General features: G+C 37.6%; 55 protein-coding genes, 2 pseudogenes and 1 riboswitch (1 of these 58 running past the window's edge). Of the genes and pseudogenes, 38 read left to right on the plus strand and 19 right to left on the minus strand.

Going from position 1 to position 57,671, the window contains the following annotated elements; translation table 11 throughout:
• From WAZ07_RS06670 to WAZ07_RS06695, 6 genes and pseudogenes are all read left to right on the plus strand, one after another.
• Positions 1–261: zinc ribbon domain-containing protein (locus WAZ07_RS06670; protein WP_336471828.1), on the plus strand; the 261-nt coding region annotated here is incomplete at its 5' end.
• Positions 262–619: 358 nt separating this feature from the next.
• Positions 620–1,819: an MFS transporter gene (locus WAZ07_RS06675; RefSeq protein WP_090916233.1), complete on the plus strand. Its 1,200-nt coding sequence runs from the start codon at positions 620–622 to the stop codon at positions 1,817–1,819.
• A gap of 155 nt (positions 1,820–1,974) precedes the next feature.
• The gene (locus tag WAZ07_RS06680; RefSeq protein WP_336471829.1) at positions 1,975–2,691 is read left to right on the plus strand and encodes a LytR/AlgR family response regulator transcription factor; all 717 of its coding nucleotides are present in this window, start codon (positions 1,975–1,977) and stop codon (positions 2,689–2,691) included.
• Between the two features lie 124 nt (positions 2,692–2,815).
• Entirely contained in the window at positions 2,816–4,891 is a 2,076-nt protein-coding gene (locus WAZ07_RS06685; RefSeq protein ID WP_336471830.1) for a carbon starvation CstA family protein, read from the plus strand.
• Entirely contained in the window at positions 4,884–5,087 is a 204-nt protein-coding gene (locus WAZ07_RS06690; protein WP_090916228.1) for a YbdD/YjiX family protein, read from the plus strand. The genes WAZ07_RS06685 and WAZ07_RS06690 overlap by 8 nt, the downstream gene beginning before the upstream one ends.
• Before the next feature lie 311 nt (positions 5,088–5,398).
• Positions 5,399–5,476: pseudogene (locus tag WAZ07_RS06695) on the plus strand (LytS/YhcK type 5TM receptor domain-containing protein); the annotation flags it as partial.
• 38 nt (positions 5,477–5,514) lie between these two features.
• Here WAZ07_RS06695 and pdxK read toward each other — a convergent pair.
• The 3 genes from pdxK to WAZ07_RS06710 all read right to left on the minus strand — a co-directional run bounded on the left by pdxK (position 5,515) and on the right by WAZ07_RS06710 (position 8,852).
• Positions 5,515–6,339, minus strand: coding sequence for a pyridoxine/pyridoxal/pyridoxamine kinase (gene pdxK / locus WAZ07_RS06700; protein ID WP_090916226.1), 825 nt, complete (start codon positions 6,337–6,339; stop codon positions 5,515–5,517).
• Positions 6,340–6,508: 169 nt separating this feature from the next.
• A complete protein-coding gene (locus tag WAZ07_RS06705) occupies positions 6,509–7,756 on the minus strand; it encodes a chloride channel protein (protein ID WP_336471831.1) in 1,248 nt (415 codons plus the stop codon).
• A gap of 724 nt (positions 7,757–8,480) precedes the next feature.
• A complete protein-coding gene (locus WAZ07_RS06710) occupies positions 8,481–8,852 on the minus strand; it encodes a hotdog family protein (RefSeq protein ID WP_090916221.1) in 372 nt (123 codons plus the stop codon).
• Between the two features lie 188 nt (positions 8,853–9,040).
• Positions 9,041–9,144: riboswitch (SAM riboswitch) on the plus strand.
• A gap of 92 nt (positions 9,145–9,236) precedes the next feature.
• Between WAZ07_RS06710 and WAZ07_RS06715 the strand changes: the two genes are divergently transcribed.
• The 5 genes from WAZ07_RS06715 (at position 9,237) to thrB (ending at position 14,835) form a co-directional block, all read left to right on the plus strand.
• Entirely contained in the window at positions 9,237–10,529 is a 1,293-nt protein-coding gene (locus WAZ07_RS06715; protein ID WP_336471832.1) for a bifunctional O-acetylhomoserine aminocarboxypropyltransferase/cysteine synthase, read from the plus strand.
• Complete coding sequence (gene metA, locus WAZ07_RS06720; RefSeq protein WP_336471833.1) at positions 10,513–11,418, plus strand: homoserine O-acetyltransferase MetA; 906 nt, start codon at positions 10,513–10,515, stop codon at positions 11,416–11,418. The genes WAZ07_RS06715 and metA overlap by 17 nt, the downstream gene beginning before the upstream one ends.
• A 143-nt stretch (positions 11,419–11,561) precedes the next feature.
• The gene (locus WAZ07_RS06725; RefSeq protein ID WP_090916215.1) at positions 11,562–12,857 is read left to right on the plus strand and encodes a homoserine dehydrogenase; all 1,296 of its coding nucleotides are present in this window, start codon (positions 11,562–11,564) and stop codon (positions 12,855–12,857) included.
• Positions 12,857–13,915 carry a threonine synthase gene (gene thrC / locus WAZ07_RS06730; RefSeq protein ID WP_336471834.1) on the plus strand — a complete coding sequence of 353 codons (1,059 nt, stop codon included), beginning with the start codon at positions 12,857–12,859 and terminating at the stop codon, positions 13,913–13,915. Before WAZ07_RS06725 ends, thrC begins: the two co-directional genes overlap by 1 nt.
• Positions 13,912–14,835 carry a homoserine kinase gene (gene thrB, locus WAZ07_RS06735; RefSeq protein WP_336471835.1) on the plus strand — a complete coding sequence of 308 codons (924 nt, stop codon included), beginning with the start codon at positions 13,912–13,914 and terminating at the stop codon, positions 14,833–14,835. Before thrC ends, thrB begins: the two co-directional genes overlap by 4 nt.
• 3 nt (positions 14,836–14,838) lie before the next feature.
• Here the strand turns inward: thrB and WAZ07_RS06740 are convergent, their stop codons facing one another.
• Positions 14,839–15,462: a YczE/YyaS/YitT family protein gene (locus WAZ07_RS06740; RefSeq protein ID WP_336472098.1), complete on the minus strand. Its 624-nt coding sequence runs from the start codon at positions 15,460–15,462 to the stop codon at positions 14,839–14,841.
• Between the two features lie 121 nt (positions 15,463–15,583).
• Between WAZ07_RS06740 and WAZ07_RS06745 the strand changes: the two genes are divergently transcribed.
• From WAZ07_RS06745 to WAZ07_RS06765, 5 genes are all read left to right on the plus strand, one after another.
• Positions 15,584–16,561 (plus strand): LacI family DNA-binding transcriptional regulator, encoded by a 978-nt coding sequence (locus WAZ07_RS06745; protein WP_336472099.1) that lies wholly within the window; start codon positions 15,584–15,586, stop codon positions 16,559–16,561.
• A 110-nt stretch (positions 16,562–16,671) separates the two neighbouring features.
• Positions 16,672–17,481 (plus strand): SGNH/GDSL hydrolase family protein, encoded by an 810-nt coding sequence (locus WAZ07_RS06750; RefSeq protein ID WP_336471836.1) that lies wholly within the window; start codon positions 16,672–16,674, stop codon positions 17,479–17,481.
• Positions 17,478–18,395 carry an ABC transporter ATP-binding protein gene (locus tag WAZ07_RS06755; protein WP_336471837.1) on the plus strand — a complete coding sequence of 306 codons (918 nt, stop codon included), beginning with the start codon at positions 17,478–17,480 and terminating at the stop codon, positions 18,393–18,395. Before WAZ07_RS06750 ends, WAZ07_RS06755 begins: the two co-directional genes overlap by 4 nt.
• Positions 18,388–19,380 (plus strand): ABC transporter permease, encoded by a 993-nt coding sequence (locus WAZ07_RS06760; protein ID WP_336471838.1) that lies wholly within the window; start codon positions 18,388–18,390, stop codon positions 19,378–19,380. Before WAZ07_RS06755 ends, WAZ07_RS06760 begins: the two co-directional genes overlap by 8 nt.
• Positions 19,381–19,399: 19 nt before the next feature.
• Entirely contained in the window at positions 19,400–20,077 is a 678-nt protein-coding gene (locus WAZ07_RS06765; protein ID WP_336471839.1) for a uracil-DNA glycosylase, read from the plus strand.
• Positions 20,078–20,359: 282 nt separating this feature from the next.
• Here the strand turns inward: WAZ07_RS06765 and WAZ07_RS06770 are convergent, their stop codons facing one another.
• The 3 genes from WAZ07_RS06770 to WAZ07_RS06780 form a co-directional block, all read right to left on the minus strand.
• Complete coding sequence (locus tag WAZ07_RS06770; RefSeq protein WP_336471840.1) at positions 20,360–20,656, minus strand: DUF3817 domain-containing protein; 297 nt, start codon at positions 20,654–20,656, stop codon at positions 20,360–20,362.
• A 231-nt stretch (positions 20,657–20,887) separates the two neighbouring features.
• Positions 20,888–21,709, minus strand: coding sequence for a Cof-type HAD-IIB family hydrolase (locus tag WAZ07_RS06775; RefSeq protein ID WP_336471841.1), 822 nt, complete (start codon positions 21,707–21,709; stop codon positions 20,888–20,890).
• A 513-nt stretch (positions 21,710–22,222) separates the two neighbouring features.
• A complete protein-coding gene (locus WAZ07_RS06780; RefSeq protein ID WP_336472100.1) occupies positions 22,223–23,506 on the minus strand; it encodes a purine/pyrimidine permease in 1,284 nt (427 codons plus the stop codon).
• 240 nt (positions 23,507–23,746) lie between these two features.
• Here WAZ07_RS06780 and WAZ07_RS06785 point away from each other — a divergent pair.
• The 3 genes and pseudogenes from WAZ07_RS06785 to WAZ07_RS06795 all read left to right on the plus strand — a co-directional run.
• Positions 23,747–23,836: pseudogene (locus WAZ07_RS06785) on the plus strand (TrkA family potassium uptake protein); the annotation flags it as partial.
• A 6-nt stretch (positions 23,837–23,842) separates the two neighbouring features.
• Positions 23,843–24,124, plus strand: a complete 282-nt coding sequence (locus WAZ07_RS06790; RefSeq protein WP_090916192.1) for a YwdI family protein — start codon at positions 23,843–23,845, stop codon at positions 24,122–24,124.
• 62 nt (positions 24,125–24,186) lie between these two features.
• Positions 24,187–24,555, plus strand: coding sequence for a DUF423 domain-containing protein (locus WAZ07_RS06795; protein ID WP_336471842.1), 369 nt, complete (start codon positions 24,187–24,189; stop codon positions 24,553–24,555).
• Between the two features lie 162 nt (positions 24,556–24,717).
• Here the strand turns inward: WAZ07_RS06795 and gerQ are convergent, their stop codons facing one another.
• The 4 genes from gerQ to hemQ form a co-directional block, all read right to left on the minus strand.
• Complete coding sequence (gerQ, locus tag WAZ07_RS06800) at positions 24,718–25,134, minus strand: spore coat protein GerQ (protein WP_336471843.1); 417 nt, start codon at positions 25,132–25,134, stop codon at positions 24,718–24,720.
• A gap of 26 nt (positions 25,135–25,160) precedes the next feature.
• Positions 25,161–25,583 carry a cell wall hydrolase gene (locus WAZ07_RS06805; protein WP_090916186.1) on the minus strand — a complete coding sequence of 141 codons (423 nt, stop codon included), beginning with the start codon at positions 25,581–25,583 and terminating at the stop codon, positions 25,161–25,163.
• Positions 25,584–25,972: 389 nt separating this feature from the next.
• Positions 25,973–27,247, minus strand: coding sequence for a serine hydrolase (locus WAZ07_RS06810; RefSeq protein ID WP_336471844.1), 1,275 nt, complete (start codon positions 27,245–27,247; stop codon positions 25,973–25,975).
• Between the two features lie 172 nt (positions 27,248–27,419).
• Positions 27,420–28,163, minus strand: a complete 744-nt coding sequence (gene hemQ / locus WAZ07_RS06815; protein ID WP_336471845.1) for a hydrogen peroxide-dependent heme synthase — start codon at positions 28,161–28,163, stop codon at positions 27,420–27,422.
• A 224-nt stretch (positions 28,164–28,387) separates the two neighbouring features.
• Here hemQ and pta point away from each other — a divergent pair, with 224 nt between their 5' ends.
• Entirely contained in the window at positions 28,388–29,359 is a 972-nt protein-coding gene (gene pta, locus WAZ07_RS06820) for a phosphate acetyltransferase (RefSeq protein ID WP_336471846.1), read from the plus strand.
• A gap of 32 nt (positions 29,360–29,391) precedes the next feature.
• On the opposite strand, the gene WAZ07_RS06825 is transcribed toward pta, so the two are convergent.
• Entirely contained in the window at positions 29,392–30,237 is an 846-nt protein-coding gene (locus tag WAZ07_RS06825; protein ID WP_336471847.1) for a lipoate--protein ligase family protein, read from the minus strand.
• Between the two features lie 260 nt (positions 30,238–30,497).
• Positions 30,498–31,187 (minus strand): RsfA family transcriptional regulator, encoded by a 690-nt coding sequence (locus WAZ07_RS06830; RefSeq protein WP_336471848.1) that lies wholly within the window; start codon positions 31,185–31,187, stop codon positions 30,498–30,500.
• Between the two features lie 236 nt (positions 31,188–31,423).
• On the opposite strand from WAZ07_RS06830, the gene WAZ07_RS06835 reads away from it, so the two are divergent.
• From WAZ07_RS06835 to WAZ07_RS06860, 6 genes are all read left to right on the plus strand, one after another.
• Positions 31,424–31,648 carry a YuzB family protein gene (locus WAZ07_RS06835; protein WP_336471849.1) on the plus strand — a complete coding sequence of 75 codons (225 nt, stop codon included), beginning with the start codon at positions 31,424–31,426 and terminating at the stop codon, positions 31,646–31,648.
• A gap of 237 nt (positions 31,649–31,885) precedes the next feature.
• Positions 31,886–32,932, plus strand: a complete 1,047-nt coding sequence (locus tag WAZ07_RS06840) for a FecCD family ABC transporter permease (protein WP_413788871.1) — start codon at positions 31,886–31,888, stop codon at positions 32,930–32,932.
• Positions 32,929–33,945, plus strand: a complete 1,017-nt coding sequence (locus WAZ07_RS06845) for a FecCD family ABC transporter permease (protein WP_336471851.1) — start codon at positions 32,929–32,931, stop codon at positions 33,943–33,945. Before WAZ07_RS06840 ends, WAZ07_RS06845 begins: the two co-directional genes overlap by 4 nt.
• Before the next feature lie 14 nt (positions 33,946–33,959).
• Positions 33,960–34,751 (plus strand): ABC transporter ATP-binding protein, encoded by a 792-nt coding sequence (locus tag WAZ07_RS06850; RefSeq protein ID WP_336471852.1) that lies wholly within the window; start codon positions 33,960–33,962, stop codon positions 34,749–34,751.
• A 556-nt stretch (positions 34,752–35,307) separates the two neighbouring features.
• Positions 35,308–36,249, plus strand: coding sequence for an ABC transporter substrate-binding protein (locus WAZ07_RS06855; RefSeq protein WP_336471853.1), 942 nt, complete (start codon positions 35,308–35,310; stop codon positions 36,247–36,249).
• A gap of 138 nt (positions 36,250–36,387) precedes the next feature.
• Complete coding sequence (locus tag WAZ07_RS06860; protein ID WP_336471854.1) at positions 36,388–37,692, plus strand: HD domain-containing protein; 1,305 nt, start codon at positions 36,388–36,390, stop codon at positions 37,690–37,692.
• A gap of 35 nt (positions 37,693–37,727) precedes the next feature.
• On the opposite strand, the gene WAZ07_RS06865 is transcribed toward WAZ07_RS06860, so the two are convergent.
• Positions 37,728–37,916, minus strand: a complete 189-nt coding sequence (locus WAZ07_RS06865) for a 2-hydroxymuconate tautomerase (protein WP_336471855.1) — start codon at positions 37,914–37,916, stop codon at positions 37,728–37,730.
• A gap of 109 nt (positions 37,917–38,025) precedes the next feature.
• Here WAZ07_RS06865 and WAZ07_RS06870 point away from each other — a divergent pair, with 109 nt between their 5' ends.
• The 3 genes from WAZ07_RS06870 to WAZ07_RS06880 all read left to right on the plus strand — a co-directional run bounded on the left by WAZ07_RS06870 (position 38,026) and on the right by WAZ07_RS06880 (position 39,906).
• A complete protein-coding gene (locus WAZ07_RS06870; RefSeq protein WP_090916162.1) occupies positions 38,026–38,700 on the plus strand; it encodes a site-2 protease family protein in 675 nt (224 codons plus the stop codon).
• 16 nt (positions 38,701–38,716) lie between these two features.
• Complete coding sequence (locus WAZ07_RS06875) at positions 38,717–39,226, plus strand: YwhD family protein (protein ID WP_090916160.1); 510 nt, start codon at positions 38,717–38,719, stop codon at positions 39,224–39,226.
• 140 nt (positions 39,227–39,366) lie between these two features.
• A complete protein-coding gene (locus WAZ07_RS06880) occupies positions 39,367–39,906 on the plus strand; it encodes a GNAT family N-acetyltransferase (protein WP_336471856.1) in 540 nt (179 codons plus the stop codon).
• A 79-nt stretch (positions 39,907–39,985) separates the two neighbouring features.
• On the opposite strand, the gene WAZ07_RS06885 is transcribed toward WAZ07_RS06880, so the two are convergent.
• On the minus strand, positions 39,986–42,043 hold the full coding sequence (locus tag WAZ07_RS06885; protein ID WP_336471857.1) for a transglycosylase domain-containing protein: 2,058 nt from the start codon (positions 42,041–42,043) through the stop codon (positions 39,986–39,988).
• A gap of 273 nt (positions 42,044–42,316) precedes the next feature.
• The gene (locus tag WAZ07_RS06890; protein WP_336471858.1) at positions 42,317–43,042 is read right to left on the minus strand and encodes a glycerophosphodiester phosphodiesterase; all 726 of its coding nucleotides are present in this window, start codon (positions 43,040–43,042) and stop codon (positions 42,317–42,319) included.
• Positions 43,043–43,196: 154 nt separating this feature from the next.
• Between WAZ07_RS06890 and WAZ07_RS06895 the strand changes: the two genes are divergently transcribed.
• The 7 genes from WAZ07_RS06895 to argS all read left to right on the plus strand — a co-directional run bounded on the left by WAZ07_RS06895 (position 43,197) and on the right by argS (position 50,325).
• Positions 43,197–43,604: a MerR family transcriptional regulator gene (locus tag WAZ07_RS06895; RefSeq protein WP_336471859.1), complete on the plus strand. Its 408-nt coding sequence runs from the start codon at positions 43,197–43,199 to the stop codon at positions 43,602–43,604.
• A gap of 5 nt (positions 43,605–43,609) precedes the next feature.
• The gene (locus WAZ07_RS06900; RefSeq protein WP_336471860.1) at positions 43,610–44,764 is read left to right on the plus strand and encodes an MFS transporter; all 1,155 of its coding nucleotides are present in this window, start codon (positions 43,610–43,612) and stop codon (positions 44,762–44,764) included.
• Between the two features lie 185 nt (positions 44,765–44,949).
• Positions 44,950–45,777: a polyamine aminopropyltransferase gene (gene speE / locus WAZ07_RS06905; protein ID WP_336471861.1), complete on the plus strand. Its 828-nt coding sequence runs from the start codon at positions 44,950–44,952 to the stop codon at positions 45,775–45,777.
• 465 nt (positions 45,778–46,242) lie between these two features.
• Positions 46,243–47,118 carry an agmatinase gene (speB, locus tag WAZ07_RS06910; RefSeq protein WP_090916150.1) on the plus strand — a complete coding sequence of 292 codons (876 nt, stop codon included), beginning with the start codon at positions 46,243–46,245 and terminating at the stop codon, positions 47,116–47,118.
• Between the two features lie 539 nt (positions 47,119–47,657).
• A complete protein-coding gene (locus tag WAZ07_RS06915; protein ID WP_336471862.1) occupies positions 47,658–48,017 on the plus strand; it encodes a YxeA family protein in 360 nt (119 codons plus the stop codon).
• A 200-nt stretch (positions 48,018–48,217) separates the two neighbouring features.
• Positions 48,218–48,655: a YwiB family protein gene (locus WAZ07_RS06920; RefSeq protein WP_336471863.1), complete on the plus strand. Its 438-nt coding sequence runs from the start codon at positions 48,218–48,220 to the stop codon at positions 48,653–48,655.
• Positions 48,655–50,325 (plus strand): arginine--tRNA ligase, encoded by a 1,671-nt coding sequence (gene argS, locus WAZ07_RS06925; protein WP_336471864.1) that lies wholly within the window; start codon positions 48,655–48,657, stop codon positions 50,323–50,325. The genes WAZ07_RS06920 and argS overlap by 1 nt, the downstream gene beginning before the upstream one ends.
• A 1,304-nt stretch (positions 50,326–51,629) precedes the next feature.
• Here argS and WAZ07_RS06930 read toward each other — a convergent pair.
• Entirely contained in the window at positions 51,630–51,866 is a 237-nt protein-coding gene (locus WAZ07_RS06930) for a hypothetical protein (RefSeq protein ID WP_336471865.1), read from the minus strand.
• 319 nt (positions 51,867–52,185) lie between these two features.
• On the opposite strand from WAZ07_RS06930, the gene WAZ07_RS06935 reads away from it, so the two are divergent.
• Positions 52,186–54,699, plus strand: coding sequence for a Cna B-type domain-containing protein (locus WAZ07_RS06935; protein ID WP_413788872.1), 2,514 nt, complete (start codon positions 52,186–52,188; stop codon positions 54,697–54,699).
• A gap of 182 nt (positions 54,700–54,881) precedes the next feature.
• Here the strand turns inward: WAZ07_RS06935 and WAZ07_RS06940 are convergent, their stop codons facing one another.
• Positions 54,882–56,282, minus strand: a complete 1,401-nt coding sequence (locus WAZ07_RS06940; protein ID WP_336471867.1) for a M28 family peptidase — start codon at positions 56,280–56,282, stop codon at positions 54,882–54,884.
• 289 nt (positions 56,283–56,571) lie between these two features.
• Positions 56,572–57,366, minus strand: a complete 795-nt coding sequence (map, locus tag WAZ07_RS06945) for a type I methionyl aminopeptidase (RefSeq protein WP_336471868.1) — start codon at positions 57,364–57,366, stop codon at positions 56,572–56,574.
• Positions 57,367–57,512: 146 nt separating this feature from the next.
• Between map and WAZ07_RS06950 the strand changes: the two genes are divergently transcribed.
• Positions 57,513–57,671: the 5' portion of an ABC transporter ATP-binding protein gene (locus tag WAZ07_RS06950; RefSeq protein WP_336471869.1), read on the plus strand. It continues 744 nt past the right edge of the window; the window shows 159 of its 903 coding nt (coding positions 1–159); the start codon lies at positions 57,513–57,515; its stop codon lies off the right edge, out of view.

Below are 57,671 nucleotides of genomic sequence, written 5' to 3' on the forward strand. Positions count from 1 at the left end.
GATAATGGATTTGGTATGTTTCGAACGATGTTACAGTACAAATCTAAGAAAAAAGGAAAATATTACATCGTTGCGGATAAGTATTTTGCATCGAGTAAATTATGCAGTGAGTGTAATCACAAAAAAGGGAAGTTAAAATTATCTGAAAGAATCTATACGTGCGATAATTGTGGCACGAAAATCGATAGAGATTACAATGCGGGTCGTAATCTAAAATATTATGGCATTCGTATTCTGTACGAACAAAGTATAATCGCGTAGTTTGTATCGATTTTATTAGCGGTAGGGACGCCGCGAATTCAAGGCTTTGGACATGAGCCGCTAGGCTTGTGGATGAATTAGCAATAAAAGAGAAAGTCTTTTGACTTTTGAAGCCCCCACTTCAAACAGACCGTAAGGTCGTTAAGTGGTGGGTAGTTCACACAGCTATTTGTAGAGTCACCTTTTTACAGGGAGAATTCGTCTATTCATTGAAGAACGCCTATGTATGAGGTGTTTTTTTGTGGAAATGATAAGAGTCATATGAGTAATGATTATTCTTACGTATAAATTGTTTTACTTATACGGTATACATATGTAAAATGTGATGTAAAGACATCTGTATTGAGGAGGGCCTATAGTGGGGAAATTTAAAGAAATCTCGAATCGAAAGCTTCTCGGAATTGCTGGGCTAGGTTGGCTATTTGATGCAATGGATGTTGGGATTCTTTCATTTATTATTGCTGCTTTGCAAAAAGAGTGGCAGCTTAGTGCACAGCAGATGGGATGGATTGGTAGTATTAACTCCATCGGAATGGCAGTCGGGGCGCTCGTATTTGGGATATTAGCAGATAAAATCGGACGCAAATCTGTTTTTATTATTACATTATTATTATTTTCCGTTGGAAGTGGGTTAACGGCTTTATCAACAACATTAACCGTATTTCTTATACTTCGTTTTTGTATTGGAATGGGGCTTGGAGGAGAGCTTCCTGTTGCATCCACACTTGTATCTGAAAGTGTTGCAGCGCATGAACGTGGGAAAATCGTTGTCTTGTTAGAAAGCTTTTGGGCTGGTGGTTGGTTAATTGCTGCTCTCATTTCATATTTTATTATTCCAACATATGGTTGGCAAACAGCGATGGTTTTAAGTGCACTTCCAGCTTTTTATGCACTATATTTACGATGGAGTTTACCTGATTCACCGCAATTTCAAAAAGTAAAACAAAAACAATCTGTATTTGCAAACATAAAGGCCGTTTGGTCAGGGGAGTACAGACGAGCGACCATTATGCTTTGGATTTTATGGTTTTGTGTTGTATTTTCATATTATGGAATGTTTCTTTGGCTTCCAAGTGTATTAGTGCTAAAAGGATTTAGTTTAATTAAAAGCTTTCAATATGTATTGATTATGACATTTGCACAGCTTCCAGGTTATTTTACGGCCGCTTGGTTTATTGAACGTCTTGGCCGTAAGTTTGTGTTAATCACATACTTACTTGGAACGGCATGTAGCGCATATTTCTTTGGAGCGGCAGATTCAGTGATCACCCTAATGATTGCAGGAATGTTGCTTTCATTCTTTAATTTAGGAGCTTGGGGAGCATTGTATGCATATACACCGGAGCAGTATCCAACTGTTATTCGTGGTACAGGAGCTGGGATGGCAGCAGCATTTGGGCGCATTGGTGGTATTTTAGGGCCATTATTAATTGGTTATCTTGTAGCTACACATGCTTCGCTCTCTTATATTTTTACAATCTTTTGTATGGCCATTGTAATAGGTGTTCTTGCTGTACTTGTGCTTGGGCAGGAAACAAAACAACGAGAATTAGTATAATGAAAAGGAAGCTGTGTATAGCTTCCTTTTCATTGTTTTCTGACAAAGATATGGTATATTTGATAGAAAAATGGCCTGTAAAAAGGGATTATTTCTAAAAAAGCGAATGTATACAACAAGGCGTATGGACAAAAGGATTAGGTGGTTGGGCAGACATGAAAATTTTAATTGTAAATGAAAGAGAAGAAAACAGAGGTCAATTAATAGATTTTTTCACAGAACATGTAAACAATTTGGAATGCTTTGAAGCGAAATCGGGAATGGAATCATTGCAACTAGCGAAAAGGCATACGCCAGATTTTATTTTTTTAGATACACATTTGCCAGACGGAACAGGATTTGAAGTTGCAGGATTGCTGCGCCAATTAACGTTAAGCACAAAATTTATATTCACAGGAAATAATATAAAAGATGCGATTGTATCATTTCGTTTCCATGCTTTCTATTATTTGTTGCAACCATTTGAACAGGAAGACTTGCAATTTTTACTGCATAGTATTGAGCAAGAAAGAATAAAACAAGTGAAGAATCGATTGCAAAAGCTTCCTATCGAGAGTCATGAAGGAATTTCATATATTCTTCCAGATGATATTGTATACATAAGCAAGAATAAAGAAAATAAAACAGTTTCTATTTATACAAATGGTAATCAATATATTTCCACATATACATTACAAGAATTAGAAGGTAAGTTAGCGGCATATGATTTTTTACGTGTGCATAAAAGTTATCTTATTAATGTTATTTATGTGAAAGAATTAAAGCCTTATTATAACGGGACGTATAATCTATATTTGGAAAGGTATGATAATCAACCAATTCCTGTCAGCCGAAATTATGTAAAACGGCTTCGAAATAAAATTGAATTGTAGCAGGTCGTGGAAGAATTTGGTCATGTTAAATTAGGAAATATTCATCATAAGGAATATTATTTTTAATTATTCTGAAAATTTAGTACAATTCCCTCTAGGACATAACAATAGGAGGGGATTATGTTTGAAAGCATGGAAGTCTATTTTACTTTGGGGTGTGATTACGGCTTTAGGGGCAGTGGGATTTGCTGTGTTAGCGTTATCTCGCGGTGAAACCATTAATGCGGTTTGGCTACTTGTTGCTGCTGTTTCTGTATATGCTATTGCGTATCGGTTTTATAGTAAATTTATTGCAAGGAAAGTCTTTGAATTGGATGACAATCGAAAAACACCAGCAGAACTTTTGAATGATGGGAAAGATTATGTTCCAACAAATAAATGGGTTTTATTTGGACACCATTTTGCTGCAATTGCTGGAGCTGGTCCATTAGTTGGTCCCATTTTGGCTGCACAGATGGGGTATTTACCAGGAACACTTTGGATTATTGTTGGAGTTGTTTTAGCTGGAGCTGTCCAAGATTTTGTGATTTTGTTCGCATCTATGCGCCGCAACGGAAAGTCACTTGGTGAAATGATTAAGGAAGAGATTGGTCCTGTAACAGGTTTTATTGCAATGATCGGGATTTTAGGCATTATGATTATTTTATTAGCGGTATTAGCTCTTGTTGTGGTAAAAGCGCTTGTAGGAAGTCCATGGGGAATGTTTACAATTGCAGCAACCATTCCAATTGCTATTTTAATGGGTGTATATATGCGTTACATTCGCCCAGGTCATGTTGGAGAAGGTTCAGTTATCGGTATTATTTTACTTCTTTTATCGATTGTAGCAGGTCAATATGTAGCGGAAAATCCAGCGCTTGCGACTATGTTTACATTTAAAGGTGAAACAATTGCTATTATGCTAGTCATTTATGGATTTATCGCTTCTGCATTGCCTGTTTGGTTATTACTTGCACCGCGTGATTATTTAAGTACGTTTTTAAAGATTGGAACAATTGTTGGATTAGCGATCGGCATCATAATTGTTGCGCCAAATTTACAAATGCCGGCAGTTTCAAAATTTATTGATGGAACGGGTCCGGTATTTGCAGGGAATTTATTCCCATTTTTATTTATTACAATCGCTTGCGGAGCTGTATCTGGTTTCCATGCGCTTGTTTCTTCTGGTACAACTCCAAAAATGATAGAGCGAGAAGGACATGCACAGCCGATTGGTTACGGTGCTATGCTTATGGAATCATTCGTCGCAGCAATGGCAATGATTGCAGCTTGTGTACTAACACCAGGTACATACTTTGCAATTAATAGTCCACCGGCAATCATTGGAACAGATGTAACACAGGCAGCACAAGTAATTAGTTCTTGGGGTTTTACTGTGACGCCAAATGAGTTGAAGGAACTGGCTGTAAACGTCGGAGAACAAACGATATTATCTCGTACAGGCGGGGCACCATCGTTCGCAATTGGGATGGCTCAAATTTTTTCTCAAGTAATTGGCGGAAAAGCATTAATGGCATTTTGGTATCACTTTGCAATTTTATTTGAAGCGCTCTTTATCTTAACAACGATTGATGCAGGAACGCGTGTTGGTCGGTTTATGATTCAAGATATTTTAGGGCACGTTTATAAACCATTTGCAAAAACAGATTCAATGTTTTCTAATATTGTTGCAACAACACTTTGTGTACTAGGATGGGGATATTTCTTATATCAAGGGGTAATTGACCCACTTGGCGGTATTAATACGTTATGGCCGCTCTTTGGAATCGCAAATCAAATGTTAGCTGGGATTGCATTATTACTGGGAACGACTGTTTTGTTTAAAATGGGGAAAAAGGCATACGTTTGGGTGACACTCGTGCCGACAACATGGTTACTGATTGTTACAATGACAGCGGGCTACCAAAAGTTATTTCATGAAAATCCGAAAATTGGATTCCTCTCTCATGCAAAAGTATTCCAAAGTACACTAGATAAAGGGAAACTGTTAGCACCAGCGAAAAACGTAGCACAGATGAAACAAATTATTCTTAATGATTATATTGATGCGGCACTTTGTGGAATTTTTATGCTTGTTGTGATCGCGGTACTAATATCGTCTATTAGAATATGGATACAAGTATTGAATAATAAAGCAACGCCTTTAAAAGAAGCAGCGTATGTTCCGCGTGATGAAAGCGAGGCGCAGCATTATGCTTAAAACAATCAGTAACATGTGGAGATATCGAAAACAATTTATTAGTTTGCTTGTTGGTGTACCAAGTTATGAAAAGTATGTTGCGCATATGAAACAATACCATCCAAATGAGAAAGTATTATCTCGAAAACAATTTTTTTCTGAAGCACAAGAGGCAAGATTTAATGCAAAGGGTGGTAAAGTTTCAAGATGTTGCTAGCGAGGTTATAGTGAAAAAGGGCGAGATTTCGCTCTTTTTTTATTTGAAAGTTTCACGTGAAACATAAGTTGTAGAAAGGCCAGGTATATGTTTATACTATATAAATCCATTTTAATTTTTCGACATATAAGTCGTTATTATGCAGAATACAATATAACCTGTACCCTGCTTCCTCCTTTTGTTTTAAGCCTCGCATGTGGCAGGAAAAGGCCCTGACCGCTTCTATGCACGACCAGATGCTCTCGTCCTCCCCTAAAAAGAAAGGGGTTTTTAGGTCGTTTTTTTAACTTATATAGAGAGACGAACTATTTATTCATACAACTATTATTCTTTCCTTTATTTTTGTTGGGGGTCAACTCTTAAACGATATTTTATTAAAAGAGTCATTCATAAAAAATAAAGTCACCACGTATGGCGACTTTATTTTTTATACAAGTTCTTTTCCAGCGCCAAATTTACGATATGCACCGTGATGTGTTGGCCCTACATATTCATTTAATTTGAAAGAATGAAGAATAGCAGCTGTAATAAATTCTTTTGCTACTTGAACTGCTTCTTTTACAGATTTTCCTTTAGCTAGCTCTGCTGTAATTGCAGCAGCATATGTACAACCTGCGCCATGCGTATATGTTGTTTCAATTTTTTCAGATTCTAAAATATCAAATGTTTCTCCATCGTATAATAAATCAATTGCTTTTTCTGTTCCTAGCTTGCTACCGCCTTTAATAAGTACATATTTTGTCCCTAAAGCATGGATTTTTTCAGCAGCTTGCTTCATATCTTCAAGTGAGCTAATTTTGACGCCACTCAGTTGATACGCTTCAAATAAGTTTGGTGTTACAATTAAAGCTTTTGGAACGAGTTTGTCACGTAAGCAGTCATTTGTTTCTGGATGAAGTGCTTCATCTGCGCCCTTGCATACCATAACTGGGTCTACTACTACGTTTTGTAGATTATGTTTCTCAATTGTTTCAGCAACAAGTTCAATAATTTCAACAGAGCCAAGCATACCTGTTTTTAATGCATCAACGCCAACGCCTTCAATTGTTGTTTCTAATTGTGGTTTTAATGTAGACGCAGGAATTGGGAACACGTTATGTGCCCAACCGTTATGCGGGTCCATTGTTACGATTGTTGTAAGAGCTGTCATACCGTATACACCAAGCTCTTGGAATGTTTTTAAGTCTGCTTGCATACCAGCGCCGCCGCTCGTATCCGATCCAGCAATTGTAAGTGCTTTATTTAATGACATTGTGAAAGCCCCCTCGGGTGATAGAATGAAAACTACATTTTTAATTATTATATCAATGTTATGAGGAAGTACAAAGCGAAAAAAGAAAGTAGTTAAATATGTTTTAATTAACAAAACAAGCAGTACCAACGCTTTTATAGCGGTAGTACTGCTTGTTTATTTTCTTACTTTATTTTTGTTCCATCTCCTCTTGTTTATTCCCATTATGATTAGGAAGTGGAAAAAGATTACCAATCATTGCAGCTCCAATCATTGGTAACAATAAATTAATTGGGAAGAACATAAGTAATAATAATGTAATAGCGATTGGTTTTCGTACTGCATAGCTTGAAATGGCTGTTGTCACAATAGCTACAGAAGCAACTGGGTCTAACGGTATGACAGTAGCCACAGCATATCCAATACTTGCACCAGCGAATATAATCGGAAAAATATGTCCACCACGCCAACCTGTACTTAAACAGACTGCCGTTACACATAATTTTAAAACTCCTGAAAGAAGCAGCATCCAAAATGATAATGCTGTCCATTCATGGACTAAGTCTTTTAATTGATGTTCTCCTGAAAACATTGTGTAGGGTAGTAAAGTTCCGGCAATCCCTAAAAGAATGCCACCTATAATTCCCAATGTGACTTTATATTCTTGAAAAGGATGAACGATTTTTTCAAATATATATTCTATCTTGAAATAAAAATAGCCTACACCAGCTCCTATACAAATCAGAGGTAAAAAGGCAATCCATTCCTGAAGTGAAAAAGACCCTTTCCCAAAATCAACAATAAAAGATCCTCGATTATCAAACTTACTAAGTAATAAATAAACAGAAAAACCAGCAAAAGTAGTAGCGAGATATACAATAGTTTTTTTTCCTTTGGAAATTTCGTCAATTGGTTTATTCTCATTTTCACTCGGAGCTAAATAACCGAATAATGGCGCATTAAAAATAACACTTAAAGTAGCACCAATTCCAATTTCAGTTAATCCCTTCATTCCTTTTAAAGCGAAATGAAAACGATCTCCAACCCACGTACAAAGTCCACCGATAATTCCAACAAGTGCTGCTTCCGGTCCTAAGCTTGCACCAAATATTAAAACAATAATAGCTGTTAACGTAGATTTATGTACAAAACTATACTCAATTCTACCTGTTTTTTTATATTCGCCCATTACTTCTGGCATTAAACGCGGGTATGTACCGAAGTATTTTTGTGACAGTCCGACAAGAACACCGCCAATCATTGTTACACAAATTGTATAATAAGGTGGTAATGAAAATTCTTTGGGTAAATATCCCCAAATAAAGTGAATTCCAGCATTTGTGGTAACTAAAAATAACCAGACTGTAGCACCAACTATAGAACCTAGAAACATACCGTACATGATAAGTAAAGAATGCATGCCTCTTCTAATAGTCATTTTTATGCCTCCTTTATGTTACATTCTTGTTATGAAAAATTTAGAGATTCTGATACGAGAATAATTATGCTTATATATGTTATGACAGCTCTTTTTTACATTTTTGTAAAAAGACTTACTGAAGAGTAATTTATATAAAAGATAGAGAATTACCTATAGTGTTTAATATTAAAGGATTTATATGAATTTTATTTGAAATTCATATGAAAAATGTGCAGCAACATAGTTATTAAGTTAAGTTTTTAATCCCCATAAAGAAAAAATATCACTTTATAATAAGTGATGTGGCAACATTTGTATAAGTAGCGTTGTGAAAAATAGCATTTTCAAGGTTACCTTAATGAATTAAATATAACTCTTTCATTTTACATAGTAAGTAAGGTTTTTTAAATGTATTTTTGGTCTTTAAATAGAACATTTCCTGTATTTTTTCAAATTTATCCCGCTATTTGTGGGCAGTAAGACCCCCACCTCAAGATTCAGAGAGAAGGCATTGTCTAGTTCCAGTGGCTAGAATGTTCGGTGGCTTCGCTTCTTCCTACGAGGTAAAATACACATCTACGTCAGAAGCTCCATCCCCCTCACATTCTGGACGAGCCGATTCTACTTTTCTAAAGAAGATAGGTGGGGAAGTCAAAAGCCTGATTGGGCGTTTTTTTATCAGTAAGGAATGAAAAATCCCCCACTTCAAGAGGCATTGGCCGATAAGTGGGGGTAGTTCAAATTATTGACGAATAATTCCTTGGAAGGATCCTTCCAATACTTTTTTACCATTTTGATTAAAGCATTCTGCCTTTGAAACAGCAATTATTCGATCTGCTTGTTTTTCATGATGAATAAGTGTGACTTCACATCGAACAGTATCTCCGGTAAAGACTGGGCGTAAGAAAGTAAGCTCCACATCTCTTGCAATAAAATTTAAATCGCCGCCAATTTTTGTAGGTAATGTTGCAACGAGTAATCCTTGTACCATTACGCGTCCATGTTCATCTGGAACAACATGATGTTCACCAGCATCACCAGAAATTTTACTAAATAGCTCTACATCCTCTCTCGTAAATGATTTTTCAAAAGTTAAAATTTCTCCGACTTTCATGTATCTATCGCCTCCTATTGGTTTATGAATGAGTTATCATTCATACTTTTAATTTTACAGAATATTCTTTATTTGGTAAAGTTCAGCGGTAGAGGGAATAAAACAGTTAATGAAATACTTTGGAAATATTCAGAAAAATATATTGACATGAGGAAATAGTTTCTATAAAATCATCGGTAATTGCATAAGTCTTATCAAGAATAGGTGGAGGGAACGGGCCCTATGAAACCTTGGCAACAGCCGTAAATCGGAATTGTGCCAAATCCTGCAGGTATTTCCTGAAAGATAAGAAAGGCTACATGGCGAGCGTTTATCTAAGCTGCTTCTTTCTTATTTAGGAAAGAAGCAGTTTTTTATTTTATATAAAAGAAAGGAGTTTGGGAAATGGGAGAATCATGGGGAAAAGGAACGATTTGCGTGCAAGGTGGCTATACGCCGAAAAATGGTGAACCGCGTGTTTTGCCGCTTTATCAAAGTACAACGTATAAATATGACACTTCTGATGATTTAGCAGCTCTCTTTAATTTGGAGGCAGAAGGATATATTTATACGCGTATTGGCAACCCGACACTTGCGGCATTTGAGCAGAAGTTGACAGAGTTAGAGGGCGGTGTTGGTGCGGTTGCAACCGCATCAGGGCAAGCTGCGATTATGCTAGCGGTATTAAATATTTGTAACAGCGGCGATCATTTGCTCTGCTCATCAACAGTATATGGCGGTACATTTAATTTATTTGCAGTTAGTCTTAAGAAGCTTGGGATTGAGGTTACGTTCTTTAATCCAAACCTATCTGCTGATAAAATTGTTGCCCTCGCAAATGAGAAAACAAAGCTTGTGTATGCGGAATCGCTTGGAAATCCTGCGATGAATGTACTGAATTTTAAAGAGTTTTCTGATGCGGCAAAAGAGCTTGGAATACCGTTTATTGTGGATAATACGTTAGCGACACCGTATTTATGTCATGCATTTGAACATGGTGCAAACATTGTTGTTCATTCTACAACGAAATATATTGATGGTCATGCAAGCTCACTTGGCGGCATTGTCATTGATGGGGGAAATTTCGATTGGAGTAAATTTCCTGAATTTGTTGAACCAGATCCGAGCTATCATGGTGTGAACTATGTGAAAAAGTTCGGGCAAGCAGCATACATTGTGAAAGCTCGTGTACAGTTATTAAGAGACTATGGAAATTGTATGAGCCCATTCAATGCGTACATGAGCAATATTGGCTTAGAAACGTTGCATCTTCGTATGGAGCGACATAGTCAAAATGCATTAGCTGTTGCACAGTGGTTATCGCAGCATGAGCGCGTTGATTGGGTCAATTATCCTGGACTTCAAAATAATGAAAATTATGCATTGGCGCAAAAATATTTACCGAAAGGTGCGAGTGGTGTTTTGACATTTGGAGTAAAAGGAGGTCTTGAATCTGCTAAACAGTTTATTAAAGATGTGAAGCTTGCCACATTGGTGACGCATGTTGCAGATGTAAGAACTTGTGTCATTCACCCTGCAAGCACAACGCATCGTCAGCTTACAGAAGAGCAGCAGCGTTTAGCAGGTGTAACGCCTGATTTAATTCGATTATCGGTTGGTATTGAAGATGCGGCGGATATTATTGCTGATTTAAAAGCAGCACTTTCTGGAGGAAAACAGTATGCCGATCATCATTGATAAAGATTTACCAGCTCGTAAAGTATTACAAAATGAAAATATTTTTGTGATGACGAAAGAGCGAGCAGAAACGCAAGATATTCGTGCCTTGAAGATTGCTATTTTAAATTTAATGCCAACAAAACAAGAAACAGAAACGCATTTGCTTCGTTTAATTGGAAATACACCGCTTCAACTCGATGTCCATTTACTTCATATGGGGTCCCATACATCAAGAAATGTAACTCAGGAGCATTTAACAAGCTTTTATAAGACATTTCATGATATTGAAGGAGAAAAATTTGACGGGCTCATCATTACGGGTGCTCCGGTTGAAACACTTACTTTCGAAGAGGTAGATTATTGGGAAGAACTGAAGAAAATTATGGCTTATTCGAAGACACATGTTACATCAACGCTTCATATTTGCTGGGGGGCACAAGCTGGATTGTATTATCACTACGGCGTTCCGAAATATTTGCTAGAGCAAAAGATGTTTGGGGTATTTGAGCATGAAGTGCAGCAGGAGCATGTGAAATTATTACGCGGTTTTGATGAAAGCTTTTTTGCACCGCATTCTCGTTATACAGAAGTCCGTGCATCTGATATTCAAAAAGTAGAGGAGCTTGATTTGTTAGCGACATCTGAAGAAGCCGGTGTGCATATCGTTATGAATAAAGATGGAAAGCATATTTTTGTTCTTGGTCATAGTGAATACAGCTGTGAGACATTAAAGCAAGAATACGAGCGTGATCAGCAAAGAGGACTGGATATTCCTATTCCCAAAAACTATTTTAAACATGACGATCCTCTAGAAAAACCAGTAGTAAAGTGGCGTAGCCATGGAAATTTACTATTCTCAAATTGGTTGAATTACTATGTGTATCAGGAAACCCCGTATATTTTGTAAAGGAAGGTGTGCATAACACTTGGTAACGTTTTCTTTGTAAAGAACGATCTTTATTATTCAGAATGTTCTAAATATATTGTTTTTTGTAATTTTAACTTATATAATGGCACCTAAATACAATTTTTAGAGGGGTGGACAGTACTATGAACGAAATTCAAGTCGGCCTATTAGGTCTTGGAACTGTAGGAAGCGGCGTGGTGCGCATTATTGAAGATCATCAAGATCGTTTAGCGCACCAAATCGGTTGTCCTGTCAAAGTGGCAAAAGTATTGGTACAAAATTTAGAAAAAGAACGAGAGGTCCAAGTAACCCCTACATTATTAACGAAAAATCCCAATGAAATTATAAATAATCCAGATGTTGATGTTGTGATTGAAGTGATGGGCGGTATAGAAGATGCAAAAGCATATATTTTACAATCGCTGCAAAACGGTAAGCACATTGTCACAGCAAATAAAGATTTAATGGCACTTCACGGTGCAGAACTTCTTACTGTAGCAAAAGAAAATCAAGCAGATTTGTTTTATGAAGCAAGTGTAGCCGGTGGTATTCCAATTCTACGAAGCATTGTGGAGGGCCTTTCTTCTGATCGGATTACAAAAATGATGGGCATTGTGAACGGAACAACAAATTTTATTTTGACAAAAATGTCTGACGAAGGGAGAGCGTATGACGACGTGTTAAATGAAGCGCAGCAGCTTGGATTTGCAGAAGCAGATCCAACATCGGATGTTGAAGGTTTAGATGCGGCACGAAAGATGACAATCTTAGCGACACTTGGATTTTCTACGAATGTAGAACTTCATGATGTGAATGTAAAAGGAATTACATCTATTACGGAGGAGGACATTACGTATAGTAAGAGTCTAGGCTATACAATTAAGTTAATTGGTGTAGCTAAGCGTGATGGTGAAAAATTAGAGGTAACGGTAGAACCAACATTGTTACCAAATACACACCCGCTTGCAGCTGTTCAAAACGAATATAATGCAGTATATGTATATGGTGAAGCGGTAGGAGAAACAATGTTTTACGGACCAGGTGCGGGAAGTTTGCCAACAGCAACAGCTGTTGTATCTGATTTAGTAGCGGTTATGAAAAATGTACGCCTTGGTGTAACAGGAAATAGTGCAGTAACTCCGCAATATGAGAAAGTATTAAAAGCAGAAGACGAAATTTACGTGAAGAAGTTTCTACGCCTGCATGTAAAGGATGAAGTAGGGGTGTTTGCGAAAATTACATCGCTATTCTCTGAACGCGGCGTAAGCTTTGAAAAGATTATTCAAATGCCATTACAAAAGAAAGGAGCAGCTGAGATTGTTATTGTTACACACCGTGCATCCCTTGCAGATTATACGTACATTCTAGAAACACTAGAGACGTATGAAGAAGTAGATTGTGTGAAAGCAAACTACCGTATTGAAGGAGATGCTCGCTAATGTGGAACGGATTACTTGCTGCTTATAAAGAGTACTTACCGATTACTGAGCAAACACCGTCGCTTTCACTATCAGAAGGAAATACACCACTGATTTTATTAGAGAACCTTTCAGAAAAATGGGGTGTTTCTGTTTACGCGAAAGTAGAAGGTGCAAACCCGACGGGTTCTTTTAAAGATCGCGGGATGGTTATGGCTGTAGCAAAAGCAAAAGAAGCTGGCAGCAAAACGGTTATTTGCGCTTCAACAGGAAATACATCTGCGTCGGCAGCTGCTTATGCAGCGCGCGCAGGTTTATCTTGCATTGTTCTGATTCCAAATGGAAAAATCGCTTACGGCAAGTTAGCGCAGGCAGTCATGTACGGGGCTGAAATTATTAGTATTGATGGGAACTTTGATCATGCTTTACAGATGGTACGAAAGCTTAGCGATGCAGCGCCGATTACCCTAGTGAATTCAGTAAATCCATATCGCATTGAAGGACAAAAAACAGCAGCATTTGAAGTTTGTGATGCACTTGGAAAGGCGCCTGATATTTTAGCCATTCCAGTTGGAAATGCGGGGAATATTACAGCGTACTGGAAAGGTTTTATAGAATATAACGATAAGCATGGAACAGGATTACCAGAAATGCGTGGTTTCGAAGCGGAAGGATCGGCGGCGATTGTGCGTGGATATAAAATTGAGGCGCCGGAGACAGTTGCTACTGCAATACGTATTGGGAATCCGGCAAGCTGGGATAAAGCCGTCGCTGCTGCACATGACTCAAATGGGAAAATTGATGAGGTAACAGATGCAGAAATTCTTCAGGCATATGAATGGCTTGCTAAGTATGAAGGAATTTTTGCGGAACCTGCTTCTTGTGCATCGCTTGCTGGAATTTACAAGCAAGTACAAACAGGAGAAATAACAACAGGAAGTAGTATTGTTGCTGTTTTAACAGGAAATGGTTTAAAGGACCCTAACATTGCAATTGATACGAAAAAAATTCAGCCACTTGTGTTGCCAAATGATGAAAAGATTGTGTTTGAGCATATTCAAGGAGCTGTCCTTCGATGAAGGCGGCTCCTATGTTTACAATTCGTGTGCCAGCTAGTACGGCAAATCTTGGGCCAGGCTTTGATTCAATTGGTCTTGCGGTAAGTAAATATTTAACGGTAGATGTATGTTCACATTCTAGCTGGGAGTGTACGGCAAAAACAACGATTCTTCAAGGGATTCCAAAAGATGAGAAGAATTTGCTCATTCACACAGCGCGCCAGGCAGCTGCTCGTTACGATAAGGAGCTTCCTTATTGTCATCTTCATCTAGACAGTGATATTCCATTAGCGCGCGGACTTGGAAGTAGTGCTTCGGCAATTATTGCGGGGATTGAACTTGCGAATCAGCTTTGCGGATTACATTTATCTAGAAGAGAAAAGCTATTGATTGCAACGGAAATGGAAGGGCATATCGATAATGTTGGAGCAGCGTTATATGGCGGACTTATGATAGGAACATATGATGGAAAAGATATTTCATTTTTGTCACAACCTATTTATGATATAGAACTTGTAGCGGTTATTCCTTCATATGAACTAAAAACAGTTCATTCGAGGGACGTGCTTCCGAGTACGTTACAGTATATGGACGGCATTCGCGGCAGCGGTGTTGCTAATGTACTTGTAGCGGCTTTATGTAAAGAGGACTGGGTGCTTGCGGGTGAAATGATGAAACAGGATATGTTTCATGAACCATACCGTAAAGAGCTCGTACCAGAACTGCAAAAGCTTCAAGAATTAGAACATCAAAATTTATATGGTGTTTCTTTAAGCGGCGCTGGGCCAACTGTGCTTTGTTATGTGAAAAAAGGAAGTGCTGAAGAAGTAAAGATATGGCTGCAATCGATTTTCAGCCATTGCGTAGTAGAAAAGCTTCAAGTTGTGAACGAAGGGATTCATATTATATATGAACAACAAAAGCCCATTGAAAGTATATAACTTTCAATGGGCTTCTTGCGTACGACAGCTTTGTAATGCTTTTGTACCAACTTGAATAAATGTTTGAATGAGCCAGCCAGTTGTAAAAGAGAGAATAATGGTGCCGAAATAAATAGGACCATTTAGCATGAAACTAGCAGTTAGAAATAAACAAGCTAGAGAAATTTCAGTTTTTTGAAAGGACCATTTTGTTTTTTCCGAGATTGTTAATACAAATGCTTCTTGCGGTGCAGTCCCAAGCTGTGATGAAACATAGATACCAATACCTGCGCCGACAGATACATTTCCGCATATGAGTGTTATATACTTTGGAAGAGCTCGAATGCCATCCATTATAACTGTAACTGAGCCAATCATATCAACAAAGACAGAGATTAGCACCATCGTCACGATTGTCCCAATTGTAATACGCTTTCGATTCATACAAAGTACGATAAGAGTAAAAATCAAATTAATAATAAACATCCAAGAGCCGATGCTTAAACCAAAGTTTTGATATAAAGCAATGAAAAGGGAATCATATGGGCTAAGGCCAAATGAAGTAATGGTTGTCATCATATTGATTCCGAGAGAAAGTAAGAGTAATCCACCTATGAAAAAGGTATGCTCTAATTTAAGATTCATAATGCAACGCCAATCCTTTCTTATTTCGTCTGCTAGCACAGGATATAATGTGGAAAGCTTACCAGGTCAAGGGGCATTTCTAAATTTTTTTGTATGCGGTAATATGGGAGAAGGAGGTGTTATGATGTCAAATATAAAAAAAATTGCAGAAATGGCAGGGGTTTCGATTTCTACTGTTTCTCGCGTTTTAAATAATCATCCTTATGTAAATGAACAGAAACGAAAAGAGATATTAGCCATTATTGAAAAGTTAAATTACACGCAAAATTCAAATGCGATTCATTTAGTACGTGGAAGAACCAATGCGATTGGTGTGCTTCTCCCGTTCGTCAATAATCAGTATTACAGCGCCATTATAGAAGGTATTTCAAGAGAGGCTGCAAAGCATAATTACAATATGATGCTCTGTCAAACGGGTTATAACGCTGATAAAGAGATAGAAGTTTTGAATATGTTAAAGATGAAAAAATTGGACGGGGTTATTATATGTTCGAAAATAAATGCTTGTGAGGAGATTGAAAAGTACGCAACATTTGGCCCGGTTGTGACGTGTGAAGATACGATATCCAATACAATTTCTAGTATTCATATTGATCACTACAAAACGTTTGCTTTAGGAATGGAGTATTTAATAGAAAAGGGACATACACAAATCGGTTACTGCATTGGACGAAGTGATAGTTTTAATAGCCAAAATCGAAAAAGAGCTTACGCAGATGCCTTATCATCTATTTACGTTACGCCGCAAGAAGAGTGGCAATTTGTAGACTGTTTTACAGTAGAAGATGGGGATCGGATTGTTCAATCATTACTTCGTATGAAAGAGCGTCCAACAGCTCTTCTTGTTTCTTGTAATCATATTGCAGCTGGGATTGTAACAGCTGCTCAAAAAAGCGGTCTTTCCATCCCAGAGGATCTCACAATTATTGGGTGCGATGATCAGCAGGTTGCAGAAATATTAGATATTACAACCATTGCTCATTCAAGTGTGGAAGTTGGTGCAGGTGCATTTACAATTTTGCACGACCAAATTATGAATAGAGAAGCAGAAGTAAAACGAATTGAGTTATTTGCGAAGTTAACGGAAAGACTGACAACATAAACGAAAAGCACAATCTTAATTAAAATGATTGTGCTTTTTTATAAGAGGAGGAAAATCGCTTTTCAAATTTCTGTTTGGTATAATATGGTCAATCTATAAGGGGGGATAGCGTGAGACCGAAATTTGTGAAAGTTATTTTATTCGTTGCACTAGCGTCTTTTTGTTTATTTGCATACGGATTTATTACTAGTGTGAGTGATGTTTTAAATCCGAAAACTTCTAAGCTAACTCCTGCCGTGCAAAAAGAAGCTAAAGGGAAACAACAAAAGGAAACATTGCAAGTTGTTAGCTTAGGTGATTCGTTAACACGTGGTGTTGGAGATAAAGAAGGTATTGGATATATTGGACGGATGAAGAATGAACTGCAAACAAAATACAAACAAAAGGTAGCGCTCACAAACTTGGCGGTGAGCGGTGCGAAAATGCCAGATTTATTAAAACAAATGGAAAGCAGCGGTGCCGGGTATGCGATTAAGCAAGCGGATGTGCTTGTTTTGACAATTGGCGGAAATGATTTATTTCCAGGATGGGAATCACTTGGAAACTTAGATTTAACGACATATCGTCCTGATACCGCAACATTTCAAGCTAATGCAAAGAAAATTTTGGAACAACTGAGGAGTTTAAATCCAAACAGTCCGATTTTTTGGATTGGCTTGTATAATCCATTTGAAGATGTAGAAGAGTTAAAAGGCTCGTCTCCAATTGTTGTCGATTGGAACGGATCATTAGAAAAGCTTGCGCTTAGTTATGCAAATGTATACGTTGTTCCAACGTTTGATATGTTCCAAAATCGCGGTAAGGATTTATTATATTCTGATCACTTCCACCCGAATGAAACTGGCTATACATTGATAGCAGATCGTTTATTACAAAACGTTGTTAGTCAGTTAGAACTAGCTGGAGGTGAGAAAAAATGACGATGGTCCTATCTGTCCGGAATTTAAAGAAGGTTATTAAGAAAAAAACGCTCGTTGAAGATGTATCATTTGATATACAGCAAGGAGAAGTATTTGGATTTTTAGGACCAAATGGAGCAGGGAAGACAACGACGATTCGGATGCTTGTTGGTCTCATTACAGCAACAGAGGGAAGTATTTCAATTGGTGGTTATGACATAAAAGAAAATTTTCGCGGTGCGATGCGGCAAATTGGAAGCATTGTTGAAAACCCTGAATTGTATACATACTTAACGGGATTTGAAAATTTAAAGCAATTTGCCCGTATGTTAGGGGGAATTTCCGATGAGCGGATTATGGAAATTGTCAAAATGGTACATCTTGATGAACGCATTCACGATAAAGTGAAAACATATTCACTTGGGATGAAGCAACGTCTTGGGATTGCACAAGCTCTTCTTGGCAGTCCGAAACTCCTTATATTAGATGAGCCGACAAATGGTCTTGATCCGGCTGGTATTCGAGAACTTCGTGAATTTGTGCATACACTTGTGAAGGAAGAAAACATGAGCGTATTTATTTCTAGCCATTTATTAAGTGAAGTACAAATGATTTGTGACCGCGTGGCGATTATTAATAAAGGAAAAGTAATTACGGTAGCAAGAGTTGAAGAGTTAGTGAAACAAGCAAGCGACCGCGTGGAGTGGATTGTGACGCCGCTTGATAAAGCGAAAGCGTTGCTTGAAGAGTCGGGTGAAGTGACAGAACTTGTCGTGGAAGAAGGACGACTATTATGCCGTATGAGTCAAGAATGTGTAAGTTTTTATAATAAGCAGTTAGTTGAGCACGCTGTAGACGTTCATAGTGTAAAACAAGTTGTATTTACATTGGAAGATCTGTTTATGGAACTGACAAAGGGGGAGCAACATGAGTGAATTTGCGAACCTCGTCTATAATGAGGCGGAGAAAATATATCGAAAGAAACGTATTGTAGTAGTCATGCTCATTTTGGCGATTTTAATTCCGATTTTTGTTTATGCACAGTACCGAGAAGTACAGACGACTGTAAAGCGTCTTGGTACGAGTGATTGGAAGGTATCCTTACAGCAGCAAATCGTTGATTCACAAAACCGTTTAAATAATTCGCGTCTTCCCGAAGAATGGAAAGCGTGGTTAAAGGTAAGAGTGCAGCAGCAACAATATTATTTAGATCACAATATTAATCCAAGTGCGCCAGGAGCCCCGACATTTGTACGTATGTTTATTGAACAAGGAATTACGTTATTTATCCCGCTCCTTATCATGATTGTAGCCATTGATATTGTATCGGGAGAGCGGAGCGATGGCACGATGAAAATGCTTCTTACTCGGCCGATTCGGCGCTGGAAAATTCTTTTAAGTAAATATGTGACGATGGTGCTGTTTATTTCATTTATTTTGTTGCTTGCCTCTGTTCTTTCCTATGTGTTATCAGGCATTGTATTTGGTTATGCTGGGTGGAATTTGCCGGTGCTGACAGGGTTTATTACGGAGAAAGATACGTTAAACACAAGTTTTGTTCATCTTATTCCGCAGTGGCAATACATTGTTATGGCTTACGGACTTGCTTGGTTTGTAGCAATTGTTGTTGGCACAATCTCATTTATGGTTTCAGTACTGATTCGCAATACACCAGCTGGTATGGGAATTATGCTGGCAGCGTTAATTGCTGGAGGTATCTTAAATAATTTTGCAACGTCCTGGGAAGGTGCAAAATATATTTTTAGTGTCAATTTATCGTTAACGGATTATTTATCAGGACAGTTACCAGCGCTGCAAGGATTGTCGATGAGTTTTTCGTTAATGAATCTCACGATATGGGCAGCTGTATCACTCATTATTGCTTTTGCAGTATTTACAAAACAAGACATGGTGAATTAATACGATAGGAAGTGAAAGAATGGAACAATTACTAAAGAATGATTGGGCACCACTATTAGCACCTGAATTTGAAAAACCATATTATCAACAATTACAATCATTTTTAAAAGAAGAGTATCATACACATGTTGTGTATCCAAAGCAGGAAGATGTCTTTAATGCTTTGCGTTATACAGGCTATCAAGATACAAAGGTACTTATTTTAGGACAGGATCCATATCATGGACCAAATCAAGCGCATGGTTTAAGTTTTTCGGTGCAACCTGGTGTACGCACGCCGCCGTCATTGCAAAATATGTACAAAGAGCTGCAGGATGATCTTGGCTATCCAATTCCGAATAACGGTTATTTAATAAAATGGGCAGAGCAAGGTGTTCTTTTATTAAATACTGTATTAACGGTGCGTCAAGGAGAGGCTAATTCTCACAAAGGAAAAGGGTGGGAAGTTTTCACGGATCGTATTATTGAGTTGTTAAATGAACGGGAAAAACCAGTTATCTTTGTATTATGGGGACGTCCTGCACAGGCGAAGAAGAAGCTTATTACAAATCCTAATCATCATATTATTGAATCTGTTCATCCAAGTCCATTATCAGCACGTCGAGGATTCTTTGGCAGCAAACCATTTTCAAAAATAAATCATTTCTTAGCGAATAATGGAAAACAGGAGATTGATTGGCAAATTCCGAATCTCTAAATGAGGATTCTTTTGTTTAGGGATTTATCCCGCTATTTTTGGGCAGTAATACTCCCACCTCAAAATTCAGCGAAAGCATTGTCCAGCTCCAGTGGCTAGAATGTTCGGTGGCTTCGCTTCTTCCTACGAGGTAAAAAACCCCTCTACGTCAGAAGCTCCATCCCCCTCACATTCTGAACGAGCCACTTCCGCTTTTCTAAAGAAGATAGGCGGGAGATAACTGATGGCAGTTTCACTTTATACGTGCAAAAACAGACCACTACGAATGTAGCGGTCTGTTTTTTATTTATTTTCTTCGTGTTTTAATTTTGCATCTAGTACGAACGTACCAAATGGAATAACAGATGCAACAAGCGCACCAAACGCCCATGACTTTGACTTATTATGAATCATAGTTACTTGAATAACAGCGAAGATGAATAGTATAAACAGGACACCGTGTGCCATACCTGCTACAGTAACGGCTTTCGAAAAGCCTGCAAAATACTTCAGCGGCATTGCAATGAATAGAAGGATTAGAAAAGAAATCCCTTCAAGTAATCCAATGACTCTTAAACGTCCAATCGGTGTTGATAACATAAAATGGCCTCCTTAATTATGTAAGCTTGTATATGATAAATTTGTATTCCTTTTGTAAATAAAATAGCCTAGTTTATTTCATTATAATCAAAAATGAACTTTACACTATGGTAATAGTGCAAAGTTCAAAATATCTTCACAAGCTGATACATATAAAAAATAAATCGCGCCTAAGTATTTGACTCGGGCGCGATTTTATGAATGATTGTTCTCTTCAATGTGAAAATTGTTCTATACCAGTACTTCGCTGTTCAAAACAAATTGTTCTACGACTTTTGCAACACCATCATTCATGTTTGTATCTGTTACATGATTCGCAATTGCTTTAATATCATCAGGTGCATTGCCCATTGCAACACCAAGGCCAGCGAATTCAATCATAGCCTGGTCATTATAACTATCGCCCATTGCAATTACTTCTTCACGTGTAATACCAAGTTTTTGGATGAGTTGGTGCAAGCTTGTTCCTTTTGTTACACCATATTCTGTGAATTCTAAGAAGAATGGCTTAGAACGCATAACACTTAGTTGTCCTTCAAATTCTTGTTGCAATTTCTTTTCAACTTCTGCAAGACGTTCAGGTGCCTTCATCATTAATACTTTCACAACAGGTTCTTTCACTGCACTTACAAAATTATGAACCTCTATAATTGGCATACCTGTAATATGACCTTCAATTTCTGTATATTCATTATTCTCCTCTGTCACAATATCATCGCCAATGTACGTATGAATCCAAACATCTTCGTTTTGACTTGTTTTATATAAATTATGAACAATTTCAGGTGATAATGTGCTGCTAAATAACTCTTCTTTTGTTTTACAGTTAATGATTTTTGCGCCGTTAAACGATAAAATGAAGCTGCCGTATTCTTCTAACTTCAGTTCTTTTGCAATTGGCCACATCGCAAATGTTGGACGGCCAGAAGCTAGAACAACTTTTACACCGTGCTCTTGGGCGTTCATTAGGGCTTCTTTTGTACGCGGTGAAATCGTATGATCATCGCGAAGTAATGTATCATCTAAATCTAGTACAATCATTTTATAAGACATTTGGTTAATCCTTCCTTACTATGAATTTATAATATGAAATAAATCGTAAGACATCGAACCTCTTTGAAGATGGAATCGATTCTACATATATGCAAGTTAAAAAACGACATAAAACTCTCTTCTTTTTAGGAAGATGAGAGCATTTAGCCACGCATAGAAACGGTCATGGTCTTTTCCTGCCACATGCTAGGTTTAAAAAAATCGAGTACAGGTCATGTTATATTCTGCGTAGCAGCGACTTATATGTCGAAAAATTAAAATGGATATATATGTTTCTATTATCGTAACAATTCTTAAAATAGACTGCAACGCTTGAAGTTTGCCAATTTTGTTTACGTTTTGTGTCGATTAGTTAAGATTCCATAAATAGGAAAAACACCTACTTATAAAAGCTTCACGCCCAAACAGTCGGTAAGAGGTTAAGCAAAGGAGCGAGAAGCAAACCGTCTGTAAGGACCCGATCGGTTCAATTAACCCTCAACGAGAAATCCGTTCGTTGAGGAAAGTTTCACTTTATCCTGCTTGTTTGTCTGGTGAACGAGCGAATAATATTTCTAGTATAATCGCCATTACAGAGCCAAGTACAAGACCGTTGCTTAAGAAGGATGCAAGGAATGGCGGCAGTGAAGAAAAGGCTCCTGATGGGATGAACATGACGCCAATTCCGGTAAAGAGAGCGAGGCCCGCAACTTTGAATAAGCGTTCTTTATCTTTCACGGTTTCATATTCTCGAAAAGCTAACCCAATCATACTTGCAAATACCGGATAAATAGCTGCATAGCCAACTGCTACTGGAATTGCTGCAATGAATGAAGTAACCTTTGGAAATAGGCTCATAAGAATAATAAAGGACGAACCAAGAATAAACGGTAATCGTTTGTAAATGCTCGTTGTCGCAATAAAGCCGGCTGATCCAGAAATAGCAACAGGCCCAATTGCTGAAAATAGACCGCCAAGGAGCTGATTAATACCAGTTATAATTCCAGCTTGTTTAAAACGATTTTGCGGTGCCACTTCTTCGTATTTCGAAACTACTTGTTGAACAACGCGAATACTTGCTAACATATTAGTTAGTAGTAATAACGTAACGAAGAAAATAGTAATAACCATATTCCATTCTAAGCGAGGTGTGCCAAATACAAAGATAGATGGTATACGGATAATATCTGTTACAGGTGTAATTGGGTTTGATAGACCGAAACATGCAAATAAAACCCACCCAACTACAATACTGCATAGTACAGAATATTGACCGATAATAGGTAATTTCATGATAAAGAAAGATAAAACAATAATGATAAGAGAAAGAATAAAGACTTTCCCTTGAACAGCTGTATGCTGTTCGTTAAGCCCAAACATGCCTTTTAAAAATGATCCACTTAGCTGTGCGACGAGTAAAAATAGGTAGGTTCCAATAACAGTGGGTGTAAAATAGCGGACAAGTTTATCGATAAGTCCAAATGTACTAAGAAGAATGCAAATAATACCACTTAATAAGAAGGAATATTGCAGTACACGAAGCGTTTCACTGTTTGAACCAAATAATACAACGCCTAAGCTTGCATACAAGGAAAAGATGCCCCACCAAAGTCCTGCAGGTCCTTCTTGAATTGGCAAGCGATGACCAAAGAAAGCTTGTAAAATACCTGCAAATCCAAGAACAAATAATGTCCGTTGGACGAATGCGATTGCTTCTGCGCCTTCCAGTCCGTAGTTAGCGGCGACACTAATTGGAACGATTAGGCTGCCGGCCAAAATAAATAATGCCCATTGTAGGGCAGAAAGAAATGTTTTCATCATATATCAACCTCTTTCTTGTATTCCATTTCTAGTATATATGTATTTGATTTGTTGTGGCAAAAATTGAACATAGAGAAAAGAAATGAAAGAATATCATGAGTGCATGTAAACAATTAGTTATTGCAATTATATGTATGTATTTTATGGTAATTATTGGATAAAGTGGGTTTGTGATTATAGAAGAGAGATGAAAACCCCCTCCACTGATGGAAGTTTCACTTTATTTCAGGCAATGCGGAAAAATTAGCAGAACGTGATATGATAATAGTATTTGGCCCAGTAGAGAAGTTGGAGCAATTTGAGAAAGAATTACAATACATGAGGTGAGAAAATATGCAAATATCTAGCGATAAGATTTTAAATAAAATGGCAAGTGAAATTGCAAAAGCGAAAGGGAGTGAATCACATAAAGCAAAAGAACATCTTTTAGTTGTTCGTGCATTATGTGATCTATTACTTGAAGAACAGACAGAAGCTTCTGTATATGTTGAACCAAAATTACAAGCACATGTTATAGCGCCGCAAATGCCTGTCCAACCAATTGCTTCATTTTCAGGAGAGCCTGTATATGTGAAGGAAGATGATGCAAACGGAAACTCTCTCTTGGATTTTTAGATGCTAAATAGTTGGATTGTGTGTGGAAATTTTTTATTATAAAAGTAAAAAGGGGAATTCTAATGAAAATTTTCTTCTTATTGGGTTGTATTATGGCAGCATTATCTGTTGCACTTGGTGCATTTGGAGCACATGGACTTGAAGGGAAAATCTCAGCGAAAATGTTAGATGTATGGAAAACAGGTGTTACATATCAAATGTTTCATGCAGGTGGATTATTTATTGTTGCTTTATTAATGGATAAGATTCAATCTTCTCTTGTAAGCGCAGCAGGCTGGTGTATGGTAGCAGGTATTATTATGTTTTCCGGAAGCTTATATGCATTAAGTACAACTGGTATGAAATTTTTTGGACCAATTACTCCGCTTGGCGGCGTAGCGTTTATTATAGGCTGGATTTTACTAGGAACTGCGATTGTAAAAGGTTTATAAAGTGAAACTTCTTCTTGGGAAACGTTTTTCTTCCCAAGAGGTTAGTTGAACCAATCGGGCCCTTACAGATGGTTTGTACCTTACTTCCTTGCTTAACCTCCTACCAGCTGTTTGGGCGGGGTAAAAATAAAACAAAAGCTGGCATTTGCCAGCTTTTTCTTATCATCTTGGGGGGTAAGTTGCTGGTTGTTGTGCTGGGAAATAGATGATCTCTCCTGGAAATTCTACATAATCAAGATAAATCATAAGCAGTAAATAACGCTTTCCAGACTTAGGATCACTTATAATGACGTGATCGCGTCCTGCAGCTTCAATGATGCCTGTATAGGATTGTGTACCAAGGGAGCTGCCGCGCTCATATGTCATAAATAGAGTTGCTGGTTTTCCCTTGTTTAAACGAAGGATATTTTCAATATATGATTGCTCAAGTGGAAGCATCCCTTGAGAAGCGGCAAGTTGTGCTTGCGTAGCTTGCGACGTCGGCATTTGCTGCCCTTGTTGTCCCGGCTGCGGTTGCATATATCCCCCAGATGGCTGGTAAAATCCTCCTCCATAGTATGGGTTTTGTTGCTGTGCCATACGAAATCCCTCCTCTTTTCAGTTCGCTAATACACACCTGGACAGTCTTCACCACTTGGCTGGAAAAAGCAATGGTTTTTAAAACGGCCAGAAATTTCTTGATTAAACCAAGTTGGTGGACAATCACCTACTGGTCGGAAAAACCATAAAGAAAAATTAGCGGGCCAGAAGCGTTCACCTTGAATCGTACGTCTTGCCATAGCGATATCACTTTCACGGGCACGCTGATAGAAGTAACCTTTTTGCGTAGCCTCAAATCCACCAGGACTTTGAAATACCATTTGACGAAGGTTTCGAATTTTTTTAAAGTCCAGGCAATTCCCTCTTACGCGATTGACGCCGACATTTCCAACTAAAAGCATTCCTTTAGGTCCTTCGCCTTCTGCTTCTGCTCGCATTAATCTGGCAAGTAGTTTTACATGTTCTTCTGTATATGCAATAACACCCATCTGTTTCACCTCTCTTATTACTCCGCTAGAGAAAAGAAAGTGTAGAATAATTACTAATTCATAGGTATGAAAAAAAAGGGGCAGATATGACAACCAAACCATGTTTTAATATGTATCTCTATAGATATTAGTTGAAAAATTGAAACAAAAACCCCTTTTTTTAGGGGGGCGAGAGCATCTGGCCATGCATAGAGGCGGCCAGGGCCTTTTCCTGCCACATGCAACGTTTAAAACAAAGGGCGAAAGCAAGTAGCGGACATTTTCTTGCTGCATAGCAGGGACTTAGATGTTGAAAAATTAAAATGGATTTATATCACTACTCACAAGAGGTAAGGATTATTCTGAGAGAGATTTGGATAATAAAAAGCTAGCAATTTGCTAGCTTTTTATCATCCAAATAATTTTGACCACATATTAGAGAAGAAGTCTCCAATAGATCGCATCGTCAATACGAACCAATTTGCTTTGTCTACTTCCTGTGTTGTTTTTACATCGAATTTAGTTTGTTTATTTCCATCAAGGAAACCATATTGATCAGTAGATTCTAAAACAAGTGAGCCTACTTTGGCATTCTTTTTCACAGGTGCAACTAAGTTTCCGTCTTCGGAGATTGATTTGTTTGCTTCATAGGAAATTTTGTAAGGTGGTTTACTTCCTTTTTTTGTGACTACCGTTATCTCTTTTTCAGGTGTCACAGCTACAGTATCTTCTTTTCCTTTTACGACAGGAATTGTATTATTTGTATCTATTTTCAATTTCTGTTTTTCAAAGTTTTTGAAACCGTAATCCATTAATGCACGGGATTCTATGAAACGCTCATCCATTGATTTTGTTTTAATAATAACGGAGATTAGGCGTAAATCACCGCGTTTGGCTGTAATGGTAAAGCAATATCCAGCTGTATCAGAACTTCCTGTTTTTAAGCCGTCTGTTCCTTCATATGCAAATGCAGCGCCTGGTAACATCCAGTTCCAGTTTTCCATACGAATTGGGCGCGGATGATTATCTGGGAAGTTTCTGAATCTTTGTTTTGTATCCTCCAATATTTCTGGATATTTTGTGATAATTGTTCTAGATAAGATTGCCATGTCTCTAGCTGATAAAGAGTTTTCACCGTTCGGATCTGTTCCTTCCGGATGCTTTCCTTTTAAATCAGCATTATTTAATCCTGTAGCATTTACAAATTTATATTTCTTTAACCCTAGTTTTTTTGCATGTTCATTTGCGAGATTTAAGAAATTCTTTTCACTTCCAGCGAGAAGTTCGGCAAGTGCAATGCTTGACCCGTTTGCTGAGGAGACAAGAATAGAATGATATAATTCTCTAACTGTATATTGTCGTCCTTTTTCAAATGGAACATTGGAAAATTCGTTGTTACGGGAAATCTCGTAAGCATAATCAGAGATATTTACTTTTGTATCCCAAGTGATTTTCCCTTCTTTAATGGCTTCTAAAACGGAGTACACAACCATGAGTTTTGACATACTAGCAATTGCAAGTAATTCATCGGGGTTTTGTTCGTGTAGTATTTTTCCTGTATCTGCATCAAACAGAATAGCAGCAGCGGCTTCGACATGTATATCTTCTTTTGCATAAGAGGGGGTTGCTCCTATGAAAGAAAACATGAGTGTAAGGCCTAATAAAATAGATAGCATTTTCCTCATAATAAATTATCACCTTCGCATCGTTATTAGCATATAGCCTGTACTATTCTAACATGAGTTTGAATATGGAAAGATTACAATTTTGTAAGCAATTTGGATAATTTTTCTATTTTATTAGAGTTTCCTATTATGTAAAACAGCAAAAAAAGGGCAATTTTTGCCCTTTTTACTATTATACGTGTAAAAATTTTGCGACTTTTTCTCTTGGTAAAATGTTTCCAACGAAGAATGTTCCAAATTCACCGTAGCGTGCGCTTACTTCATCAAAGCGCATTTCGTATACAAGTTTCTTAAATTGAAGAACATCATCGGCAAATAATGTTACGCCCCATTCGTAATCGTCAAAACCAACAGAACCAGTAATGATTTGACGTACTTTTCCTGCATATTGACGACCGATTTTTCCGTGGCTATACATTAATTTTTTGCGTTCTTCCATCGGTAACATGTACCAGTTGTCTTCACCTTGACGACGTTTGTCCATTGGATAGAAACAAACGTGGTTTGCTTTTGGCAACGTTGGGTATAGACGCGCAAGAATTTGTGGATTTTGATATGGATCTTCTTCAGCAGGAAGATAATTACTTAGTTCCACAACAGATACGTAAGAGTATGTAGGAAGCATGTACTCCGCTAATGTTGTTTTATTGAATTCGGCTTCAATTTCATTTAATTCTTCCATTGTTGGACGTAAAATCATGAACATAATATCAGCCTTTTGTCCAACGATTGTATATAGGGCATGGCTACCTTGTTTTGCAACTTCTGTTTTATTCCATTTTTCAACGATGTTTAAAAATTCGAACATTGCTTGCTGACGTTCATCACTAGATAATGTTTTCCATGCTGCCCAGTCCATAGAACGGAAATCATGTAAACAATACCAACCATCTAACGTTTTTGCTGCTTCACTCATTAGATTCACCTCGAATAGTCAAGTTTTACACGTTAACTATATCATATATAGATGAAAAAGCATGTATCTTAGTCTCAGGCGCACAAAATTGTCACATTTCATAGCAGAATTTTGGGAAAATATAATCATTTTTATTTTATCAATTTTTTAGAAGCAATAAGTTTAAAATAGAGGTAAAAAGCGGTATTCTTAAATATGGATTTCAATTCGTAGGAGGGTTATTGGTGAGCGATTTATTTACAACAGTAAAAGAAAAAGTTCAAGGTAAAGGCATTTCTATCGTACTTCCTGAAGGTACTGATGAAAGAATTTTAGGTGCTGCAGAGCGTTTAGCAAAAGAAGAGTTAGTAAAACCAATCTTAGTTGGTAATAAAGAAGAAATTAGCGCGAAAGCTGCTAGTATGAACTTAACATTAGCAGGTGTTGATATTTATGACCCAGCTACATACGAAGAAATGGATGCAATGGTAGCATCTTTCGTTGAACGCCGTAAAGGGAAAGCAACAGAAGAAGCTGCTCGTGAAATCTTAAAAGACGAAAACTATTTCGGTACTATGCTTGTATACATGGGTAAAGCACACGGTTTAGTAAGCGGTGCAGCGCATTCTACAGCTGATACAGTTCGTCCAGCACTTCAAATCATTAAAACAAAACCAGGCGTTACAAAGACTTCTGGCGTATTTATCATGGTACGCGGTGATGAGAAGTATGTATTTGCTGATTGCGCAATCAACATTGCACCAAACAGCCAAGATTTAGCTGAAATTGGTATTGAAAGTGCAAAAACTGCTGAGTTATTCGGCATCGATCCACGCGTTGCAATGTTAAGCTTCTCTACAAAAGGTTCTGCGAAATCTCCAGAAACAGAGAAAGTTGTAGAAGCAACTCGCATCGCGAAAGAAATGGCTCCTGAATTAACATTAGACGGTGAGTTCCAATTTGATGCTGCATTCGTACCATCTGTAGCAGAAAAGAAAGCACCAGGTTCTGTTATTAAAGGTGACGCTAACGTATTTGTATTCCCAAGCTTAGAAGCTGGTAATATTGGCTACAAAATTGCACAACGTTTAGGTAACTTCGAAGCAGTGGGACCAATCTTACAAGGCTTAAACATGCCAGTAAATGATTTATCTCGCGGTTGTAACGAAGAAGAAGTGTACAAGCTTGCTTTAATTACAGCAGCACAAGCGCTATAATTATGAAAAAATCCCCGCATTTGCGGGGATTTTTAACTTTCTAACCCAAGTGATTTGTTATTGCGATCAATCATGCGCTGTAAGTGATGTTCATATAGCGGTACTTCATCTACTGTAAGTTGGGATGGTGTTAATTTGGGTGCAAAGTGCTGTAACGTTTGTAAAAGGCGCATCATTAAATCTTGAACAGTAATTGTTTCACCAAGTAGTTCAGATAATGAAGCCATTGTACCTGGGACAATTTCAGGATACGTAAATCTAGTTTCTTCACCTTGAATTGCTAGGTTATAAAAATCACGAACAAGAGCTGCGCGTGCGGAGCCGCTTCCTGTAGCACATAAGTAAATTTGAACAGCTACGCCGCCGCGAATACGGCGTTGTGAAATACCAGCAAATTTTTTATCGTTAATACTTAAGTCATAGCTGCCAGGACAATAGGAGCCAACGATTTCTTTTGCTTCAATAGTAACATGGTAATCTTTTAGCATTTCCTTAATTAAATGCCACATTGTATCATAGCCAAGGTCGATATCGATACCTTTATCTGTTTCTTGGAATAGAAGTGAGACGTTTAGAACTCCTTCATCTAATACAACAGCAAGTCCACCTGAATTGCGGACGATAACATGGAAGTCTTTCTTTTTCAGAAATTCAATTCCCTGCTGTAAGTAAGGTAATCGTGTATCTTGAATGCCAAGAACAATTGTATTGTAATGAACCCAAGATCGCATTGTTGCAGCGGATGTACCATTTCCGACTGTGGTACATAACGTATCATCCATTGCGAAAGACTGTAGCGCATGAAATTGTGGACCTAAGCTTGATTGGTCAACAATGCGCCATTCTGATTGAGATAAAATCGAACGAGAATCGCTCATGTAACTAACCCCTTATCTATAAAATGACAATATTTATTATAGCAAAAAAGAGTGATTTTATAAAAACGGGTATAAAAGCCCCTTTCTTTTAGGAGGGCGAGAGGAACTGGCTATGCATAGAATCGGTCAGGGCCTTTTTCTGCCACATGCTAGGATTAAAACAAAGAGAGAAAGCGAGTGGAGGTCACTTTTTGTTGTAGTTAGCGGTGATTTATACGTTGAAAAGCCAAAATAAAAAGGATGCTATGATAGCATCCTTTTTATTCTGCAATCTTTTCTAAATTTCCGTTTCGATCCATGCGAAAGGATGTTTGTGTACGTTCTTCATCGTCCATTAATGCCAGTTTACGTGCACGGTTCATAATTTTCATGAGCGTCTCGTAATCTTCTTGAACGGTTGTTGATTGCTGTTCTAATTTTTCAACTTTCTTTTCTAGCTCAGCATTTTTTCTCATATATTCAGCGATGTCTTGTTTCAATCTCTCATTCTCTCTTTCGAGTGCGGATACTTTTACATTAGAAGTTCCGAGAGTTTGTAGAAAACGGATAACGTCATGCATTGCAATGGAAGAATTTGTTGGCATTGCTTGCGTAGTTTGCATAGGTTGCATAGGTTGAACAGGTTGCTGGGTATCAATACTAATCTTTTCATCCACTGTTACAGTAGATGGAATCGGCGGTGTATATAAAAGGCGTTTTTTCGCTGGTTCGCCCCCATTTGCACGCATTTTATCTTTGCGATGTTTTTTCGCAAGTTGTAATGCTTGATCGTAACTATAGCGTACGACAGCATTCCAGCGAAATCCGCAGGCTGCTGATGTGCGATTTAATTTATCACCAACTTCTTCAAAGGCATTTAATTGTGTACTTCCTTCGCGGACGTGACGTAAAACAGTTTCAGCAAGAAGTAAATCATCTTCTTCAGTCCAAGCATCTTGTCTTACTTTCATAGATTCATCTCCCTTTCTTTTTATCAATATCTTATTTTTAGAATGGACAAAATGAATTACTTTTATACAAAGCTGCCAAAATTATGGTAGATTTTGAGTGGAAATATGTTTGTATGCCACTTGTTTCTTGCAGGAAGAAAACTTGCATCACATCGAAAAGAAAGGTAAAATACCATTTAGTGTTTATTGTTATATGTACTTGAGAAAAGTTTCAAATAGAGGAAGTGTTATATACAATGGGAAACGAATTTCGTGTGTGTGATGATTGTCAGGCAACGAATATTAAAACGTTAGTACCGCGTTTAAAGAAAGTAGATGAATGTGCAGATATTAAGATCGGCTGTCAATCATATTGCGGTCCTGGTCGTAAAAAATCATTTGCATTTGTAAATAATCGTCCAGTTGCAGCGCCAAATGAAGATGAGCTAATTCAAAAAATTGAAGCAAAGTTAAACAAGTAAAAAGATACGATGCTGTATCTTTTTTTGTTTTGTGAAATGTAACAAAGTTTTATATAACAAAATTAGTGGTTGACAAATTTCAGTTTGCGTTTGTAGAATAAAAGAGAACGATATTGAGAATCATTATCAAAAATCAAGTTATATTCTTGATTTTCTTTTTTTTGCCTCTTAATGAGAATGAAATTCATTTTCTTGTTATACATATTGAAAGTTAGGATGTTGTAGATGGAAGTGAGTATGAGAAAGGTTTACGAAGAAGAATCGGTAGACAGAAAAGAGATAAAAAGCCGTCCGCTTATCGCCGTGATGATTTTAATCGTTGGAACTGCTTTATTAGCGTTAAGTATGGCAGTTTCTATTTCATTTGGTGCTGCTGATATTAGTTTGAAAACAGTATGGCAAGCTGTATTTCAGTTTGATGCATCTACTACATATCATAGTGTGATTCAAGAATTGCGTCTTCCAAGGGCAATTGGAGGAGTAGCTGTAGGGGCGTTTTTAGCAGTATCTGGCGCAATTATGCAGGGGATGACGCGAAACCCACTTGCATCTCCATCACTTATGGGGATTACAGATGGAGCGGTATTTGGCATCGCAATCATGTTTGCATTCTTTCCAAACGCGCCATATGTAATGTTTGTAATTGCTTCTTTTATCGGGGCAGCATTTGGTGCAAGTATTGTATACGGAATTGGAGCAGCGTCTCCGGGCGGATTAACACCAATTAAGTTAGCGTTATCTGGTGCAGCAATTAGTGCCTTACTAGGCGCAATTTCATCTGGGATTGCCTTATATTTTAATCTAGCGCAAGAAGTTAGTATGTGGCATGCAGGCGGCGTTGCTGGTGTGAAATGGATGAGTTTAAATATGTTAATTCCAGTTGGTCTTGTTTGTCTTATTATCGCGATTATGCTAGCGAGGTATATTACGATTTTAAGTTTTGGTGAAGAAATTGCTATTGGTCTTGGACAAAATACAAAGCTCATTAAGTTTATTGGAACCATTCTTGTACTTGTATTAACAGGTAGTGCCGTTTCTATAGCTGGATCTGTTGGATTTGTTGGTCTTGTTATTCCACATTTAACACGTTTTCTTGTGGGATCAGATTATCGCTGGATAATTCCATGTTCTGCCGTTCTAGGCGGGTTACTTATTGAGTGTGCTGATATGATCTCACGTATTATGAATCCGCCGTTTGAAACGCCAATTGGAGCTGTAACAGCGATGGTCGGTGTACCATTCTTCCTCTACTTAGCACGTAAAGAAGGGAGAGGGAAAATGTGAGGCAAGGAATGTTAACGAGAAAAAACGTATCAATTCTATCTAGTATTGGTATGTTAATTTGCATCGTATTTTTAATTAGCTTACATACAGGTACGTTCAAAATTTCACCAGTTGAAGTGTTGAAAACGCTCGTTGGACTTGGATCAGAAGAGCAAACAACGATTTTATTTGATTTTCGGATGCCGCGAATGATTGTTGCTCTTTTAGTAGGATCAGCTTTAGCAGTATCCGGTGCAATTATGCAAGGATTATCACGAAATCCACTTGCCGATCCAGGAATTATTGGTATTAACGCTGGATCGGGATTATCAGTTGTAATCTTTGTTTATTTCTTCTTTGGAAAAGTAACGATGACTTCGTTTTTATCTGTATTCATTCTGCCGTTTTTTGCTTTAGTTGGTGCAATATTAGCGGCGGTTATTATTTATGCACTTGCTTGGAAAGATGGTGTTTCGCCGGTTCGTTTAGTTCTGGTTGGGATTGCAGTGGCAGCTGGGTTCAGTGCTGTGAGCTTAGTATTCTCGATGAAAATGACAGCGAATGACTTCCGTTTTGCTACGATTTGGTTATCGGGAAGCTTATGGGGGACAGATTGGAAATTCGTATTAAGTGCGCTGCCATGGATGCTTATTTTCTTACCAATTGCTTTTATGAAGGCGCATGTTTTGAATGTAATGAATTTAGGAGATGCGGCGGCAACGGGTCTCGGTCTGAACGTGGAGAAAGAACGCCGTAAGCTATTATTTATCGCTGTTTGCTTAGCTGGTGCGTCTGTTGCAGTTGCAGGGGGAATCAGTTTTATTGGATTAATGGCACCGCATCTTGCCCGCCGCTTAGTAGGCGGAAAATATCAAATTATGATACCAACCGCTGCGTTACTCGGAACATTATTGCTATTGTTTTCTGATCTTCTTTCGCGCAGCTTACTTACAACATCAGAAATACCGGTCGGTCTTGTCATTTCAGTAATTGGCGCGCCATATTTCATTTATTTACTTATAAAAACAAGATAAGGGAGACGATTTGTATGCCATCTTTATCAGTTGAGTTGATATCTGTTGGATATAGTGAAAATTTAATTATTGATGGGTTGTCTGTTGAAATACCTGAAGGAAAAATTACAACCATCATTGGTCCAAACGGATGCGGGAAATCTACGCTTTTGAAAACAGCATCGCGTATTTTAAAAGCAAAACGAGGTACTGTTTATTTGGACGGAAAAGCAATTGAGAAACAGCCAACAAAGGAAATTGCGAGAAAGATGGCAATTTTGCCACAGACAGCAGAAGTGCCAACAGGTCTTACTGTATTTGAACTTGTTTCATATGGACGTTTCCCACATCAAAAAGGGTTTGGCACGTTATCAGAAGAAGACTATCGTTACATTCGCTGGGCGCTTGATATGACTGGTATGAAGGAATTTGCTAATCGTCCAGCTGAGGCACTTTCAGGCGGTCAACGTCAACGTGTTTGGATCGCAATGGCATTAGCACAAGGAACGGACTTGCTTGTACTAGATGAGCCAACAACATATCTTGATATGGCACATCAACTTGAAGTACTGAACTTATTAAAAAAGTTAAATGAAGAAGAAGGAAGAACAATTGTAATGGTTATTCATGATCTAAATCACGCTTCTCGTTTTTCTGATTATATGATTGCGTTAAAAGATGGGAATTTAATGAAACAAGGAGCCCCAGATGAAGTCATGACATCTGAAACGCTTCGCGAAGTGTTTGAAATTGAAGCACAAATCGTTCCGTGTCCTGTTGGTGGCAAACCAATTTGTCTTACTTACGATTTAATGACAAGTGTGTAGGCAAGCTTAAGGTTGTCTAGCGGCGTTAAAATATTGATGATAGGGCCTAAGTTTTACTGCCCGTTAGAACGGGTAAAGGCGGGATTTCCGTTAATTTGTATAAATTGTTATATATATTTAAATTTTTCGGCATCTTTATCTAGCTCTGTCTCCTAAGCCCTCATGTCTAAGAACCTTCCACACAAGAAGGTAAAAAGCACCTTATGTGTGAAAAAACCTTAGCCAACGGGCCTAAACAGTCGGTGGCTTCGCGTCTTCCACCGAGGCAAAAAGCGCCTCTATGTCAGAAGCTCCATCCCCCTCTTGTTCTGAGCGAGCCGCTTCCGCCTCTCTTTATAAGTCGCTGCCACGCAGAATACAACATGACTGGCACTTGCTTTCTCTTTTTGTTTTAAACATTGCATGTGGTAGGAAAAGGCCCTGACCGTTTCTACTCGCGACCAGATGCTCCTCCTAAAAAGAAAGAGGGTTTTATATCGTTTTTAATTTGTATATATAGTTTTATTCAAAGAGCTCTTGTAGCACTTTTATTACAACGAGATAAGGAGAGGAAAATATGAAGAAATTCAAAGTTACTCTATTAGTTTTAGTATTAGCGATTACGTCTGTATTATTTGCTGCATGTTCTTCTGATAAGAAAGAAGAAAAGAGAGCAGACGCAAAAAGTGAAGAGCGTGTTGTAAAACATGCAAAAGGGGAAATTAAAATTCCTGCAAATCCAAAGAAAATTGCTGACTTAAGTGGGTCAACAGAAGAGTTATTAGTTTTAGGTATGAAGCCGGTTATTACGGCAAATACGACTCAAGAAAAAATTGATGCACATATTGCAGATAAATTAAAAGGTGTAAAGCCAGTTGGTTCTGCCTGGGGAGATAAAATTAACATCGAAGCAGTAGCCGCTGCAAAACCAGATTTAATTTTAGTAAACAACCGTCAAGAAAAAATTTATGATCAGTTATCTAAAATTGCGCCAACAGTCATGTTAAGCACTCCATTAGATCAATGGCGTCCGAAGTTTGAAGAAGTAGGAGAAATCTTCGGTAAAGAAAAAGAGACGGCTGCATGGCTAAAGAAATACGATGAAAAAGCGAGTAATTTACATGATAAAATCGTTGCAAAGACTGGTGATGCAAAATTCATGGTAATGGCTGCATATCCGAATGCATTCCGTGTGTACGGTGACTACGGTTACGGTAGTATTCTATTTAAGGATTTAAAATTACCAGCAGTTAATGGTACACCAACAGACAAGCCGTTAGTACAATTACAAAAAGAAGCATTACTTAATTACAATCCAGACTTCTTATTTGTATTCACAACAGGTGACGGTGCCCAGCGTCTAAAAGAATTTCAAGAAGAAACCATTTGGAAAAATATGAACGCTGTAAAAAACAATCATGTGTATATGATTAAAAACGAAGATTTAAATAAAGGATATTTCCCACTTGGTAAAGAGATGTTATTAGACGAACTATCTACGTTTATTTTAGGAAAATAATAATGATAGAGAAAATCACCTTTGTTTTTTGAAGGTGATTTTCTTTTTATGCAGTAATATACAGTCTTTCATTTCTTTCTGTTTCACCTTTCGTTTATAATAGGAGTAAGAACTTATAATGGAGGGCGGTGAATTTTAATGGCATATGTAAGCGATAAATTAAATGAAACGAAAGTGTTTAAAGACCCGGTGCATAAATATGTGCATGTGCGCGATCGCGTGATTTGGGATTTAATCGGAACGAAAGAGTTTCAACGTCTGCGCCGTATTAAGCAGCTAGGGACGACATTTTTTACATTTCACGGTGCGGAGCATAGTCGCTTTACTCATTCACTAGGTGTCTATGAAATTATTCGCCGCATGATTGATGATGTGTTTGATGGAAGACCGGATTGGAATGCTGAAGATCGTTTGTTGTGTTTATGTGCAGCACTTCTGCACGATGTAGGGCATGGTCCTTTTTCTCATTCATTTGAAAAAGTCTTTAAATTAAACCATGAAAAATTTACACAAGCAATTATTGTCGGTGATACAGAAATTCATGAGGTGTTAAGCCGAGTTGATCGTGAGTTTCCACAAAAAGTAGCGGATGTCATTGCGAAAACTTCTACTAATAAATTAGCGATCAGTATGATTTCTAGTCAAATTGATGCAGATCGCATGGACTATTTATTACGAGATGCGTATTTTACAGGTGTGAAATATGGAAACTTTGATATGGAACGGATATTACGCGTAATGCGTCCATTTAATAATCAAGTTGTGATTAAATATAGCGGAATGCATGCTGTTGAGCATTATATTATGAGCCGTTATCAAATGTATTGGCAAGTATATTTTCACCCAGTCACGCGCAGTGCTGAAGTGATTTTAACAAAAATTTTGCACCGTGCGAAAGCGTTGCATGAACAATACTATACATTTAAATATCATCCCGTTCATTTCTATTCTTTATTTGAAGGAGAAGTAACAGTAGAGGATTATTTAAAGTTAGACGAGAATGTCATGTATTATTACTTCCAAGTATGGCAAGAAGAAGAGGATGCTATTTTAAGTGATTTATGCCGCCGTTTTATGAACCGTAACTTGTTCAAATGCGTCGATTTTACGGAAAAGCATGGGTTAAACAATTGGGTAGAATTAAATAGTTTATTTAAGAAGATTGGGCTTGATCCAGAATATTATTTAGTAGTAGATTCTACGTCAGACTTGCCGTATGACTTTTACCGTGCAGGTGAAGAGGAAGAGCGCCTGCCGATTTTACTGCTTATGCCAAATGGGGAACTGCGTGAATTATCTCGTGAGTCGGACATTGTGGAAGCAATTACAGGTAAAAAGAGAACAGATCAGAAGCTATTTTATCCGCATGATTTACTGTATGAAGATGGACGAAAAGGGAAAGTAAAAGAAAAAATTATTCGTTTATTAGAAGGAAAGGAGTAAGAGAAGCAGCTGTGCTGCTTCTCTTATATCAATGATTACTCTTGGTCGCTTAAGCGTTTTCCACCAATTGCGTAATGATTTTTAGACATTTCTTCAATGAATACAACGATTTTTTCTTCTGGAGCACCAGTAGTTTCACTTACTGCAGCTGTTACTTTTTTAGCAAGGGCTTTCTTTTGCTCTTCTGTGCGGCCTTCTAACATTTTCACTGTTACGTATGGCATATGTATCGCTCCTTTTATGTAGATTACAGTACTATTATAACGGATTCTTGAAAATAACAATCAGAAAATGAAAGATTTTTTGTTTAGATAATTAAGAGGGAGATGAAGTATGGATAATTTCTTTAGATACCCATTGCATGAGTTACCGTTGTTAGCTCTTGCAGTTGCAATAGCACTCTCTGTACATGAGTTTGCACATGCATATGTTGCTTATAAATTTGGAGATTTAACAGCGAAAAATCAAGGGCGTTTAACAATATCGCCCCTTTCTCATATCGATCCGATTGGCGCAATCGCATTCTTGTTTATCGGTTTTGGGTGGGCGCGCCCTGTACCGGTAAATCCATATAACTTTAAGCGTCCGCGCCTTGCGGGAATTTGCGTTTCGATTGCGGGGCCAATTAGTAACTTATTACTAGGTGCTTTCGGACTTACTGCCTGGTATAGCTTGCTGAAATTTGGAATTATTGAGGCGGTTCCAGTAGCAGTAGGAGAGACACTATTTCAGTTCTTTCAAATTTTTATTGGGATTAATATAGTTCTGTTTGTTTTTAACTTGTTACCAATCCCGCCGCTAGATGGTTACCGTGTTGTGGAAGATTTAGCACCGACCAGCATACGCGCGAAAATGACGCAATATGAAAAATACGGTTCGATCCTTTTATTAATTCTTGTCATTACACCGTTAGATCGATATACGATTCAACCAATATTTCAAGTTGTCATTCCGCACATTTTAGGTATATTGCATAATATAATTGGACCATTATTCGGATTGTATTAGAAGAGGAGGCTTTTCTATGGCAGAGAAAAAGAAACAAATCGGTTTTAATATTATTAAAAATGATTCTACAGATGGACACGGCGGCTTTGGAGTCGGCGCATTAAGTCTTGAAAATATTTCTCCTGTTATTATTGATGTAACAGAAGGAACAGCAGTTGTGGATATCGGAGCAATGCATGCACGCAGTGCTGTTGAAAAAGGAATTAAATTTTTAATCAATAAAGAAGAAGTACCAAATGCAAAACCGTACTGGCTCGTTTGGGTAACAATTGAGCGCACGGAAAAAGGCGCGTATTATGCAGGTGTAACTGCATGTGAGATGACAGTAGACCGTGAAATTCGCCGCGGTTATAAATCACTTCCTGAGCATGTAAATAAAATGGATAAATCATTAAAGCGTCACATTATGGTTGATCATATGGATGAACCTTCTAAAAAAGTGCTTGGAACATTCTTAAAAGAGCATAATGAGGAGCTATGGAATCTTTCTAGTGAGAAATTACGTAGTGAATTGTTAGGAGAATAATAGGCACCCCTTTCTTATTGAAAGGGGTTTTTTGTTTGTTTGAAAACATCCTTTTAATTGAATAGTGCAGGAAATGCTGATATTTGTCAGAAAATATATATTTAAATAGAAAATTAAGCGGTAGAGGTGGAAATATGAGAATGAGTGGAGATTCTATTTTTGTAAAAAGTTTAGAAGAATGTGATGCAGAAGCTATGATGCATTTGGAATCGAAAAACCGAGACTTTTTTCAACTGTATGCAGCATTACGAGAGGATGATTTTTATACGCTAGAGGGTCAAAGGGAGCATATCAGGAAAGGGAATGAAAAGCAGGAACTTGATGAGCAGTATTCATTTGGCATTTATCTAAATGAAACTGGAGAATTAATCGGATCTGTTACATTGTTTGAAGTACTACGCGGCCCTTTGCAAAGGTGTTTTATTGGATATACCTTAGATAAACATCATAATGGGAAAGGATATATGACAGAGGCTGTTAAGCTAGTCGTGTCTTACGCATTCGATGAGCTAAAGTTTCATCGGATTGAGGCGGGCGTTATGCCGCATAATATAGGGTCAATAAAAGTTTTAGAGAAATCAGGGTTTCATAAAGAGGGAATTGCAAGGAAAAATGTAAAGATAAATGGAAGATGGGAAGACCATCAAGTATTAGCGATTGTAAATGATAATGATGAATAGAAGCGTCATATAAGAAAGAAAAGGGAACGTGAGAAATAACGCTCCCTTTTCGATTAAGGTTTCACTTTATACATTTTCATCACCAAGGAAAATACTTCTTCCACCAGCTTGGTTTATTTTTTTCTTTCTCTTTTAGCACTGCCTCAAATTCATCTTTTTCATCAATATGATCCATGCAGTACTCCGTTGGCTCAGTCCCTTTTACAAAATACATTTTGACAGAAACAGGGCACCCTTTCGTGGCGATTTTCCCGTTTTCAGGGTTAATGTTTAATGCGACTACATTGGCTGGTTTTTTAAAGTCTTGTTTTGGAGTTTCTTCTAACCCTTGCTCCATAATCGCTGCCCACATATTTTTTGCATAGACTTGCTCAGCTGGGTTAGAGATTGTTTTTTGTTTATCATAGCCGACCCAAACGCCTGTTACGAGATCTGGTGTAAAGCCAATCATCCAGCTATCTGTCTCGGTTGAACCGGATTTTCCAGCGTATGTGCGGGATAACTTTGGAATAAGGGTTTGTCCAGTGACGGAGGCGTAGCTATTTAGCTTTTTATTAAACATGCCCGTCATCATTTCTTCCATTACAAAGGCATTGTTCTCATCAAGAATTTGTTTATTTTCTAAATGAGAATCATACAAAATGTTGCCGTCATGATCGACAACACGCCGAATAAATGTTGGTTTCACTTGTTTGCCGCCGTTAGCAAGCATGCTATAAGCGCTTACCATTTCAAGAGGCTTTACAGGAGATGTTCCGAGCGCAAGTGATGGGACATCTTTTAATGAACTTGTAATTCCAAATTGCTTCGCCGTTTTTACGAGTGATTCTTCTCCTAAGAAAAGATGTGTTTTTACAGCGTATACATTGTCGGAAACAGCAATTGCTTGCATCATTGTAATGAAATTATCGGCGTAGTAGTTTTTATAATTGGTCGGCTTATATTTTGAAACACCATCGCCTAATGTGAACACAGTATACTCACTTTTTAAGCGAGTTGCTGGTGTAAATCCTTGTTCAAGAGCGGCGTAATATAAAAAGGGTTTAAACGTGGAACCTGGTTGCCGATATGCTTGTGTTGCCCGGTTGAATTGGCTTTTTTTATAATCACGTCCGCCGACAAGAGACATTACTTCGCCGGTTTGAGGATTTATAGATACAATAGCTGTTTCTATCTCCGTTGTACTTGGAATTGTGTTGTTTACTGTACTTTCAGCAATTGTTTGAAGTTTCGGATCTAGCGTTGTGTATACACGCAGGCCGCCGCGTGCTACCGTTTGCTCATCAAGACCAGCATCATTGATGAGAGAAGCTTGTACGGCATCTTGAAAGTAAGGCGCTATTTCTGCTACTGCTTCTTTTTCAAGTGAAGCAAAGCTGAGTTGTTCTTGTTTTGCCGCTGCAGCTTCTTTTTTGGTTATATATCCTTGTTCGACCATTTCATTTAAAATAAGAGCTTGTCTTTCTTGAGCCCGGCTTTTATGCAAATAGGGAGAATACAAACTTGGTCCTTTTGGAATACCTGCAAGCATACTTGCTTCTGCTAAATTTAAATCTTTCGCATTTTTATTAAAATAGAGACGTGCCGCTGCCTCGATTCCGTAGGCACCGTGCCCGTAGTAAATTGTGTTTAAATATCCTTGTAAAATATCATTTTTATTGTAATTCACTTCTAGGCGAATGGTGTACATTGCTTCTAACAGCTTTCGTTTCCATGTTTTATCGTGATCCAAATATAAATTACGTGCGTATTGCTGCGTAATTGTACTTGCGCCCTGTACTTTTCCCATCGCTTTAATGTCGGCAATCACTGCCCCGCCTATGCGCTTTAAATCAAAGCCATGATGTTTATAAAAGCGCTGATCTTCAATAGAAAGTGTTGCCTCCCTTACGTAAGGTGAAATATGATCGAGTGATACGTTATAACGTTCCTGCGCCCCGTGACTTTGCCCCATAACTGAGTCGTTATTTGCATAAAAGATAGTTGTTTGTGGGACCGCAACAGGTGGTGGTCCTAAAATTTTCGCAACGAGTAACAAAATAAAAATAGTGAAAACAAAGAAAAGGACACCTGATAGTAGTGCAGTAAGGAAAAAGCGCATATATCTCGCATGTTTTTCATTTGCCGTAAGTTCCATTTCTTTTGTCACCCCTCATAGCATACTTTTACTAGTATTGAGGTTTTTGGTTGTTTTTAAACTATATAAATCCATTTTGGCTTTTTGACATATAGATTGCTTCTATGCAGAAAAAAGATTCTGCTACTGTCTTTCTCTTTTTGTTTGAACATCGCATGTGGCAGAAATAGGATCTGACCGCTTCTACGCATGGCTAGACGCTCTCGCCCATCTAAAAAGAAAAGGATTTTTATGTCGGTTTTTCGATTTGTATATATATAAAAGAGCTTCTTATTAAGAAAGAAGCTCAAAGGCACGTGTTGGCCAGTCCGTAATGATGACATCAACGCCGTAATCTATCATCTTTTGTAAGTCTTCGTATTCATTAATTGTATAAGGACGGAATACATATCCTTGTTGCTGGGCTGTTTTTACAAATTCTTTTGTGAGTAATTCAAAGTTTGGATGGAGGCCATTAGCCTGTCTTTTCTTTGCTTCAGCAATTGGATCAGCAAGCGGTTCATCGTATAAAATTGCACGGGGAATCTCTGGTGCTAAAGCTGCAAGGAGAGCAACCGATTCATGATTAAACGAAGAAAATACAATTTGATTAGAAAGATGAAATTCACGAACAAGATCTACGACTTTTTCTTCTATACCAGGATAACGAATGACATCTGTTTTTAATTCAATATTTAATTGCAGTGTTGTTGTAGAAAGCCAAATGAGCACTTCGCGAAGCGTTGGAATTTTTGCTTCATGAAAAGAAGAATCCTTGTAACTACCAGCATCAAGCGCTTGTAACTGCCGGACATTTTGTTCACAGACAAGACCCTTTCCATTTGTCGTTCGGTCCACAGTTTCATCGTGAATAACAACAATTTCTCCATCCTTTGATACATGTACATCAAGCTCAATGCCATGCGCACCAACGCGCTCAGCTTCTTGAAAAGCAATCATAGTATTTTCTGGGTGTGTACTTCTCACACCGCGATGCGCAAAAATAAGTGGTTGTTTCATACATAATGAATTCTCCTTCTCATTTTTTTAATTCAATTATGAAACTGAACGATTGAAAAGACAACCTTTGTAGGAAGAATTTACAAAGGTGTAATAGTTGCATAAAAGTTAACGTTAACGTAAAATGTAATAATGTTAGGGAGGAGGAATAGACGTGTATAAAATTGAGGAAGTTACAAAACAAACTGGTTTAACAAAGCGAACTCTTCGTTATTATGAGGAAATTGGTTTAATTCATCCACCAGAGCGCAGCGAAGGAAATATTCGCTTATATACGGACGAAGATGTGGAGAGGATAAAAAAAATTGTAGAAGCGAAAGAAGTATTAGGTATTACACTTCAAGAAATGCAGTATTTCTTATCGCTTAAAGAACGGATGGAGCAAAGAAGAAATAGCGATAATCCGCGCGACCGAGAAGTTATTCAAGAAATAGCAAATATGCTGACAAATCAAATTGAGACGCTAGACAAGAAAATGTTACAAATGAAGCGTGTGAAAGAAGAATTAGAACATAGCTTGAAAAGAGCAACGAAGTTTTTAGAAGAAACAAGAGGAGAATGATTCATATGGAGAGTAAACAACGAGTTGGAAGACTCATTACAGTAGTTGCTACGTTTCTTGCCTTTTCGGGCATTGGAGTAGTCGATCCAATTTTACCAATCATTGCAGAGAAAATTGGTGCAACGCATTGGCAAGTAGAAATGTTATTTACAGCTTATATTTTAACGATGGCCATTATGATGCTGCCAGCTGGGCTTCTTGCAGCAAGGTTTGGTGATAAGCGTATGATGACAATCGGTCTTGCGGTTGTAACCATATTTGCATGTATTTGCGGATTATCACAAACCATTGCACAGTTATCCATTTTTCGTGCTGGTTGGGGTTTAGGAAATGCGATGTTTTTTGCGACAGCGATGACATTATTAATTGCGCTCAGCAAAGAAGTGCATGAAGCAGTTGGATTGTATGAGGCTGCGATTGGTTTAGGTATGGCGGGAGGTCCGTTGTTAGGTGGTTTATTAGGTGGATACTCTTGGCGTTATCCATTTTTTGCGACAAGTGTTTTAATTGGTTTAGCATTTATTCTCGTTTTCTTTTTTGTAAAAGAACCAGAGCGCAAAGTGAAACGTCAGTCAGCTGGATTGAAAGAATTACTTAACTTGGTGAAGTATAAACCTTTCATACAAGGTGCCATCTCCGGGATGTTATATTACTATGCTTTCTTTGTTGTTTTGGCGTATTCACCGCTTATTTTACATTTATCTGCTATTCAGCTTGGGTTCGTCTTTTGCGGCTGGGGTCTTGCATTAGCGTATGGTTCTGCTAAACTTGCTCATCGATTAGAAGAGAAATACGAACCAAAAATGTTACTGCGTTATAGTTTACTGGTGTTTGCTGGCTTTTTAATCTTATTATTCTTCGTACAAGTAATGTGGTTACAAATTGCACTTATCGTTTTATCAGGACTAGCATCTGGTCTTAATAATGCATTATTTACAAGTTACGTAATGGATATCTCGCCTTATGAAAGATCTATCACATCTGGTGTATATAACTTTGTTCGTTGGTTAGGCGGAGCAATTGCACCGATTTTATCTGGAATTCTCGGTCACGTGATTTCACCGCAAAGTCCGTTTTTAGTAGGAGGAATTGTTGCGCTAGTTGGATGTGTGATGATTTGTCTGCCGATTCGAGAAAATGAGAGAAAACCCCTTTCCTAGGAAAGGGGTTTCTTACTGTTTTATACATAATTGACCAAATATACGAACAAAAACAACTTGTTTCAAATATATTTACGGTATTTTTATAATTTTTAACTATACATTTTATATGTTTTGTTTTATTTTTGTTAGGGGACATTAATGGTGTCCACATTATAAATTGCAATGAAAGGCGTGATCGCACAATGGAACTATGGTTCACGGAAAAACAAACAAAGCATTTTGGAATTACAGCGCGTATTAACCGCACTTTACATACGGAGCAAACAGAATTTCAAAAGCTTGATATGGTTGAAACTGAAGAATTCGGTAACATGCTTATTTTAGATGGCATGGTTATGACAACACAAAAGGATGAGTTCGTATATCACGAAATGGTAGCGCACGTACCATTATTTACACATCCAAACCCTGAAAACGTTCTAGTTGTTGGCGGCGGTGATGGCGGTGTTATTCGTGAAGTATTAAAACACCCAAGTGTGAAAAAAGCGACACTTGTTGAAATTGATGGAAAAGTAATCGAGTACTCTAAAAAGTACTTACCAGAAATTGCTGGTGAATTAGAAAACCCGCGCGTAGATGTAAAAGTAGGCGATGGCTTTCTGCACATTGCTGAAAGTGAAAATGAGTATGACGTAATTATGGTTGATTCTACAGAGCCAGTAGGCCCAGCTGTAAACTTATTTACAAAAGGATTCTATGCTGGAATCTCTAAAGCGTTAAAAGAAGATGGTATTTTCGTAGCGCAAACGGACAATCCTTGGTTCACACCAGAATTAATTTCAAACGTGTTTAAAGACGTAAAAGAAATTTTCCCAATTACACGTTTATACACAGCAAACATTCCAACATACCCAAGCGGACTTTGGACATTCACAATTGGATCTAAGAAGCATGATCCACTAGAAGTAAGTGAAGAGCGTTTCCACGAAATCGAAACGAAATATTACACAAAAGAACTTCACAAAGCAGCGTTTGTATTACCGAAATTTGTTGGAGATTTAATTAAGTAAGAAAAGCGGAGCCGACTGTTCAGGCCTGATGGCTAAGGTTCTTTCCCACAGAAGGGGCTTTTTGCCTTCTCGTGGGGAAGGTTCTTAGACGGGAGGGCCTAGGAGGCGGAGCTGGACAGTAAGAAAAGCGGAAGTGGCTCGCTCAGAATGAGAGGGGGATGGAGCTCCTGAGAGAGAGGCGTTTTTTGCCTCAGAGGAAGGCGCGAAGCCACCGAGCATTCTAGCCACTGAAGCTAGACAGTAAGAAAAGCGGAAGTGGCTCGCTCAGAATGGGAGGAGGATGGAGCTCCTGAGAGAGAGGCGTTTTTTGCCTCAGAGGAAGGCGCGAAGCCACCGAGCATTCTAGCCACTGAAGCTAGACAGTAAGAAGAACGTGGTAAATCGATAAAGAGGAGCAAATGGCTCCAAATTTGAGACAAAATGAAAGGTTGGGATACCTTAAGTTCCAGATAGGAGGAAAAGAATATGCGTTTTGATGAAGCTTATTCAGGTAAAGTATTTATTAAAAGTCATCCAAGTTTTGAAGATGCTGAGGCAGTTATTTACGGGATGCCAATGGATTGGACAGTAAGTTATCGTCCAGGTTCTCGTTTCGGCCCAGCACGTATTCGTGAAGTATCAATTGGACTAGAAGAATATAGTCCATATTTAGATCGTGAACTAGAGGAAGTTAAATATTTTGATGCTGGTGATATTCCGCTTCCTTTCGGTAATGCACAGCGTAGCTTAGACATGATCGAAGAATATGTAACAAAACTATTAGATGCTGGTAAGTTTCCGCTAGGTCTTGGCGGTGAGCACTTAGTGTCTTGGCCAATTTTTAAGGCGATGGCCAAAAAATATCCAGATTTAGCAATCATCCACATGGATGCTCATACAGATTTACGTGAGTCTTATGAAGGTGAGCCTTTATCTCACTCTACACCAATTCGTAAAGTGTGCGATTTAATTGGCCCAGAAAACGTATATTCTTTCGGTATTCGTTCTGGTATGAAAGAAGAATTCGAATGGGCAAAAGAAGTTGGTATGAATTTATACAAATTTGATGTATTAGAACCATTAAAGAAAGTATTGCCAACACTTGCAGGACGCCCAGTCTATGTCACAATTGACATTGACGTATTAGACCCAGCTCATGCTCCTGGTACAGGAACATTAGAAGCTGGCGGTATCACATCAAAAGAACTATTAGATTCCATTGTTGCAATTGCAAATTCAAATATAAACGTAGTTGGAGCAGACTTAGTAGAAGTAGCTCCTGTATATGATCACAGTGATCAAACACCGGTCGCAGCAAGTAAATTTGTGCGCGAAATGTTACTTGGATGGGTGCAAAAATAAAGTGAAGCCGACTGTTTAGGCCTGGTGGCTAAGGTTCTTTCTTGCAAAAAGTGTTCTTTACTTTTTTGGCGGGGAAGGTTCTTAGACGCGAGGGCCTAGGAGGCGCAGCTAGATAAAAATAAAAGCGAAGCTACCGAGTATTCTAGTTACCAAAATTAGCTAGAAAGTAAACTTTCTAAAAAGGCTATTTCGAACGAATTTGAAATAGCCTTTTTTGTGTTGTTTTTATATAAATCGATTTTGATTTTTCAACATATAGATTGCTGCTATGTAGAAAAAAGGATCCTGCACTTGCTTTCTCCCTTTGTTTAAACTTCGCATGTGGCAGAAAAAGGACCTGACCGCTTTTATGCATGGCCAGATGCTCTTGCCTACCAAAAAAGAATGGTTTTATGTCGTTTTTAAAATTTCGATTTATATAGTTAACTTTCCTTACAATGATGTAAGGAAAGTGTAAGAGAAATCGATAGAGACTATCTTTTGTACATTTTATACTGAAGATAATATAAGGAAGTATTATGTAAGAGGTGAAAAGCTTTATGCGTATGATGTTAAAAGTTGTAACAGTATTTGTTATTTTATGCGGGGCAGGAGCCTTTTATTTACAATCAAAAACAGAAGGTGTGCAAGCCTTTGTAGATAACTTTTTTTCAAGTAAGGAAGTAAAGGAATGTTATGCTGTCACAAATCAAGGTGAGAAAAAAGGGGATCAGTATTTGTATGCCTTTACTGCTTATGATAGAGAAGGGAATAAGCAAGTTGTAAAAAAAATGATAAATCGTGAACTGCGACGTGGAGAATATTTGAAAATCTATGCAAAAGGTAGCCAAGCAAAAGGTTGGGCAGAAGCGCGGGAGAATGAAGTACCAGTGAAAGTGCTAGAAAAGCTGAAGAAATAATAAAAACTCCAAGTTTATAATGAACTTGGGGTTTAATGTTTTACAAGGATAATGGTTATAAATTGTTTTTTGAAATACAGCTTTTGTTAGGTTTCCTAATATTTCAGCAGACAGAAACTGCACTTTTTTGATATGATAGGAAAAGTGATTTATTATAAGTTTTATGTAATATCTATAACATTTTGAAAGGTGTGCAGGACGTGGAGAAGCAACTTGCAGGCTTACCAGTACAAGTTCAATTTGTAACGGAAGTTCGTGAGGGAGTTCGAAAGGAAACTATTGCTTTTGATGTAAATGGTCTATACTATGTAAAAGGTCAAAGTACATATGTAACGTTTCAAGAGCCGAACGAACAAGGCGAAGTGAAGACAATTATTAAAATCCAAGATGATCAAGTTCTTATTATGCGTTCGGGTGCTGTTTCGATGCGCCAAACTCATAAAAAAGGTGAGTGGACAACAGGAACGTATACGAGTGAACTTGGAACGTTTGCGTTGCAAACGAAAACGGATAACGTCCTTTTTAAATGGTCGGAAGAAAAGAAAAAGGGACAACTCTTTCTAACGTATGCATTGCTTCTAAGTGAACAAGAAGCAGGCCGATATACAATTACCATTAATCTTAAGGAGGCAAAATAATGAACTCTTTGGAACAAGTAAAAGAACTCATTAAAGAGGAAGTTAAAGCTGCTGTAGTAAAAGCAGAATTAGCGACAGAAGAACAAATTACAAACGTTGTATTAGAAACACCAAAAGATAAAACACACGGTGATTTCTCGACAAACATGGCGATGCAACTGGCACGTGTAGCAAAAAAAGCACCTCGTATGATTGCAGAAGAATTAATTGCAAACTTTGATAAAGCAAAAGCTTCTATTGAAAAGATCGAAATTGCGGGCCCTGGTTTTATTAACTTTTACATGGATAACAGCTATTTAACAGATTTAATTCCAACGATTATCACAGCTGGTGAAGCTTATGGTGAAACAAACGCAGGTAAAGGTGAAAAAGTACAAGTTGAGTTCGTATCTGCAAACCCAACAGGTGACCTTCACTTAGGACATGCACGCGGCGCAGCAGTTGGTGATACGTTATGTAATGTATTAGCAAAAGCAGGTTACCATGTATCTCGTGAGTATTACATTAACGATGCGGGTAACCAAATTCATAACTTAGCGCTTTCTGTTGAAGCACGTTACATGCAAGCGTTAGGTTTAGAAAAAGAAATGCCAGAAGACGGTTACCACGGTGCTGATATTATCGGTATTGGTAAGCAACTTGCAGAAGAATTTGGCGATCGTTACGTACATGCAGATGCAGAAGAAAGCTATGAGTTCTATCGTCAGTACGGTTTAAAATATGAATTAGAAAAGCTTCAAAAGGACTTAGCAAGCTTCCGCGTTAACTTTGACGTTTGGTATTCTGAAACATCACTATACAAAAACGGTAAAATCGATGAAGCTCTTGCAGTATTAAAAGAGCGCGGGGAAGTGTTTGAAGAAGAGGGCGCAACATGGTTCCGCTCTACAACTTATGGTGACGATAAAGACCGCGTATTAATTAAAAACGATGGTTCTTACACATACTTAACGCCAGATATTGCGTATCACCGCGATAAATTAGAGCGTGGTTTTGATAAATTAATTAACATTTGGGGTGCTGACCACCACGGTTACATTCCTCGTATGAAAGCAGCAATTCAAGCGCTTGGATACGATAAAGATACATTAGAGGTAGAAATCATCCAAATGGTACAACTATATCAAAACGGTGAAAAAGTAAAAATGAGTAAACGTACAGGTAAAGCTGTTACACTTCGTGAGCTTATGGAAGAAGTAGGCGTGGACGCAATGCGTTACTTCTTTGCAATGCGCAGCGGTGACTCTCATTTAGACTTTGATATGGACTTAGCCGTATCAAAATCAAATGAAAACCCTGTATACTATGCACAATACGCACATGCACGCGTATGCAGTATTCTTCGTCAAGGTGAAGAACTTGGTTTAGCTGCAGACGGTGATGTGAACTACAAACTAGTTGCATCTGAGAAAGAAGTAGACTTATTAAAGAAACTAGGCGAATTCCCAGCAGCAGTTGCAGAAGCAGCACAAAAACGTCTGCCGCACCGCATTACAAGCTATGCATTTGATTTAGCAGCAGCACTTCATAGCTTCTATAATGCAGAGAAAGTATTAAACCAAGATAATTTAGAATTAAGTAAAGCTCGTTACGATTTAATGCGTGCAGTACGTATTACACTTCAAAATGCATTAGCATTAGTTGGAGTATCTGCACCAGAGAAGATGTAATGAATAAAGTGAAACTTCCATCAGTGGAGAGCTTTTTCATCTCCCACTGATGGTTAGCTCGCCCAATCGGGGTCTTACTGCTCGTTAATGCGGGATAAAAGGGAAAATACCCCTTTACTTAGAAGTGATTACAAGTTGATATAAAAATATCTGATCAGTCTATAGGCTGATCAGATATTAAAGAAATAAGAACTTTGGAAAGCTTAAGCAGAAAAACGATAAAAAAGCCATCTTTAAGAAATCGATTTCAGTTTTCTATTCTAAATATATTTGTCAAAAATGTGTTATATTGATAAGAAAAAATGGGAAATAGTGCTTGATTATTGCTTTTTTGTAATTGTTTTAGAATAATAGGTTGTGGGAATGATTTCTTTTTTCAGGAGGGGATATGATTAGAAAATTGTCTAATTGTTGCAAATGACGTTGCTACAGCTACGCCAAATATTTAAAATAACACTTCATCTAACCAAGAGTCTAAACTATTAGTAAGTAATCTTGAAAACTTCCAACCTAGTCAAGAAACTAGGGGTTACATGTCTAAAATGTATAAATACGAATTAAAAAACGACAAAAAAACCCTCTTTTTTAGGTAGGCGAGAGCATCTGGCCATGCATAGAGGCGATCAAGGCCTTTTTCTGCCACATGCAAGGGTGAAAACAAAGCGAGAAAACGCAGGGTCCAGGTCATGCTTTGTTCTGCATAGCAGCGACTTATGTGTTGAAAAATCAAAATGAATTTATACAGTATATGCGGTACAATTTAATTTTTTGTGATTTGATAAGAGTAATGGAAGGATATAAATCTCTCAGATTCGATATTATCATCAATTATATAGATATGTCAATATTTTAACATTTGGATTTATTGTCTTTTTAGAAAAACTAATGATTCTTATCAAGTAGATGAAACGTATATATAAGTTTAGTTTAATTCCTCGACATAGACATGGAACCAATTAGGCGAAGCACATTTTCTCGACACTCATTTATATACTCCAAAAATGAAAAGACCGACTTTCGTATTTCTGTACGATGCGTATGAACTCGGTTGGCAATTACACTCTTTTTTTATTACCCCAAAATTTGTTCTACTATATTCAGATTTGGAGAATATGACTTTCATCCACATAGACAAATAATACTTATTATAACGCTGAGGTTGAAATACTTCTTGTTTTTCTTGTCAGTTTGTTTCAGTGTGTAGGTCGGTTGTGTATCTAAACATAAGACGTTTTAACAAATGACTGATTTCACCTCGATTCATGGTCACAGAAAACGTATCTTCAATGACATTCTTTAGTATACTAGCACGTTTTAAAGCTGCGATTTTTTTCGGCTTGTGTCATACGCTGCAGTGCTTGTTCATCTTCAGGGGAATAAGTATGGAAGTTGACTAGATGCATATTTGTTGTGAAATAGCTCATCATATTGCCCACGCTAAATTTTTTTACGTACATAGCAATCATTTTGTGATGAATGTGAAGAGGTTTTGCAATCTCTACGACATAATACCCTTGCATAATAAGACGAATGATTGTCATGAAGGCTTTTTAAATTTCCTTTTCCTGACTTTGAATTTGTTCTATTGTTCGTTCATTCGCTTATTTGTCCTTGTTAAATCGTACAGATCAGAAATTTCACCGTTTAGATGTATTGGAAAAAATCAGATGAATTTATATAAAAGTTAAATTTTAAGTTTCTAAGCAATGGGAGGAGTGAAGAAAGAGAAAAAGATGATAATGGCTATTGAAAATATGTAAGTAAAATAGCGCAATGACATTGAATAATAGAGGCTTTGCTACAGTCTGTTTATTCCAAAATTTTTCTATATTGTAATTCATAAGGAGGTTAACATAGGGCATGTATTTAAAAAGAATCACTTCGATTTTCTCAATTATAATGATTTTTATATTTACTATAGGTCAGAGTTTTATGCCTATAATAGCAAATGCACAAGAGTTAAATACAGCAGGAATTGTGGATAGTTTTAAGATAGGTAAAACAGATCTACAGAGCGGAGAAGTGACTAAAGTAACTATAAACTTCAGTGAAAAAAATGGAGTTAGGCTGAAACCTGGAGACACACTAACATTAACATTGCCTCCAGAATTAAAAGGATTAGATACAACGTTTAATTTAGATGATTATGGTACTTGTACAGTTACTGCAGGTACTGTGGTATGTACATTTAATGATAAAGTGAATAACTATCAAAATATTAAAGGGTATCTAAACTTTAAAGTGCAAGCTACTAATGTAGGAAAGGATCAAAAGAAAGAGGTTGAAACCAATTTTGGTACAAATTTAGATAAGCAAACTGTAATAATTACCGGTCCAAACGGTGGTGGTGGTACAGATCCTGGAGAGAAACCGTTTTTTTATAAAACTGGTGATATGCTCTCAGGTAAGGACAATGAAGTGCGTTGGTTCTTGAATATAAACTTAAACAAAGAATATTTAAGTCGTGATATTGTTGTGACTGATAGCTTACAAGAAGGTCAAACACTTAATAAAGATAGTTTCTATATAACTATTGATAATTACACAGGCCGTTCATCCTTATCACTTCAAGAATTTGTAACTAAACGTTATGGAACTATTACGTTTAATAGTGATAACTCATTTAAAGTTGTGATTTATAAGGATAAAGCACATGCTACCGCATTTACGATTGGTTATACAACTACTATAACGGAAAGCGGCAAGAAACAAGAATATTTTAAGAATGACTATAAAATTGATTACCAAATTCTATACAAAGACCCAGTTTCTGAGTCGGGTAGTTACCAAGTCGAAAATATGACAGCTGGCGGTGGTGCAGAAGGTAACAAGGTTCCAAAAGGAACGCTAAGAATTGTTAAATATATTGAAGGAAATGAAGAAAAAGTAATACCAAATGTTTCATTTAAGTTGTATAAAGAGTCGGGTGAACAAGTTGGAGATGTATATACAACAGATGGACAAGGTATGATCGAAATCACTAATTTACAACCAGGAAAATATTATGTGCAAGAAGTTTCAGCTCCAAACTATATTGATTTTGATCCTCAAGCAAAAGTAGATTTTGAAGTTAAATCAGGTGATGTAAACGGAATTAAGTTGCCGATTTCGAATAAAGTGAAAACTACATCCGTTACAGGAACAAAAACTTGGAATGACAACAATGCGAAAGATCGTCCAAGCACAATCAAAGTCGACCTAGTACAAAACGGTAAAGTGGTAGACACGAAAGAAGTAAGCGAAGCAACAAACTGGAAGTACACGTTCGAAAATCTCCAAGCATACGATGCGAATGGAGTAGCATACAAGTATGAAGTGAAAGAACAGCCAGTAGACGGATATCAAACAGAAGTAAAAGGTTATGACATTACAAATACAAAAGTGGGCCAAACAAAAGTAGAAGGAACGAAGACGTGGAAAGATGATAATGCGAAAGATCGTCCAAGCACGATCAAGGTAGATTTACTACAAAACGGTAAAGTAGTAGACACGGAAGAAGTAAGTGAAGCAACAAACTGGAAGTATACGTTTGAAAATCTCCAAGCATACGATGCGAACGGAGTAGTATACAAGTATGAAGTGAAAGAACAACCGGTAGACGGATATCAAACAGAAGTAAAAGGTTATGACATTACAAATACAAAAGTGGGCCAAGCAAAAGTAGAAGGAACGAAGACGTGGAAAGACGATAATGCGAAAGATCGTCCAAGTACAATCAAAGTCGACTTACTACAAAATGGCCAAGTAATCGCAACACAAGAAGTAACAGCCGAAAAAGGTTGGAAATACGAATTTAAAGATTTGGCGGCATACGATGCGAATGGAGTAGCATATAAGTATGAAGTGAAAGAACAACCAGTAGACGGATATCAAACAGAAGTAAAAGGTTATGACATTACAAATACAAAAGTAGGCCAAACGAAAGTAGAAGGAACGAAAACGTGGAAAGACGATAATGCGAAAGATCGTCCAAGCACGATCAAGGTAGACTTACTACAAAACGGTAAAGTGGTGGATACGAAAGAAGTAAGTGAAGCAACAAACTGGAAGTACACGTTTGAAAATCTCCAAGCGTACGATGCAAATGGAGTAGCATACAAGTATGAAGTGAAAGAACAACCAGTAGACGGATATCAAACAGAAGTAAAAGGTTATGATATTACGAATACAAAGATTAAGGAACCGACATCTGAAGTTCCTAACGAAAATACAAATAACGATCCAAAAGTTCCATTTAATAAAGAAAACGATAAGACGACAGTATTACTTCCTAAAACAGGAGGAACACCAGCGGAAATGATTTCAATTGTTGGAGGTATGGTATTGTTCGTTTTAGGTGGAATTCTATTCGCTCGTCAACGAATTAAACAATAAAAAACTTTAGATTATTATTGATATCCCCTTTAGGGAATCATTCAAAAAACTTCACGGAAAGATGAAGGGAAGAATGAAGCTTGAAGGGGATTTTTTGTCTTTTCTTTAGGTGTCGCACTTAATAATACAATTCGCCTCTCAATAAAAAAGCCACCAGTTCTAGATGGTGGCTTTGAGGATAATTAAGCAGCTTTTTGTTCTTTTTGTACAGCAGGTTTTTGAAGAACATTATAGACACCAGTACCAATGACTTCTAACGCCATTTTCATACGTTCTGGTGAAATGTTTTCTAACACATTATCTTGTGGTGTGTGGTATACCTTTTCAATGTGATAGATAAGTGGATCCCAGCTATCTACCCCCATCCAAATGAATAATGCTGAAGGGATGCCAGCGTAAGCAAATGGCACATGGTCACTGGAACCAAATTTTCCTTGAAGAACAAGGTCATTATTTAACTGTTTACTAGCATTTAATGCTGCATCTGTTACAAGATTCGTAGAACCGTCAGGAGTCATTGCATATAAATTTTTTGCTTTATCATAATTTGTAGCAACCATATCAGCATTGAAAACACCTAAAATACGATCACGTTCTTGTTTTGATAAGTTATCAACGTAGTGCTCAGAGCCAAAAAGCCCCATTTCTTCTGAACCGAAAGCAATAAAGCGGATTTCTTTGTCAGTTTCTACATTTTGGAATGTGCGAGCCAATTCTAATAATAATCCAGTTCCAGAAGCATTATCATTTGCCCCGGGTGCCCCGGCAACGCTGTCATAATGAGAACTTACGATGACAGCTTTTTCATTTCCGGCGCTATTTTTCGGTTTCTTTTTTGCGATGACATTTAGAGATTGTAAGTTTGATTCATGTCGTGCCTTTAAAGAAAGAACTGTACTCCCCTTTTTTGCTAATTCTTCTTTGAAGGCATTTCCTTGTGCATAAGCAAGGCCAAATACAGGAATTGATTGTTTTTTTGTTAATCTTGGCTTGAAAGTTTGTCCATAGTTGCCACGTCCACCAATTAAACTATACAAGAGAACGCCTTTTGCACCTTTTGCTACAGCATTTTCCACTTGTTTGTTATAGTCTTCTACTGTTTCTCCTTTTTCAAATAATACAATTTTTCCGTTTACTTCATTCGGGATTTCTTCTAGTTTTGTCCCATTTGGAACAAAGATTAGAGGAGCAGTAACAGCTTCAGTTGAAATAAGAGAATTTGGTGCAGCACCTGTTTGCCAATTTCGGGAATGGGATAGTGGAGAATCAATAAATCCCACGTATTGATCTGGTACAGCAAATGGTTGATATTCTACTTCATATCCCATTGCTTTTAATTTCATTCCGACATAACGGGAAGCCCACTGTTCTGCTTGAGTTCCGCCAGGGCGGGGGCCAATTGTTTCAGATAAAAAGCGAACATGTTCAATTGCGCGGTTGGAATCAACTTTTTCAATAATAGGTGAAACTTTTCCATTTTCTGAAGGGGAATCAGCTTTTGCTTGTCCAAGAGGGGCTAATCCGGCAGTGAGTGATATAGCAAGCAAAGAGCTTACTACTTTTTGTTTTAATGATCTCTTCATATTTTCTTCTCCCATTCTTCTATTCTATCTGACTGACAAAAGAAGACGGATAACGACCTTATTCTATCTTTTATTTTTTGTATTTTCAATCAATTGATGTTGAGAAATAAAAACAATAGATATTCTATAGTTTATATATTTTGTTTAAAAAATATATAATATCATCTTAGAGAAAGGTTCGCTTTTTTGTTTGAAGGCCCCTAAATTGTATGTCTAGTGTATTCGAACTTTAAATTATGTAGAGAAAAAGGAATGCATCATTTCTGAGTGCATTCCTTTTATTCGGTATTTATAGCGCTGTTAAAATAATTGGTTCACCGCGGGTTACAACGATTGTATGCTCGCACTGTGCAACAAGGCTGTTATCTGGTGTGACAAATGTCCAGCCATCATCACCGCGTTCAATAATATGATCTGCGCCCATCGATACGAATGGTTCTACTGCTAAGACAAGTCCTTCTTTTAAGAGAGCGTTATCCATTGGATCAAAATAGTTTAAAATGTGATTTGGTGCTTCGTGTAAGCTAAGACCAATGCCATGTCCTGTTAAGTTTTGAATGACCGTATAACCATTTTTACGAGCATCATTGGCAACCGCACGACCAATTTGATTTTGTTTTGCACCAGCTTTTACTTTTTTCATGGCTGCCCAAAATGCACTTTCAACAGCAGCGCAAAGTTTTTCTTTTGCTTCGTCTTGTCCAAGAACAAATGAAATACCTGTATCTGCATAGTAACCATCAAGTGCCGCAGATACGTCGACGTTTACTAAGTCGCCTTCTTTTAGGACACGGTCTCCTGGGATGCCGTGTGCAACTTCTTCATTGACGCTAATGCAAGTTGTCCCTGGAAAATCATATTCTTTTTCAGGTGCAGAAATAGCACCGTGCTCATCTAATACTTTCTTACCGATTAAATCAAGCTCTTTTGTTGTCATGCCTGGTTTCGCTTGTTTTTTCATTTCCTCGCGAGCAAGCGCAACGATGCGACCGATTTTTCGTAAGCCTTCTAAATCTTGTTCATTGCGAATAATCATGAAAACCACTGTCCTTCCTCGAATGTACATCTCACATGATTGTATCATGTTTGTTTTTGTCCTGCTACTGACGTGGAAAGTCACTCATTTTAAGATTTCCTGACATTTGTCATATTCATGTCATGACGTCTCGTACTGTTTTCCACCTCTTCCAATTTATACAATATAAATATAAGAACGACGGAGGTGGGGAAATGGAACAGATAATTGAAGTAAATGGTGTTTCAAAAACATTTAAACATAAAAAAGCAGTAAATAACGTTTCATTTACAGTAGCGAAAGGAGAAATCGTTGCATTACTTGGACCGAACGGAGCGGGGAAAACGACAACAATTTCGATGATGCTTGGATTA

The sequence above is a fragment of the Bacillus bruguierae genome, from assembly GCF_037104725.1.
GTDB classification, from domain to species: domain Bacteria; phylum Bacillota; class Bacilli; order Bacillales; family Bacillaceae_G; genus Bacillus_A; species Bacillus_A bruguierae.

Bases quoted from the DNA above. Each gene is read 5' to 3' on its own strand.
- WAZ07_RS06680 (WP_336471829.1), top strand. From the start codon at position 1,975: ATGAAAATTTTAATTGTAAATGAAAGAGAAGAAAACAGAGGTCAATTA.
- WAZ07_RS06690 (WP_090916228.1), top strand. From the start codon at position 4,884: ATGCTTAAAACAATCAGTAACATGTGGAGATATCGAAAACAATTTATT.
- pdxK (WP_090916226.1), bottom strand. From the start codon at position 6,339: ATGTCATTAAATAAAGCACTTACAATTGCTGGATCGGATACGAGCGGC.
- WAZ07_RS06705 (WP_336471831.1), bottom strand. From the start codon at position 7,756: ATGACTATTAGAAGAGGCATGCATTCTTTACTTATCATGTACGGTATG.
- WAZ07_RS06710 (WP_090916221.1), bottom strand. From the start codon at position 8,852: ATGAAAGTCGGAGAAATTTTAACTTTTGAAAAATCATTTACGAGAGAG.
- WAZ07_RS06715 (WP_336471832.1), top strand. From the start codon at position 9,237: ATGGGAGAATCATGGGGAAAAGGAACGATTTGCGTGCAAGGTGGCTAT.
- metA (WP_336471833.1), top strand. From the start codon at position 10,513: ATGCCGATCATCATTGATAAAGATTTACCAGCTCGTAAAGTATTACAA.
- WAZ07_RS06725 (WP_090916215.1), top strand. From the start codon at position 11,562: ATGAACGAAATTCAAGTCGGCCTATTAGGTCTTGGAACTGTAGGAAGC.
- thrC (WP_336471834.1), top strand. From the start codon at position 12,857: ATGTGGAACGGATTACTTGCTGCTTATAAAGAGTACTTACCGATTACT.
- thrB (WP_336471835.1), top strand. From the start codon at position 13,912: ATGAAGGCGGCTCCTATGTTTACAATTCGTGTGCCAGCTAGTACGGCA.
- WAZ07_RS06745 (WP_336472099.1), top strand. From the start codon at position 15,584: ATGTCAAATATAAAAAAAATTGCAGAAATGGCAGGGGTTTCGATTTCT.
- WAZ07_RS06755 (WP_336471837.1), top strand. From the start codon at position 17,478: ATGACGATGGTCCTATCTGTCCGGAATTTAAAGAAGGTTATTAAGAAA.
- WAZ07_RS06760 (WP_336471838.1), top strand. From the start codon at position 18,388: ATGAGTGAATTTGCGAACCTCGTCTATAATGAGGCGGAGAAAATATAT.
- WAZ07_RS06765 (WP_336471839.1), top strand. From the start codon at position 19,400: ATGGAACAATTACTAAAGAATGATTGGGCACCACTATTAGCACCTGAA.
- WAZ07_RS06770 (WP_336471840.1), bottom strand. From the start codon at position 20,656: ATGTTATCAACACCGATTGGACGTTTAAGAGTCATTGGATTACTTGAA.
- WAZ07_RS06775 (WP_336471841.1), bottom strand. From the start codon at position 21,709: ATGTCTTATAAAATGATTGTACTAGATTTAGATGATACATTACTTCGC.
- WAZ07_RS06780 (WP_336472100.1), bottom strand. From the start codon at position 23,506: ATGAAAACATTTCTTTCTGCCCTACAATGGGCATTATTTATTTTGGCC.
- WAZ07_RS06790 (WP_090916192.1), top strand. From the start codon at position 23,843: ATGCAAATATCTAGCGATAAGATTTTAAATAAAATGGCAAGTGAAATT.
- WAZ07_RS06795 (WP_336471842.1), top strand. From the start codon at position 24,187: ATGAAAATTTTCTTCTTATTGGGTTGTATTATGGCAGCATTATCTGTT.
- gerQ (WP_336471843.1), bottom strand. From the start codon at position 25,134: ATGGCACAGCAACAAAACCCATACTATGGAGGAGGATTTTACCAGCCA.
- WAZ07_RS06805 (WP_090916186.1), bottom strand. From the start codon at position 25,583: ATGGGTGTTATTGCATATACAGAAGAACATGTAAAACTACTTGCCAGA.
- WAZ07_RS06810 (WP_336471844.1), bottom strand. From the start codon at position 27,247: ATGAGGAAAATGCTATCTATTTTATTAGGCCTTACACTCATGTTTTCT.
- hemQ (WP_336471845.1), bottom strand. From the start codon at position 28,163: ATGAGTGAAGCAGCAAAAACGTTAGATGGTTGGTATTGTTTACATGAT.
- WAZ07_RS06825 (WP_336471847.1), bottom strand. From the start codon at position 30,237: ATGAGCGATTCTCGTTCGATTTTATCTCAATCAGAATGGCGCATTGTT.
- WAZ07_RS06830 (WP_336471848.1), bottom strand. From the start codon at position 31,187: ATGAAAGTAAGACAAGATGCTTGGACTGAAGAAGATGATTTACTTCTT.
- WAZ07_RS06835 (WP_336471849.1), top strand. From the start codon at position 31,424: ATGGGAAACGAATTTCGTGTGTGTGATGATTGTCAGGCAACGAATATT.
- WAZ07_RS06840 (WP_413788871.1), top strand. From the start codon at position 31,886: ATGAGAAAGGTTTACGAAGAAGAATCGGTAGACAGAAAAGAGATAAAA.
- WAZ07_RS06850 (WP_336471852.1), top strand. From the start codon at position 33,960: ATGCCATCTTTATCAGTTGAGTTGATATCTGTTGGATATAGTGAAAAT.
- WAZ07_RS06855 (WP_336471853.1), top strand. From the start codon at position 35,308: ATGAAGAAATTCAAAGTTACTCTATTAGTTTTAGTATTAGCGATTACG.
- WAZ07_RS06860 (WP_336471854.1), top strand. From the start codon at position 36,388: ATGGCATATGTAAGCGATAAATTAAATGAAACGAAAGTGTTTAAAGAC.
- WAZ07_RS06865 (WP_336471855.1), bottom strand. From the start codon at position 37,916: ATGCCATACGTAACAGTGAAAATGTTAGAAGGCCGCACAGAAGAGCAA.
- WAZ07_RS06870 (WP_090916162.1), top strand. From the start codon at position 38,026: ATGGATAATTTCTTTAGATACCCATTGCATGAGTTACCGTTGTTAGCT.
- WAZ07_RS06875 (WP_090916160.1), top strand. From the start codon at position 38,717: ATGGCAGAGAAAAAGAAACAAATCGGTTTTAATATTATTAAAAATGAT.
- WAZ07_RS06880 (WP_336471856.1), top strand. From the start codon at position 39,367: ATGAGTGGAGATTCTATTTTTGTAAAAAGTTTAGAAGAATGTGATGCA.
- WAZ07_RS06885 (WP_336471857.1), bottom strand. From the start codon at position 42,043: ATGGAACTTACGGCAAATGAAAAACATGCGAGATATATGCGCTTTTTC.
- WAZ07_RS06890 (WP_336471858.1), bottom strand. From the start codon at position 43,042: ATGAAACAACCACTTATTTTTGCGCATCGCGGTGTGAGAAGTACACAC.
- WAZ07_RS06900 (WP_336471860.1), top strand. From the start codon at position 43,610: ATGGAGAGTAAACAACGAGTTGGAAGACTCATTACAGTAGTTGCTACG.
- speE (WP_336471861.1), top strand. From the start codon at position 44,950: ATGGAACTATGGTTCACGGAAAAACAAACAAAGCATTTTGGAATTACA.
- speB (WP_090916150.1), top strand. From the start codon at position 46,243: ATGCGTTTTGATGAAGCTTATTCAGGTAAAGTATTTATTAAAAGTCAT.
- WAZ07_RS06915 (WP_336471862.1), top strand. From the start codon at position 47,658: ATGCGTATGATGTTAAAAGTTGTAACAGTATTTGTTATTTTATGCGGG.
- argS (WP_336471864.1), top strand. From the start codon at position 48,655: ATGAACTCTTTGGAACAAGTAAAAGAACTCATTAAAGAGGAAGTTAAA.
- WAZ07_RS06930 (WP_336471865.1), bottom strand. From the start codon at position 51,866: ATGACAATCATTCGTCTTATTATGCAAGGGTATTATGTCGTAGAGATT.
- WAZ07_RS06935 (WP_413788872.1), top strand. From the start codon at position 52,186: ATGTATTTAAAAAGAATCACTTCGATTTTCTCAATTATAATGATTTTT.
- WAZ07_RS06940 (WP_336471867.1), bottom strand. From the start codon at position 56,282: ATGAAGAGATCATTAAAACAAAAAGTAGTAAGCTCTTTGCTTGCTATA.
- map (WP_336471868.1), bottom strand. From the start codon at position 57,366: ATGATACAATCATGTGAGATGTACATTCGAGGAAGGACAGTGGTTTTC.